General features: G+C 68.7%; 62 protein-coding genes, 1 tRNA gene and 1 other RNA gene (2 of these 64 cut by a window edge). 30 read left to right on the top strand and 34 right to left on the bottom strand.

Features of this window, described 5'->3' with window-relative positions; all coding sequences use genetic code 11:
• The 3 genes in view from HD841_RS16415 to HD841_RS16405 are tightly spaced (at most 5 nt apart) and all read right to left on the bottom strand, a layout consistent with a single transcriptional unit that may run on beyond the window.
• Positions 1–215, bottom strand: the 5' portion of a protein-coding gene (locus tag HD841_RS16415) for a TPM domain-containing protein (protein ID WP_179509961.1). 457 nt of this gene lie to the left of the window's left edge; 215 of the gene's 672 nt are visible here — the first part of the coding sequence; it begins with the start codon at positions 213–215; its stop codon lies beyond the left edge, outside the window.
• A 1-nt stretch (position 216) separates the two neighbouring features.
• Positions 217–1,104, bottom strand: a complete 888-nt coding sequence (locus HD841_RS16410) for a TPM domain-containing protein (protein WP_179509960.1) — start codon at positions 1,102–1,104, stop codon at positions 217–219.
• A gap of 5 nt (positions 1,105–1,109) precedes the next feature.
• On the bottom strand, positions 1,110–1,715 hold the full coding sequence (locus tag HD841_RS16405) for a LemA family protein (protein ID WP_179509959.1): 606 nt from the start codon (positions 1,713–1,715) through the stop codon (positions 1,110–1,112).
• 112 nt (positions 1,716–1,827) lie between these two features.
• Here HD841_RS16405 and mscL point away from each other — a divergent pair, with 112 nt between their 5' ends.
• A complete protein-coding gene (gene mscL, locus HD841_RS16400; protein WP_179509958.1) occupies positions 1,828–2,262 on the top strand; it encodes a large conductance mechanosensitive channel protein MscL in 435 nt (144 codons plus the stop codon).
• Positions 2,263–2,309: 47 nt separating this feature from the next.
• Here mscL and HD841_RS16395 read toward each other — a convergent pair whose 3' ends face one another.
• Positions 2,310–2,741, bottom strand: coding sequence for an RrF2 family transcriptional regulator (locus tag HD841_RS16395; protein ID WP_179509957.1), 432 nt, complete (start codon positions 2,739–2,741; stop codon positions 2,310–2,312).
• Positions 2,742–2,783: 42 nt separating this feature from the next.
• Between HD841_RS16395 and ssrA the strand changes: the two genes are divergently transcribed.
• From ssrA to HD841_RS16375, 4 genes are all read left to right on the top strand, one after another.
• Positions 2,784–3,162: a transfer-messenger RNA gene (gene ssrA / locus HD841_RS16390) on the top strand.
• A 236-nt stretch (positions 3,163–3,398) separates the two neighbouring features.
• On the top strand, positions 3,399–5,255 hold the full coding sequence (locus HD841_RS16385) for a YhjD/YihY/BrkB family envelope integrity protein (RefSeq protein WP_179509956.1): 1,857 nt from the start codon (positions 3,399–3,401) through the stop codon (positions 5,253–5,255).
• 77 nt (positions 5,256–5,332) lie between these two features.
• Complete coding sequence (locus HD841_RS16380; protein WP_218845594.1) at positions 5,333–6,049, top strand: protein-S-isoprenylcysteine O-methyltransferase; 717 nt, start codon at positions 5,333–5,335, stop codon at positions 6,047–6,049.
• Positions 6,046–6,402, top strand: coding sequence for a hypothetical protein (locus HD841_RS16375; RefSeq protein WP_179509955.1), 357 nt, complete (start codon positions 6,046–6,048; stop codon positions 6,400–6,402). Before HD841_RS16380 ends, HD841_RS16375 begins: the two co-directional genes overlap by 4 nt.
• A gap of 20 nt (positions 6,403–6,422) precedes the next feature.
• Here the strand turns inward: HD841_RS16375 and HD841_RS16370 are convergent.
• The 5 genes from HD841_RS16370 to infA form a co-directional block, all read right to left on the bottom strand.
• A tRNA-Phe gene (locus HD841_RS16370) sits at positions 6,423–6,498 on the bottom strand.
• A gap of 40 nt (positions 6,499–6,538) precedes the next feature.
• Complete coding sequence (locus tag HD841_RS16365; RefSeq protein WP_179509954.1) at positions 6,539–6,712, bottom strand: DNA gyrase inhibitor YacG; 174 nt, start codon at positions 6,710–6,712, stop codon at positions 6,539–6,541.
• Positions 6,709–7,650 carry a ribonuclease gene (locus tag HD841_RS16360; protein WP_179509953.1) on the bottom strand — a complete coding sequence of 314 codons (942 nt, stop codon included), beginning with the start codon at positions 7,648–7,650 and terminating at the stop codon, positions 6,709–6,711. The genes HD841_RS16365 and HD841_RS16360 overlap by 4 nt, the downstream gene beginning before the upstream one ends.
• Positions 7,643–8,212: a Maf family protein gene (locus HD841_RS16355; protein ID WP_179509952.1), complete on the bottom strand. Its 570-nt coding sequence runs from the start codon at positions 8,210–8,212 to the stop codon at positions 7,643–7,645. The genes HD841_RS16360 and HD841_RS16355 overlap by 8 nt, the downstream gene beginning before the upstream one ends.
• A gap of 17 nt (positions 8,213–8,229) precedes the next feature.
• The gene (gene infA / locus HD841_RS16350; RefSeq protein WP_017977808.1) at positions 8,230–8,475 is read right to left on the bottom strand and encodes a translation initiation factor IF-1; all 246 of its coding nucleotides are present in this window, start codon (positions 8,473–8,475) and stop codon (positions 8,230–8,232) included.
• Positions 8,476–8,838: 363 nt separating this feature from the next.
• On the opposite strand from infA, the gene HD841_RS16345 reads away from it, so the two are divergent.
• Both HD841_RS16345 and HD841_RS16340 read left to right on the top strand, forming a co-directional pair.
• Positions 8,839–9,579, top strand: a complete 741-nt coding sequence (locus HD841_RS16345) for an SDR family oxidoreductase (RefSeq protein WP_179509951.1) — start codon at positions 8,839–8,841, stop codon at positions 9,577–9,579.
• Positions 9,580–9,674: 95 nt separating this feature from the next.
• Positions 9,675–10,109 (top strand): VOC family protein, encoded by a 435-nt coding sequence (locus HD841_RS16340; RefSeq protein WP_179509950.1) that lies wholly within the window; start codon positions 9,675–9,677, stop codon positions 10,107–10,109.
• A 9-nt stretch (positions 10,110–10,118) separates the two neighbouring features.
• On the opposite strand, the gene HD841_RS16335 is transcribed toward HD841_RS16340, so the two are convergent.
• From HD841_RS16335 to hisG, 7 genes are all read right to left on the bottom strand, one after another.
• Complete coding sequence (locus HD841_RS16335; protein WP_179509949.1) at positions 10,119–12,116, bottom strand: alpha/beta hydrolase family protein; 1,998 nt, start codon at positions 12,114–12,116, stop codon at positions 10,119–10,121.
• Positions 12,117–12,317: 201 nt separating this feature from the next.
• Positions 12,318–14,489: a sodium-translocating pyrophosphatase gene (locus tag HD841_RS16330; protein ID WP_179509948.1), complete on the bottom strand. Its 2,172-nt coding sequence runs from the start codon at positions 14,487–14,489 to the stop codon at positions 12,318–12,320.
• A gap of 699 nt (positions 14,490–15,188) precedes the next feature.
• Positions 15,189–16,088 (bottom strand): thiamine-phosphate kinase, encoded by a 900-nt coding sequence (thiL, locus tag HD841_RS16325; RefSeq protein WP_179509947.1) that lies wholly within the window; start codon positions 16,086–16,088, stop codon positions 15,189–15,191.
• Positions 16,089–16,365: 277 nt separating this feature from the next.
• On the bottom strand, positions 16,366–16,824 hold the full coding sequence (gene nusB, locus HD841_RS16320) for a transcription antitermination factor NusB (protein ID WP_179509946.1): 459 nt from the start codon (positions 16,822–16,824) through the stop codon (positions 16,366–16,368).
• Between the two features lie 252 nt (positions 16,825–17,076).
• Complete coding sequence (locus tag HD841_RS16315) at positions 17,077–17,817, bottom strand: sugar isomerase domain-containing protein (protein ID WP_179509945.1); 741 nt, start codon at positions 17,815–17,817, stop codon at positions 17,077–17,079.
• Positions 17,818–17,891: 74 nt separating this feature from the next.
• Positions 17,892–19,187 carry a histidinol dehydrogenase gene (gene hisD / locus HD841_RS16310; protein WP_179509944.1) on the bottom strand — a complete coding sequence of 432 codons (1,296 nt, stop codon included), beginning with the start codon at positions 19,185–19,187 and terminating at the stop codon, positions 17,892–17,894.
• Positions 19,184–19,921 carry an ATP phosphoribosyltransferase gene (gene hisG / locus HD841_RS16305; RefSeq protein ID WP_373563050.1) on the bottom strand — a complete coding sequence of 246 codons (738 nt, stop codon included), beginning with the start codon at positions 19,919–19,921 and terminating at the stop codon, positions 19,184–19,186. The genes hisD and hisG overlap by 4 nt, the downstream gene beginning before the upstream one ends.
• A gap of 90 nt (positions 19,922–20,011) precedes the next feature.
• On the opposite strand from hisG, the gene HD841_RS16300 reads away from it, so the two are divergent.
• The gene (locus tag HD841_RS16300) at positions 20,012–21,112 is read left to right on the top strand and encodes a DUF2332 domain-containing protein (RefSeq protein ID WP_179509943.1); all 1,101 of its coding nucleotides are present in this window, start codon (positions 20,012–20,014) and stop codon (positions 21,110–21,112) included.
• Between the two features lie 160 nt (positions 21,113–21,272).
• On the opposite strand, the gene HD841_RS16295 is transcribed toward HD841_RS16300, so the two are convergent.
• The 6 genes from HD841_RS16295 to HD841_RS16270 form a co-directional block, all read right to left on the bottom strand.
• On the bottom strand, positions 21,273–21,755 hold the full coding sequence (locus HD841_RS16295; RefSeq protein WP_179509942.1) for an RcnB family protein: 483 nt from the start codon (positions 21,753–21,755) through the stop codon (positions 21,273–21,275).
• Positions 21,756–21,945: 190 nt separating this feature from the next.
• Positions 21,946–22,827 (bottom strand): alpha/beta fold hydrolase, encoded by an 882-nt coding sequence (locus HD841_RS16290; RefSeq protein ID WP_179509941.1) that lies wholly within the window; start codon positions 22,825–22,827, stop codon positions 21,946–21,948.
• 138 nt (positions 22,828–22,965) lie between these two features.
• Complete coding sequence (locus tag HD841_RS16285; RefSeq protein WP_373563049.1) at positions 22,966–23,865, bottom strand: pirin family protein; 900 nt, start codon at positions 23,863–23,865, stop codon at positions 22,966–22,968.
• On the bottom strand, positions 23,855–24,304 hold the full coding sequence (locus HD841_RS16280; protein ID WP_179509939.1) for an NUDIX hydrolase: 450 nt from the start codon (positions 24,302–24,304) through the stop codon (positions 23,855–23,857). Before HD841_RS16280 ends, HD841_RS16285 begins: the two co-directional genes overlap by 11 nt.
• Before the next feature lie 149 nt (positions 24,305–24,453).
• Positions 24,454–25,167, bottom strand: a complete 714-nt coding sequence (locus HD841_RS16275; RefSeq protein WP_179509938.1) for a glutathione S-transferase — start codon at positions 25,165–25,167, stop codon at positions 24,454–24,456.
• Positions 25,168–25,171: 4 nt separating this feature from the next.
• A complete protein-coding gene (locus tag HD841_RS16270; RefSeq protein WP_179509937.1) occupies positions 25,172–25,459 on the bottom strand; it encodes a BolA family protein in 288 nt (95 codons plus the stop codon).
• Positions 25,460–25,553: 94 nt separating this feature from the next.
• Here HD841_RS16270 and HD841_RS16265 point away from each other — a divergent pair, with 94 nt between their 5' ends.
• From HD841_RS16265 to HD841_RS16235, 7 genes are all read left to right on the top strand, one after another.
• Positions 25,554–26,108, top strand: a complete 555-nt coding sequence (locus tag HD841_RS16265) for a J domain-containing protein (protein WP_179509996.1) — start codon at positions 25,554–25,556, stop codon at positions 26,106–26,108.
• A 258-nt stretch (positions 26,109–26,366) separates the two neighbouring features.
• Positions 26,367–27,371, top strand: coding sequence for a cobaltochelatase subunit CobS (gene cobS, locus HD841_RS16260; protein ID WP_179509936.1), 1,005 nt, complete (start codon positions 26,367–26,369; stop codon positions 27,369–27,371).
• 9 nt (positions 27,372–27,380) lie between these two features.
• A complete protein-coding gene (locus HD841_RS16255) occupies positions 27,381–27,683 on the top strand; it encodes a nucleotidyltransferase family protein (protein WP_179509935.1) in 303 nt (100 codons plus the stop codon).
• Positions 27,684–27,699: 16 nt separating this feature from the next.
• Positions 27,700–28,014, top strand: a complete 315-nt coding sequence (locus HD841_RS16250) for a HepT-like ribonuclease domain-containing protein (RefSeq protein ID WP_257015670.1) — start codon at positions 27,700–27,702, stop codon at positions 28,012–28,014.
• Positions 28,014–29,840: a cobaltochelatase subunit CobT gene (cobT, locus tag HD841_RS16245; RefSeq protein ID WP_179509933.1), complete on the top strand. Its 1,827-nt coding sequence runs from the start codon at positions 28,014–28,016 to the stop codon at positions 29,838–29,840. The genes HD841_RS16250 and cobT overlap by 1 nt, the downstream gene beginning before the upstream one ends.
• A gap of 485 nt (positions 29,841–30,325) precedes the next feature.
• Positions 30,326–30,517 carry a hypothetical protein gene (locus tag HD841_RS16240; RefSeq protein ID WP_179509932.1) on the top strand — a complete coding sequence of 64 codons (192 nt, stop codon included), beginning with the start codon at positions 30,326–30,328 and terminating at the stop codon, positions 30,515–30,517.
• Between the two features lie 193 nt (positions 30,518–30,710).
• Positions 30,711–31,967 carry a dicarboxylate/amino acid:cation symporter gene (locus tag HD841_RS16235; protein ID WP_179509931.1) on the top strand — a complete coding sequence of 419 codons (1,257 nt, stop codon included), beginning with the start codon at positions 30,711–30,713 and terminating at the stop codon, positions 31,965–31,967.
• Here HD841_RS16235 and HD841_RS16230 read toward each other — a convergent pair.
• Positions 31,908–32,867, bottom strand: coding sequence for a methyltransferase (locus tag HD841_RS16230; RefSeq protein ID WP_373563048.1), 960 nt, complete (start codon positions 32,865–32,867; stop codon positions 31,908–31,910). The two genes, HD841_RS16235 and HD841_RS16230, sit on opposite strands and share 60 nt — an antisense overlap.
• 194 nt (positions 32,868–33,061) lie before the next feature.
• Here HD841_RS16230 and HD841_RS16225 point away from each other — a divergent pair, with 194 nt between their 5' ends.
• The gene (locus tag HD841_RS16225) at positions 33,062–33,811 is read left to right on the top strand and encodes an SDR family NAD(P)-dependent oxidoreductase (protein WP_179509930.1); all 750 of its coding nucleotides are present in this window, start codon (positions 33,062–33,064) and stop codon (positions 33,809–33,811) included.
• Here HD841_RS16225 and HD841_RS16220 read toward each other — a convergent pair.
• Complete coding sequence (locus HD841_RS16220; RefSeq protein ID WP_179509929.1) at positions 33,790–34,710, bottom strand: LysR family transcriptional regulator; 921 nt, start codon at positions 34,708–34,710, stop codon at positions 33,790–33,792. The two genes, HD841_RS16225 and HD841_RS16220, sit on opposite strands and share 22 nt — an antisense overlap.
• A 118-nt stretch (positions 34,711–34,828) precedes the next feature.
• On the opposite strand from HD841_RS16220, the gene wrbA reads away from it, so the two are divergent.
• The 3 genes from wrbA (at position 34,829) to HD841_RS16205 (ending at position 37,751) form a co-directional block, all read left to right on the top strand.
• Positions 34,829–35,428 carry an NAD(P)H:quinone oxidoreductase gene (gene wrbA, locus HD841_RS16215; protein ID WP_179509928.1) on the top strand — a complete coding sequence of 200 codons (600 nt, stop codon included), beginning with the start codon at positions 34,829–34,831 and terminating at the stop codon, positions 35,426–35,428.
• A gap of 512 nt (positions 35,429–35,940) precedes the next feature.
• Positions 35,941–37,221: an ATP-binding protein gene (locus HD841_RS16210; protein ID WP_179509994.1), complete on the top strand. Its 1,281-nt coding sequence runs from the start codon at positions 35,941–35,943 to the stop codon at positions 37,219–37,221.
• Entirely contained in the window at positions 37,218–37,751 is a 534-nt protein-coding gene (locus tag HD841_RS16205; protein ID WP_179509927.1) for a response regulator transcription factor, read from the top strand. The genes HD841_RS16210 and HD841_RS16205 overlap by 4 nt, the downstream gene beginning before the upstream one ends.
• Before the next feature lie 257 nt (positions 37,752–38,008).
• Here the strand turns inward: HD841_RS16205 and HD841_RS16200 are convergent, their stop codons facing one another.
• Positions 38,009–38,311, bottom strand: coding sequence for a polyhydroxyalkanoic acid system family protein (locus tag HD841_RS16200; RefSeq protein ID WP_179509926.1), 303 nt, complete (start codon positions 38,309–38,311; stop codon positions 38,009–38,011).
• Positions 38,308–38,742: a VOC family protein gene (locus HD841_RS16195; protein WP_179509993.1), complete on the bottom strand. Its 435-nt coding sequence runs from the start codon at positions 38,740–38,742 to the stop codon at positions 38,308–38,310. Before HD841_RS16195 ends, HD841_RS16200 begins: the two co-directional genes overlap by 4 nt.
• 274 nt (positions 38,743–39,016) lie before the next feature.
• On the opposite strand from HD841_RS16195, the gene lnt reads away from it, so the two are divergent.
• The gene (gene lnt, locus HD841_RS16190) at positions 39,017–40,558 is read left to right on the top strand and encodes an apolipoprotein N-acyltransferase (RefSeq protein ID WP_179509925.1); all 1,542 of its coding nucleotides are present in this window, start codon (positions 39,017–39,019) and stop codon (positions 40,556–40,558) included.
• A gap of 42 nt (positions 40,559–40,600) precedes the next feature.
• A complete protein-coding gene (gene metK, locus HD841_RS16185; protein ID WP_218845593.1) occupies positions 40,601–41,818 on the top strand; it encodes a methionine adenosyltransferase in 1,218 nt (405 codons plus the stop codon).
• A 183-nt stretch (positions 41,819–42,001) separates the two neighbouring features.
• Here the strand turns inward: metK and HD841_RS16180 are convergent, their stop codons facing one another.
• The 3 genes from HD841_RS16180 to HD841_RS16170 are packed head-to-tail and all read right to left on the bottom strand — an operon-like array spanning position 42,002 to position 43,811.
• Positions 42,002–42,346: a PilZ domain-containing protein gene (locus HD841_RS16180; protein ID WP_179509923.1), complete on the bottom strand. Its 345-nt coding sequence runs from the start codon at positions 42,344–42,346 to the stop codon at positions 42,002–42,004.
• Between the two features lie 44 nt (positions 42,347–42,390).
• Positions 42,391–43,005 (bottom strand): phosphatase PAP2 family protein, encoded by a 615-nt coding sequence (locus tag HD841_RS16175; RefSeq protein ID WP_179509922.1) that lies wholly within the window; start codon positions 43,003–43,005, stop codon positions 42,391–42,393.
• On the bottom strand, positions 43,002–43,811 hold the full coding sequence (locus tag HD841_RS16170) for a formate/nitrite transporter family protein (protein ID WP_179509921.1): 810 nt from the start codon (positions 43,809–43,811) through the stop codon (positions 43,002–43,004). The genes HD841_RS16175 and HD841_RS16170 overlap by 4 nt, the downstream gene beginning before the upstream one ends.
• 203 nt (positions 43,812–44,014) lie before the next feature.
• On the opposite strand from HD841_RS16170, the gene trmB reads away from it, so the two are divergent.
• Entirely contained in the window at positions 44,015–44,695 is a 681-nt protein-coding gene (gene trmB, locus HD841_RS16165) for a tRNA (guanosine(46)-N7)-methyltransferase TrmB (RefSeq protein WP_179509920.1), read from the top strand.
• A 21-nt stretch (positions 44,696–44,716) separates the two neighbouring features.
• Here trmB and HD841_RS16160 read toward each other — a convergent pair whose 3' ends face one another.
• Both HD841_RS16160 and HD841_RS16155 read right to left on the bottom strand, forming a co-directional pair.
• The gene (locus HD841_RS16160) at positions 44,717–44,902 is read right to left on the bottom strand and encodes a hypothetical protein (RefSeq protein WP_179509919.1); all 186 of its coding nucleotides are present in this window, start codon (positions 44,900–44,902) and stop codon (positions 44,717–44,719) included.
• 17 nt (positions 44,903–44,919) lie between these two features.
• Positions 44,920–45,684 (bottom strand): M15 family metallopeptidase, encoded by a 765-nt coding sequence (locus HD841_RS16155; protein ID WP_179509918.1) that lies wholly within the window; start codon positions 45,682–45,684, stop codon positions 44,920–44,922.
• Positions 45,685–45,730: 46 nt separating this feature from the next.
• On the opposite strand from HD841_RS16155, the gene HD841_RS16150 reads away from it, so the two are divergent.
• From HD841_RS16150 to HD841_RS16135, 4 genes are all read left to right on the top strand, one after another.
• Positions 45,731–46,399: an RluA family pseudouridine synthase gene (locus HD841_RS16150; protein WP_179509917.1), complete on the top strand. Its 669-nt coding sequence runs from the start codon at positions 45,731–45,733 to the stop codon at positions 46,397–46,399.
• Positions 46,400–46,409: 10 nt separating this feature from the next.
• Positions 46,410–46,835: an alternative ribosome rescue aminoacyl-tRNA hydrolase ArfB gene (gene arfB, locus HD841_RS16145; protein ID WP_179509916.1), complete on the top strand. Its 426-nt coding sequence runs from the start codon at positions 46,410–46,412 to the stop codon at positions 46,833–46,835.
• A gap of 85 nt (positions 46,836–46,920) precedes the next feature.
• Entirely contained in the window at positions 46,921–47,403 is a 483-nt protein-coding gene (locus HD841_RS16140; RefSeq protein ID WP_179509915.1) for a GAF domain-containing protein, read from the top strand.
• Positions 47,404–47,510: 107 nt separating this feature from the next.
• Positions 47,511–48,416 carry an RcnB family protein gene (locus HD841_RS16135; RefSeq protein ID WP_179509914.1) on the top strand — a complete coding sequence of 302 codons (906 nt, stop codon included), beginning with the start codon at positions 47,511–47,513 and terminating at the stop codon, positions 48,414–48,416.
• Between the two features lie 172 nt (positions 48,417–48,588).
• Here the strand turns inward: HD841_RS16135 and HD841_RS16130 are convergent, their stop codons facing one another.
• The 3 genes from HD841_RS16130 to HD841_RS16120 are packed head-to-tail and all read right to left on the bottom strand — an operon-like array spanning position 48,589 to position 50,206.
• The gene (locus tag HD841_RS16130; RefSeq protein WP_179509913.1) at positions 48,589–49,050 is read right to left on the bottom strand and encodes a cytidine deaminase; all 462 of its coding nucleotides are present in this window, start codon (positions 49,048–49,050) and stop codon (positions 48,589–48,591) included.
• Positions 49,047–49,724, bottom strand: a complete 678-nt coding sequence (locus HD841_RS16125) for a GH25 family lysozyme (RefSeq protein ID WP_179509912.1) — start codon at positions 49,722–49,724, stop codon at positions 49,047–49,049. Before HD841_RS16125 ends, HD841_RS16130 begins: the two co-directional genes overlap by 4 nt.
• Complete coding sequence (locus HD841_RS16120) at positions 49,724–50,206, bottom strand: UPF0262 family protein (protein ID WP_179509992.1); 483 nt, start codon at positions 50,204–50,206, stop codon at positions 49,724–49,726. Before HD841_RS16120 ends, HD841_RS16125 begins: the two co-directional genes overlap by 1 nt.
• 80 nt (positions 50,207–50,286) lie before the next feature.
• Between HD841_RS16120 and HD841_RS16115 the strand changes: the two genes are divergently transcribed.
• The 4 genes from HD841_RS16115 to HD841_RS16100 all read left to right on the top strand — a co-directional run.
• On the top strand, positions 50,287–51,780 hold the full coding sequence (locus HD841_RS16115) for a replicative DNA helicase (protein ID WP_179509911.1): 1,494 nt from the start codon (positions 50,287–50,289) through the stop codon (positions 51,778–51,780).
• A 307-nt stretch (positions 51,781–52,087) separates the two neighbouring features.
• Entirely contained in the window at positions 52,088–53,551 is a 1,464-nt protein-coding gene (locus HD841_RS16110; protein ID WP_257015665.1) for a L,D-transpeptidase family protein, read from the top strand.
• An 11-nt stretch (positions 53,552–53,562) separates the two neighbouring features.
• On the top strand, positions 53,563–53,919 hold the full coding sequence (locus tag HD841_RS16105; RefSeq protein ID WP_257015664.1) for a hypothetical protein: 357 nt from the start codon (positions 53,563–53,565) through the stop codon (positions 53,917–53,919).
• Positions 53,920–53,929: 10 nt separating this feature from the next.
• Positions 53,930–54,289, top strand: the 5' portion of a protein-coding gene (locus tag HD841_RS16100) for a D-alanyl-D-alanine carboxypeptidase family protein (RefSeq protein WP_179509910.1). It continues 522 nt past the right edge of the window; the window shows 360 of its 882 coding nt (coding positions 1–360); the start codon lies at positions 53,930–53,932; its stop codon lies off the right edge, out of view.

Below are 54,289 nucleotides of genomic sequence, written 5' to 3'. Positions count from 1 at the left end.
TCGGCGACAAGGCCGTGCAGCCACGCTGCCGCGTCGGGCGACAGCGCCAGCAGCGCGAGCACGAACAGCATGGCCAGCACCGACCAATGCAGCGCGACATCATGATATTTGTCCGACCGCCGCGCGACGATCGTGACGATCTCGCCGGCGGTGCTGCGCTCCGCCTCGGCAACCGCCGCAGCGACGCGGGCCCGATCGGTATCGGTCAGCCGCATGTCACCAACTCCCCGAAGCGCCACCGCCGCCGCCGGAGCCGCCGCCGCCGCCAGTGAACCCGCCGCCGCCCCAGCTGCCGTCGCTACCGCCATCGGATCCGCCGCCCCAGCTGCCGCCTTGCGAAGACCGGCCGATTTCATTCGCGATGCCCCAGAGAACGATCGGGAGGGCGCTGCCACCGTCGTCATTGTAGCGCCGCCCCCATGGGCCGGCACGCTTGCGCCCGCGAAACAGCGGTATCAGCACGAACAGCAGGATGACGCCCCAGATGATCAATCCGAACGGCACGCCACCACTCTGTCGCGCAGTGGATCGCCGATGAGTCTGGTCAAACTGTTTGGTAGCGGCATCCAGTCTTGCCTGTGCCTCTTCGGGGGAAGCACGAAACTGCTTTGCGATCGCGTCCACGCCGGCATCAAGGCCGCCGGGTATATCACCCGCCTTCAGCCGCGGAATAATGTCGTTGTTGATGATGACGCTGGCCCACGCGTCGGTGATGATCGGCTCAAGTCCATAGCCGACCTCGATCCGCACGCCGCGCTGTCCTGCGGGTGCATGGGGGGCGATGAAAAGGATCGCCCCGTTGTTCACGTCCCGTAAGCCGACGCCCCAGTTGCGGATCAGCTTATTGCCGTATTCCTCTAACGAATACCCCTGCAGGTTGGGGATCGTCGCGACCACCAATTGCCGCTTGGTCTCCTTTTGCAGTGCCTCCAGCTTCGCGGTCAGCGCCGCTTCCTGCTCGGGGGGGATGACGTTCGCGGCATCGACGACGAGGCCGGTAAACTTGGGGAAGGTCTGCGCCGCCGCCGGCGTGACGATCAGCCACGCCAGCGTCAGCAACAGTGCCGCCCGCCATGCGGCCCGCATCCGGGCGAGCACCGCCATCACCCTCAGCTCGCATTCCCGAAATTGACCGTCGGCGCGGTGTCCGCCCCCGGCGTCGTCGCCGAGAACGGCGTCATCGGCTTGGCACCGTAGAAGATCTTCGCGCCGACCGCGTCGGGGAAGGTGCGGATGCGGGTGTTATACGCCTGCACCGCATTGTTGTAATCCTGGCGCGCGATGGTGATCCGGTTCTCGGTGCCTTCCAGCTGGCTCATCAGCGTGGTGTAATTGCCCTGCGACTTCAGCTCGGGATAGGCCTCCTGCAACCGCTGCAACGACAGCGTCACCGCATTCTGCGCGCGCTCGAATTGCTGCACCTTGGCCGGATCGGTCAGGTCGTCGCCGGACAGCTTGACCTGGTTCGCGCCGGCCCGCGCCTGCGTCACCTGCACCAGGATGTCCTTTTCCTGCGCGCCGGCGGCCTTCACCGTCGCGACGAGATTGGGGATGAGGTCGGCACGGCGCTGATACTGGTTCTGGACATCGGCCCAGCGCGCCTTGGCGTTCTCCTCGGCGGTCGGCACGGAGTTGATGCCGCAGCCGGCCAGCGACACCGACGCGGTGGCGACCAGGGCAAAGGCGGCAACGGGGCGAAGCGACGACATGGACATACTCCTGGGATCGGTCTGTGCTAGCGATATAGGACAGTAGGCGGACTTGGCGAAGGGCTAATCGGCACCTAAAACACGCGGGCTCTGGGCGGATAACGAGGGAGACGCGATCGTGTTCAAGGAATTCAAGACATTCATCGCGCGGGGCAATGTCCTCGACCTCGCCGTCGCGGTCATCATCGGTGCAGCATTCGGCCGGATCGTCACGTCCCTGACCGAGGACGTGATCATGCCGGTGATCGGCAAGATCTTCGGCGGACTGGATTTTTCCGGCTATTTCCTGCGGATGGGGCCGGTCCCGGCAAACTATGCCGGGTCGCTGAGCGACTATGCCGCGCTGAAGAAGGCGGGCGTGCCGCTGCTCGGCTACGGTGCCTTCATCACCCAGGCGGCGAATTTCATCATCGTCGCCTTCATCATCTTCCTGATCGTCCGCGCGGTGAACAAGCTGCTCCCCAAGCCGACCGCCGCGGCGCCCGCGGAACCGGCCGATGTGACCCTGCTGCGCGAGATCCGCGACGAACTGAAGGCGCGGCCGAAGGTCTGATGCTCAGGTCCGTCGTCCCGACACATGCGGGATGACCGACGAAGCGGTCATGCCGCGACCAGATGCTCCGCGGTCGCTTCTGCGAGGCTGGTGCCGTCCAGAATGCGCGCGGTCTCGTCACGCACGCGCATCATCGCGTGACGGATCGCGCAATCGGTCTCGCTGTAGCAATCGTTGCACGGACGATAAGCGGTGCGGCTGACGCAGGGGACCAGCGCCAGCGGCCCCTCGATCACCCGGATCACCTCGCCAAGCGAGATCAACTGCGCCGGCCGCGACAGGACATAGCCGCCCATCTTGCCGCGCGTGCTGGTCAGCAGGCCGGCGTCGCGCAGGTCGGCGAGGATGAGTTCGAGGAACTTGCGCGGGACGTTCGCGGCGACGGCGATCCGGCCCATCGGAATCGGCGGGCTGGCCGCCGGCGCCTGGGCGAGGAACAGCATCGCGCGCAGCGCGTAGCGGGAACGCTGGGTCAACATGATGCCGGCCCTATGACGCCATAATGTGGCGAGTGAAAGGCGTGGATTGCAGCCGCGCCGGGTTGCACCTATATGACGCTTGCCGGCTTCCAGCCGGCTATGGCGATAAACGGTGGCGTTGAATAGACGCAGCGGACCCGGGGGCAGTACCCGGCGGCTCCACCACCGCAGCTGAACCGGACATCGGCACGCGTGATGCGGGCCGACGGGCGGATCAGCTTCGATGACGGGGCCGAACTAGGATCGACGTGTGTTGAAGAGCGCCGTCTTTCGCTCGGAATGGGACCACCGCAACGGCCCATTACACAAGTGCCAACGATAACGAAGCACTCGCGATTGCGGCGTAACTGAGGGCCTAACGGCCTAAGGTTACTCCAAAATAGCGCGGTCGGACCCCACCGGGCAACAGAAGGGGAATCCAGCGGTACGGGGAGCACCGGGCAACAGAAGCTCCCCACTTCTTATCATCGACGGCCACATGGCGAGCGCCTCAGCGGAGCGCGAGCGCGACGCTGTCCTTCCAACCCAAAGCTAAAGCCGCATCGGTTACGGCGCTGCGCCTGAAGGAGCGTGTCGCACCGATCTCCACGGAACCCCGCGCCGCGACGCCGGTTCGCCTGTCACCACATAATGCCTAGCGGTAACGGGGGACACGGCATGGATGATCGCGAGCACGGGGCGCACAGCCCCTGGGCGCTGCCTGCGGGCGGCTGGAAGGCGGTGCTCAAGCGCACCTGGGCTGAGACCGGCCGCGACAATGTCGGCCTGATCGCCGCGGGTGTGGCCTTCTACGGGTTCCTCGCGCTCGTGCCGCTGCTCGGCGTGACCGTCCTGAGCTATGGCCTGATCGCCGATCAACAGACGGTGATCGACGACGTCAACCGGCTGACCGCCGTGATGCCCGCCGACGCCGCCCGATTGGTCGGCGAGCAATTGATGAACGTCGTGCAGGCCTCCGACGGCAAGAAGGGGTTCGGGCTGCTGCTGGCGCTGGCGCTGGCGCTGTTCGGCGCGCGCAACGGCGCCGGCGCCGTCATCACCGCGCTCAACATCGCCTATGAGGAGGAGGAAAAGCGCGGCTTCATCAAGGTCAACCTGCTCGCGCTCGGGATCACCGCGGCGGCGGTCATCGTCGCGCTGGTCGCGGCGCTGGCGATCGCGGCGCTCGGCAAGCTGGAGGCGCTGCTGCCGGCGGCTCCGGGGGTCGTCGTAGTGGCGGGCAAGCTCGCCTCCTACGTGCTGCTGCTGGTCGCGGGCTCGGCCGCGGCCGCCGCATTGTATCGCTATGGCCCGTCGCGGGCGCAGGCGCGCTGGACCTGGCTGACGCCGGGCTCGCTGTTTGCCGCTGGCGGGTGGCTGCTGCTCAGCCTCGGCTTCGGCCTCTACGTCGCCAATTTCGGCAATTACAACGCCACCTACGGCTCGTTGAGCGCGGTCGTGGTGATGCTGACCTGGATGTACCTGTCGTCCTATATCCTGGTCTTCGGTGCCGAGCTCAACGCCGAGCTGGAGCATCAGACTGCTGCCGACACCACCACGGGCGCCGCCCGGCCGCTGGGCAGCCGCGGGTCGTGGGTCGCCGACCATGTCGCCGGCGACGGCACGCCGCGCGGCCAGCGACCGGACGACGACGGCGCCACCACCGATACCGGCGCGCGTCGCGAGGTGGCGCAGGCATTCGCGGCGAGCCGCGCTGCGGCGCGGGCGGGGCAGGTGGTCGGGATCGGCAAGGCAGGGCTGGTCACCAGCGCCTCGGCGACCCTTGGCCTGCGCCTGTTGCGCAAGCGCGGCCAGGCGCGGACCGGCGTCGCGGTGCTCGGCGCGACCGCCTTGGCGGCCTGGCTGACGCGCGAGCGGGCACAGGTGCAGGCGGTGCTCTTCGACCTCGACGGCACGCTGGTCGACAGCAACGACTTCCATGTCGATGCCTGGCATGCGGCGTTCGCCGAAGCCGGTCATGCCATCGACCGCGCCACGATCCGGGGCCAGATTGGCAAGGGCGGCGATCAACTCGTCCCTGCGCTCCTGCCCGACCTGCCCGAGTCGGCGGGTGAGCGACTCGCCGCGCGGCAGGGGGAACTGTTCAAGGCGCGCTATCGCGACCGCGTCCGGCCGTTTCCGGGGGCGACCGAACTGGTACGGCGCGTTGCCGCGGGCGGGCGGAAGGTGGTGTTGGCCTCCTCCGCGAATGCGGCGGATCTGGCTCATTACCAGCGCCTGCTCGCGATCGCCGACGTGGTCGATGTCACCGTATCCAAGGACGATGTCGCGACGAGCAAACCGGCCGGCGACATCTTCGCCGCAGCACTGAAGAAGGCGGGAGTCGGTGCGGAGCATGCGATCGTGCTGGGCGACACGCCGTATGACGTCACCGCGGCCAAGCGCTGCGGCATTGCGGCGGTCGCGGTCCGCTCAGGTGGGTTCGATGACGCGGCGCTGCGCGGGGCGGTCGACCGCTATGACGATGTCGCTGCGCTGCTGGCGCAATTCGACCGATCCCCGCTGGATCGCTGATCCCTCCGGTCCGACGGCAGTAGCAACCCATCTCCCTATCTGCTATAGACTCGCAATAGCAGATAGGGAGATGGGACATGACCGCAGGTCACGTAGACGCACAGCTAGGATCCAACGTCGGCACCCGGCCGATGATGAGCGGGCTCGGCACACTGGTCATGCTGGTGACGGCATTGGTGCTGATGATCGCCGCCCTGTTCCGATGGCGCGAGAATGGCTGGGGTGCGCTCGCCTGGCTGTTCGGCTTCGTCGCGATGACCGCGATCCGGTTGCCGCATGCCAAGCGCAACCGTGCCAACCAGATCGTCACCGCGCGCAAGGGCCTGGACGAGACGCTGCTGTTGATCGGCATGTTCACGACGATAATGGTCTTGCCGTTGCTCCATCTGGCGACCGGCGTCTTCGCCTTTGCCGATTACCAATTGCCGGCTACCGCGACGGCGTTCGGGGCGATCCTGCTGGTGCCGATGCTCTGGCTGTTCTGGCGCAGCCACGCCGATCTCGGCCGCAACTGGAGCCCGGGGCTCGAGGTGCGCCACGGTCACGATCTCGTCACCGGTGGCGTCTATGCGCGCTGGCGGCACCCGATGTACGTGGCGATCTGGCTGACCGTGCTGTCGCAGCCGTTGCTGATCCACAATGCGATCGGCGGATTGCTGGCCGTGCCGGCCTTTGCCGCGATGTGGTTGCTGCGGGTGCCGCAGGAGGAAGCGATGCTGCGCGAACGGTTTGGCGAGGCCTATGACGCCTATTGCGCACGGGTCGGGCGGCTGTGGCCGATGGTGCGGTCATGACGGTGCCGGCCGCCGTGATCGCCCGCGCCGCGCGCTGCTGGCGCGCCGCCCGCGACGAGCGTGGGCCGGTGCAGCAGCGACTGCACGCGCTGCTCGCCCCGCTCGGCTATGACATGCTGGCGCCGGTGATCGACAGCGTCATGACATTGGGGGAGGCGTGCCTCGGCCGCCCGCTGTGCCGAGGCTGCCCGTTCGGCCCGGACGGCGACGAGGCGCTGCTCTGCCGGTCGATCGCCGATCCGAAGCGGTTGCACCGGCTGCCGCCGTGCATGGCCGAACGCCGCGACCCGACGGCGCGGGCGATCTTTGCCGGGGCGCTCGCCTCGACCGTGGTGATGATGGAGATGGCATGACCCGCGGCGCGGCGGGAGAATGGTGCCCGGGGACGGATTCGAACCGCCGACACTGCGATTTTCAGTCGCATGCTCTACCAACTGAGCTACCCGGGCAGGGTGGAAAGCGAGGATGCTCGCGATCGGAGCGCGGCCTTTAGTCAGCGGAATCGATGCTGTCTACCCCGTCTTTTTCTTCATCGCGCACCGGAAGGCGATATCCCTCGCCCAGCCATTGCAGCAGGTCGCGGTCGCGACAGCCGCGCGAACAGAAAGGCGTGTGGTCCGGCGACGCCGGTTTGCCGCAGATCGGGCAGTTGATGACGGTCATGCACAGTCCAGTCGGTGGGTGACGCCGGTGCGGCGGGCAAGCTCGGCGAGCCAGTCGGGGCGGCTGGTCAGGCGGGCGTGCACCGCCGCCGGCAGGCGGTGGTGGAGCGGGCTGCCCGGCGGTTCGCGCTCAAGCCGGCGCAGCAGGGCGCGGGCGGCGGCACCCGCGGGATCGGCGCGCAGCATTTCGGGCAGCGAGGCGCGGGGGCGGGGGCGGACGATCTGCAGGAAGCCGAAGCCGTTGACCGCGGTCCGCTCGAACGGCGGCGGCAGGATGGCGTCGATCGCCTCGGCGGTCGCCTGACGCGACGTCTTGTTGGCTAAAGTCGGAAAGTCGATGCCGATCGAGCCGCCGATCGCGTGACGGCGGATCGCCTGCGCCACCGCGCGCGCCGCGGCGACGGCGAGCGGATCGAGCGGCGGCGGACCATCGACGTCGAACAGCGTCATCGCCGGCGTCGGCGACATCCGCAGGCCGCCGAGCGGAAAGACGATCTCGCCGCCCGTCGCCTCTTCGAGCAGTTCGGACCAGCCGGCCGCTTCGAGCGCGTCGGGTTCGTGCGCGCGCAGCATCCGGACCGGCAGGCCGGTGCCGCGAAGACGGGCGAGAAGGTCCGGCCCCTCGGCGAGCGGCGCATCCGTGGCGATGGCGCGGGCGGGCTTGGGCCGGCCCGCCTCGGGGATCGCCTCGCGGACGATCTGGACGGTCAGGCCCGCCCCCTTGGTGACTCCCGGCGGGATGCGCGCGATCACCGCCTCATGGCCGCCGACATCGAGGCGGCCCATGCCGCCGCCGGTCAGTTCGACGAGTTGCGCGCGTGCGACGGTGCCGAGGCGAAGCGGCAGGGGGCATTCGATGGCGGCTTCGAGGATGCGGTCGTCCTCGACTAGGGCGGCGCGCGCTTCGCCGATACCGGCCTCATACAGCCACTCAAGCAAGCGGCAGTCCGGCGGTGCGCAGCAGCGCGCGCGTTTCCATCAGCGGCAGGCCGACGACGCCCGAATGGCTGCCGTGGAGGAAGCGGACGAACGCTTCCGCCCGGCCCTGGATGGCATAGCCGCCCGCCTTGCCCTCGCCCTCGCCGCTGGCGACATAGGCGTCGATCTCGGCAGGATCGAGCGGACGGAAGGCGACGATCGTGTCGGACAGGCGGTGGCGCAGCGTACCGGCGGTGTCGATCACCGCGACCGCGGACAGGCAATGATGGCGGCGGCCGGACAGCAATGCGAGCATGCGGCGCAGGTCAGCCTCGTCCTCGGGCTTGCCGAGGATGCGGCGGCCGACCGCGATCGTCGTGTCGCCGGCCAGGATCACCTCGTCGGGCGCACGCGCGACCGCGCGGGCCTTCTCGCAGGCAATGCGCAGGACGTAGTCGCGCGGCCGTTCCGCGGGCAATGCCGATTCATCGATCTCGGGCGCGGTGATCCGATCCGGCACGAGGCCGAGCCGGCCGAGCAGCTCGCGGCGGCGGGGGGACGAGGAGGCGAGAACCAGCGACACGGACGTCGCGCGGTCGCTTATTGCGGGCCGGGGCCGCCGCGACCGGGCATGAAGCGGTAGGTGATCCGACCCTTGGTCAGGTCATAGGGGGTGAGTTCTACCAGCACCTCGTCGCCGACCAGCACGCGGATGCGGTTCTTGCGCATCTTGCCGGCGGTGTGTCCGAGAATTTCGTGGTCGTTTTCAAGCTGGACACGGAACATCGCGTTGGGGAGCAATTCCACCACGCGGCCGCGCATCTCGAGCAATTCTTCCTTGGCCAAAAATCAACCTCTGTTCGCGTGCTTCGGGCGCGCCCTTAGCGCAGGCCGCCGAAAAAGGGAAGCAATGGGGACCGACGCACACGCGCTGACTTCGCCGGGGTTCCGGCGAGCGCTGTCGGTAGCCTCCGCGATATGGGGAAGGGCGGCCGATTCGGCAAGCCGGGCGGTGCGGACGTTGTTCAAGTTGCCATCAGGTCCGCGTCGAACATCATCCCGCGTAATGCGTGATTCGCAATAGACTGTATCGATGACAAAGGGCCAGACAGGAAAATGGGAGATGTCGGGCGTGTAGGACAGTGCAGGCCAGGGCGCGGGCGGCGCGCTCTGGCGTGCGGGCAGGATCAGATCCTGCTAAAAGGAGACATGGCGAGGTTCGAGAACAAGCGGGTCCTGATCACGGGCGGCACGAGCGGGCTGGGACTGGCAGGTGCAACGCGGATCGTCGCCGAAGGCGGCACGGTGATCGTCACGGGCCTGGACCCATCGCGGATCAGGGCGGCGCGCGATGTGCTTGGCGTCAAAGGCAGCGTTCTGGCCAATGACGCTGCCGACCCTGCGGCTGCCAGCGCATTGGCGGCGGTCGCTCGCTCCGCCGGCGGGCTGGACGGGCTTTGGCTGAACGCCGGCTACGCAGCGCTGGGCACGCCCGAGGAGGTCACCGCCGATGCCTTCGACAGGATGATGGCCGCCAACGTACGCGGACCGATGCTTCAGCTTGCGGCCTTGTCGCCATATCTCCGCGAGGCTGCCTCCGTCGTCGTGACCTCGTCTTCGTCCACCTATGAGGGCGCTGCTGTCACCAGCCTGTATGCGGCGACGAAAGGCGCGCTCGTCGCCATGGCACGATCCTGGGCCACGGCGCTCGCGCCCCGCGGCATCCGCGTCAACGTGCTCGTTCCGGGGCCGATCGACACCGGCTTTCGGAACTTCCTTCCCGCCGAAGCCAAGCAGGGCTTCGAGGAATTCGTGGTCGCTCAAGTGCCGCTTGGCAGAGTCGGGACGCCGGATGAGGCAGCCGCTGTCGCCCTATTCCTCCTGTCCGACGATGCGTCCTATGTCACCGGTGGCCAATATGCGGTCGATGGGGGGCTCGTGATGCATTGAGCCCCTGACGTTCACGTCGGCCGCAGCGGCGGCAATCCCATATGGTGGGCCGTCGGCACGGTCGGCGCACATCGCATCGCTACATAGGAGACGATATGGGCGGGGTTATCGGCATCAATCACATCACCCTTGCCGTGAGCGATGTCGCGCGATCGCTGGCCTTCTATCGCGACGTTCTCGGTTTTCGCGCGCGGGCCGTGTGGCAGAATGGTGCATATCTCGATGCCGGATCACTGTGGCTTTGTCTGTCCCATGACGAATGCGCCAGGACTTCGCCGCATCCCGACTATACGCATATCGCCTTCACCGTGGCCGACGCGGATTACAGCGTCTTGAGCGCATATCTGACGGCCACATGTCTCATCTGGAAGGAGGACAGGAGCGAAGGCGCGTCCACGTATTTCCTCGATCCTGACGGCCATCGACTGGAGATTCATCACGGATCGCTGCAATCGCGGCTGCGGCATTATCGAGAGAGCGGCTCGGCCGGGGTCACGATTCTTGATGATGGCGACGTGGGCTTGGGCTGATGGTCCTGGTCACGCAGGATTGTACTTCGCCAGAAACGCGCCCATCGTTTTCAGGAATTCCAATCGGTCTTCGCTGCGGGTGAAGTGATGATCGCCCAGGGGCTGTTCGACATATTGGTAGGGCTTGCCCGCCGCCTTCAGCGCGTCCGCCATCTGACGCGACTGTTTGACCGGGACGCGGCGATCGGCCTTGCCGTGCATCAGCAGCACCGGGATCGACACCTGATCGGCGCCGAAGCGCGGCGAGACGTCGTGCAGGTCCGGCGTCCGCTTCGTCCAATAGCGGCCGAGGCTCTTGCCGTTGAGGAATTGCGCGTCGTAGCGCTTGATCCCGACGAGGTCGGATACACCGGCATAGGAAATGGCGCAGCGATAGAAGGCGCCGTCACGCTGCGCCGCCCGCAGCGCGGCATAGCCGCCGTAGGAGGCTCCGGCGATGCAGACGCGCTTGGGATCGGCGATCCCCTCCTTGGCGAGATAGCCGATCGCGTCGTTGAGATCGTCCTGCATCTTGAGGCCCCATTCGCCCTCGCCGAGCTTGACGAAGGCGGTGCCATAGCCCGACGACCCGCGGTAATTGGGTTGGACCACGGCATAGCCGATCTCGGCAAGATATTGCGTCCACCAGTCCCAATCCTCGCTGTCACGCGCGATCGGGCCGCCGTGCGGCAACACGATCAGCGGCAGGTTCCGCGCAGTGCGACGGCGCGGCAGGGTGAGCACCGCGTCGATCGGCGTGCCGTCGCGCGCCGTATAGTGGACGGTCTTGACCGGGGAGAGGCTGCGGTTGCCAAGGGCCGCATTCTGATGCGCGTAGTGCTGCATCCGCCCGGCGGCGAGGTCCCAATAATAGAGCGTTCCAGCCTGCGAGGCGCTGCCGACCTCGACCAGCATGCGACTGTCGTCGGCGCTGCGCGAGAGGATGCGCGCGTGGCGGTTGCCGACCGCCTGATCCGCCGCCGCCTGGATCTTCTTCATTTCCGGATCGAGCCAGACGACGTGCGTGTAGGTGTCGGTGACCTGGACGCCGATCACATCGGTGCCATCATGATTGTCGACGACGCCGTCGATATCGTAGCGATCAACGCCGAACACCTTCTTGCCGAGCTTGAGGTCGGGCAGCGAGACTTCATAAAGTTGGTCGCGGCCGTCGGTGTCGTCGGTGGCGAGCGCGGTGCCGTCTGCCCGGAAGGTCAGCGGGACGACGAAGCTCGTCTTGGTCTTGGGATCGTTGCGCGCGATGGTGCGGAAGGAGTCGCCGTTGGCGCTGCGGTAGAGCAGCGAGGACTTGCCGGTCGCATCGGCGTAGCGGATGCCCATGCGGACGGTACCGGCGCCATCGACATACCAGTCCCAGACATCGACCTGGCTGCTGGCGATGCGTTTGACCCGGCCAGTCGACAGATCCGCCTCCCATACCGAGGGATAGACCTGATCGAGCGACTCGAACCCGGTCTGGCGGGCGAAGAGGATGCGCGGACTGCCGTCGTGTGCCACCCAGAGCAGATCGTCGGCACGGACGCCCGAGCGCGGCCAGTCGATCCGCTGCATCTGCTTCATGTCGGCGCTGACCCCGATCATCCGCGTCATGTAGATGGCGTCGCCCTCGAACGGCACCTGCTGGCCTACACCGACTGCAAGCCAGCTGTTGCCGACCCATTGCCACCAGTTGACGTCCATGTCCGGACCGACCTTGAACGCGACGGGTTTGGCGTGATCGAACAGCGAGATGACGACCAGATGCTGGGTGCCGGCGATCGCCATCTTGGCGGCGATGTGTGTCCCGTCCGGCGACAGACGCGGCTCGGTGAGGAGCGGCAATTGGGCGAAGGCCTCGACCGGTACGGGCGTCTTGGGATCGACCGCGGGTGCGGGTGCGGGTGCGGGTGCGGCGGCGGTAGCGCCCGGTGCCGGTGCCGCGGTGGGCACACCGGTCTGGCTAACGGCCGGCGCTGCCGCGGCGGCGAACAGGATGGTGGCAACGCACCGCGCGTGACGACGGACCATGAATGCAACACTCCCCCTTGGTGCGACCTTGCCCCCAAGGCCGCGGGGAGGGGATGAGCGGGGCCGGGACGCGCTGCAAGTACAGACTGGCAAGTGTCTGATTCGGTGACAGGCGGGTGGTTCGGCAGCGCGTGCCGCAGTCGTTCGGCCGGATGACTGGCGCCATCGACGCCGGCCGGATGCGATATGGACGCGACCCGCTTACCCCCCGCCACCCGCAGCCAGCGCGGCGAGCAGCAACAATGCGACGATGTTGGTGATCTTGATCATCGGGTTGACCGCCGGGCCCGCGGTGTCCTTGTAGGGGTCGCCGACGGTGTCGCCGGTGACCGCGGCCTTGTGCGCGTCGGAGCCCTTGCCGCCGTAATTGCCGTCCTCGATGTATTTCTTGGCATTGTCCCAGGCGCCGCCGCCGCTGGTCATCGAGATGGCGACGAACAGACCCGAGACGATCACGCCGAGCAGCATCGCGCCAAGCGCGGCGAATCCCTGCGCCTGGCCCGCCACCGCGTCGATGACGAAATAGAGGACGATCGGGCTCGCCACCGGCAGCAGCGAGGGCACGATCATCTCGCGGATCGCGGCGCGGGTGACGAGGTCGACGGTGCGGCCGTAATTGGGTCGGCTGGTGCCGAGCATGATGCCGGGATTGTCGCGGAACTGGCCGCGCACCTCCTCGACCACCGCGCCCGCCGCGCGGCCGACCGCGGTCATGCCGAACGCACCGAACAGATAAGGCAGCAGCGCGCCGAGCAGTAGTCCGACGATGACATACGGATTGGACAGGCTGAAATCGACGGTGACATCGGGGAAATAGGTCTGGAGATCCGTCGTATACGCACCGAACAGGACGAGCGCGGCAAGGCCCGCCGAGCCGATCGCATAGCCCTTGGTCACCGCCTTGGTCGTGTTGCCCACCGCGTCGAGCGCATCGGTGCGCTGGCGGACATCGTCGGGCAGGCCGGCCATCTCGGCGATGCCGCCGGCATTGTCGGTGACCGGGCCATAGGCGTCGAGCGCCACCACCATGCCGGCGAGCGCGAGCATCGCGGTCGCGGCGAAGGCGATGCCGATGATCCCGGCGAGCTGGTAGGTCGCGATCACCGCGACGACGATCACCAGCGTCGGCAAAGCGGTCGATTCGAGGCTGATCGCGAGGCCCTGGATGACGTTGGTGCCGTGGCCGGTCTGGCTGGCGGCGGCGATCGACTTGACCGGACGGTAATTGGTGCCGGTGTAATATTCGGTGATCCAGACGATCAGGCCGGTGACGGCGAGGCCGATCACCATGCACCAGAACAGGTCCATGCCGGTGAAGCTGGCAATCGCGCCCGCGGCGGCGGCGGGGCGGTCGAAACCGGTGGTGAGGTCGTCCGACACCGCGTCGAGGAAACCCGCGCTGCCGATCGTGCGGTCGAGGTCGCCGAGCACATAGTGCGTGGCGAGATAGATGGCGGGGATCGACAGCAGGGCGGAGGTCCAGAAGCCCTTGTAGAGCGCACCCATGATCGATCCCTTGCCGAGGCGGACCGCATAGGTGCCGATGATCGAGGTGACGATGCACACCCCGCCGACGAGCAACGGCAGGCTCATCAGCCGCATCAGCTCGGCAGCATCGGCGCGGATCAGCAGCGCGATCGAGATCATCGTGACGCCGAGCGTGACGACGTAGGTCTCGAACAGATCGGCGGCCATGCCGGCGCAATCGCCGACATTGTCGCCGACATTGTCGGCGATGACCGCGGGGTTGCGCGGATCGTCCTCGGGAATGCCGGCCTCGACCTTGCCGACGAGGTCGGCGCCGACGTCGGCCGCTTTCGTGAAGATGCCGCCGCCGAGGCGTGCGAAGATCGAGATGAGCGACGCGCCGAAGGCGAGCGCGGTCAGCGCCTCGACGATGATCCGGTCGTTGGGCGCATGGCCGGCGGGGCCGGTGAGATACCAGAAGAAGCCGCTGATCGCGAGCAGGCCGAGCCCGGCGACGAGCATGCCGGTGACCGCGCCCGAACGGAACGCCATGGTGAGGCCGCCCTGCAGCGAATGGCGTGCGGCCTCCGCGGTGCGGACGTTGGCGCGCACCGAGATGTTCATGCCGACATAGCCGGCGACGCCCGACAGCAGGGCGCCGATGACGAAGCCGATCGTCGAGATCGCGCCCAATGCGGCGAACAGGATGATCGCGACGATGACGCCGACGATCGCGATGGTGGTATATTGGCGGCCGAGATAGGCCTTGGCGCCCTCCTGGATGGCGGCGGCGATGTCCTGCATCCTTGCGTCCCCGGGCGACGCCCGGAGCACCTGTTGGCTGGTGACGAAGCCATAGACCACGGCGAGCACGCCGCAGAGGATGGCGATGGTGACCGTGGTCATTCTCGCATCTCCTTCTCCTGTTGACGCACGGCCGATGTCTCCCGGTCTCGTGGCGCTTGCGCGGAGGCTATGGCGCGGGGGCGGGGAGTGCAAGCGCCGCATCATTGCGCGCGGTTTACCCGGCCGCGTCACGCGGACCCGATCCCGCCGCGGGGTGGCTCGTCCGGACGGATTAGGTTCCCTCTTTGGAAAGCGGCTGGCGGCAAAGAAGATTGTGTCGCGCGGAGGCGCGAAGGACGCAGAGGTGGTATCGTGCGGGCGGCCCGTCCCCGTCATCGCCAGCCTTGATGAAGAGGGCCGCGGACACGCCACGAGCGCAACACCTCAGCGCCCTCTGCGCCTCTGCGCGAATCATCTTCTCTCCGCATCCAGCCTCGTGTCGACGTGGTCGTCGATCCTAAGCCGGATCGACATCATGTTTTGAAGAAAACGCCTGCCCTGGCGGGGCACGGCTATCGCCTATGGCTGCGGTGATGAGGTTCGATCGGCGTCCTCCTCTTATCCGTCACCCCGGACGTGTTCCGGGGTCCACTCTGCGGCGAGGGGACGGGCTGGAGGCGCAAGCCGTTCTCCCAGCCGCCCGGTGGACCCCGGAACACGTCCAGGGTGACGGGGCGGGATTGGAAGGTGGCGGACTCAAGCGGACGTCCCTATGCGATAGCCGTCTCTAGCGGGGAGGCATTGGACTGGCCGTCGATCCTAATGCTCGAAGCCGAGCCGCGTGGGCAGGGGGAGCGGCGCGCCGCCGTCGTGCAGGTGCAGGCCGGTGCCGCGCGCGAAGCGGCCGAGCCGGGTGGCGGCGACCGGCGGCACGACATTGGCCGGCATCGCGAACAGCAGCTCGTAATCGTCGCCGGCGGTCGCCGCGGCGAGGCGGGCGGCGCGGTCGCTGCCGGCGAAGGCGCGATAGGGCGCCGACAGCGGCACCGCGGCGAGATCGAGGTGGACGGCAAGGCCGCTCGCCTCGCCCATGCGGGCGGCGTCGATCAGCAGGCCGTCGCTGACGTCCATCATCGCATGGGCGAGCCGGCTGAGCACGCGGCCCTCGGCAAGGCGCGGGGTCGGGCGGCGGTAGCGCGCGGCAAGCTCCGGCGGGCCATCGGCTCCCTGTGCGATGGCGAGGCCGGCGCCGGCATCGCCGATCGTGCCGGTGACCCACAGCGCATCATTCTCGCCGGCGCCGCCGCGCGGTGGCGCCGGCGTGTCGCAGCCGAAGGCGGTGACGGTGAGGATGCGCGGCGCGCCGCGCGGCAGCGTCACCGTGTCGCCGCCGAGCAAAGTGGTGCCGCAGGCGGTCAGCACCTCGCCAAGGCCGGCGAGGAAGGCGCGGTCCCAGCCGTCGTCGGAGAGCGGATAGTTGAGCAGGATACCGTCGGGCTTGGCGCCCTTGCCGGCGATGTCGGAGAGGTTGGTGGCGACGAGCTTCCACGCGACATCCTGCGGCGTGTCGCCTGACAGAAAATGGACGCCCTCGACCAGCGTATCGGTCGTGACGACCAGCGGCACATGCAGCAGGCGTGCGGTATCGTCGCGCAGGCCCCGCGCGGAGGCGTGGAGCGGCAGGGTACGAAGGGCAATGAGGAAGTCGGTTTCGGTCATCTGGCTCGGCCTGTCCTTCCAAGCCCTCCCCCTGGCGGGCAGGGCGATCGCATATGGCGACGGCAATGAGGCTCGGTCGATCGCCTCATACATTCGTCACCCTGGAGGTGTCCCGGGGCGCACTGGGCCGCAGGAGAGCGGTGCCGTCTCAAGCCGGTCTCCTCGCCGCAGGGTTGACCGCGGAACACGTCCAGGGTGACGAAGCGGATTGGGAGGGGGAACGACATACGCGAACCGCCATATCCAATCGCCTCGCCCTGGCGGGGGCGGAATCGGGTTATGCCGCCCGCACGTCCTTGGCGATGCCGTCGAGCAGGCCGTTGACGAAGCCCGCCTCGCGGCGCTCGTAGAAGGCATGGGCGACGTCGACATATTCGCTGATCGTCGCGCCGACGGGGACATCGGCGCGCGCCATCAATTCATAGGTGCCCGCGCGCAGGATCGCCTTCATCGGCTTGTCGAGGCGCGCGAGCGTCCAGCCCTTGGCGAGCTTCTTCTCGATCGCGAGGTCGATCTCGCCGCTGCGCGCGGTGGTGCCCTTCACCAGATCGTCGAAGAAATCGACGTCGGCATCGGCATATTCCGCATCCTCGATCGTCGCGCCGAGGCGGTGGTTGTGGAATTCGTGGAGCAGCGACGGCACCGCGGTGCCTTCCATCTCATGCTGGTAGAGCGCCTGGACGGCGGCGAGACGGGCGGCGGCGCGCGCCTGGGTTCGGTTGGAGCTTCGGGACATCCGGCGTGCCTGTAGTCGCGTCTGCGCGATCCGTCACCCCTTTGCCGGAGCGTGATGCCGAGGCGGCCTTGTGCGGGAAGGGGTTGGCGGTGGTTCCCGCGGGCCGCCGAGGGGAGAAGGGCGGTGTGGTCACGCGGAGGCGCAGAGAGGCGGACACGTGCCCGCCCGTTGTCCTGTGTTCGGCGTCCCGGGTAGCGTCACGCTCGCCGCGGACAGATCACCTCCGTGCCTCCGCGCAACGTCATCGCCGGCTCAGAGCCCCTTCAGACGAGGCTTCCAGCGCGCCGCGATGTCGGCCGCGGCCGTGTCGCCGTTCCTCGTGTTGGCGCTTTGATACACATCGATGATGATGCCGCGCGTAGCGAGCCGCGCGGTCGCTTCCGCCAGCATGACGTTGATGATGAAGGCGCCCATGATCGTGGATGTCGGCCCCATCCACGGACCAGCCGGGTTGATGGCGACGGCGGCGTCGCCGGGCACGGCGCCGTTATCCAAGGCGATATCACTGACTTCAAAGAGGCGCTTGCCCGATGGATGAAGCGAATCGACACTGCGCGAGTGACGTAGCGACGTGATGGCGATCACCGTTGCGCCACGCGACCGGCAGGCGAGGGCCATTTCGACGGGAAAGGCGTTGCGCCCCGAGTTGGACACCACCACCACGACGTCGTCGGCCGAGACGTGGTACTGGGCCAGCAGAGCTTCGGCGCGGCCGGGGTCGCGCTCCAGCATCGAGGAGCGCGTCGCGCTGACATGCAGCATCAGATCGGGGTCGAGCATCGCCTGGACCGCGGCGACGCCGCCTGCACGATAGAAAGCCTCTTCCGCAATCAGATGCGAATGGCCGCTTCCCGTCACGTAGATGATCCGGTCAGCGGCAAGGGCTGCGGCTACCGCATCGCGCGCCTGATCGAACTCACGACCCTGCGACGATAGAAATCCGTCCAATGACTGGACGATGGCGTCCCGATACGTTGCGGAAAAGCTCGTCATGTTCGCCGCCCTCGGATGATCCTGCCACGGTCCGTGACCGCAGCCTATCCCATGCGAGGGCGGCGGCCAACGATCTACCGGTTGAGCCGCAGCCGTAGGGCTACCGAGCGGGCGTGGGCGGGGAGGCCTTCGGCGTGGGCGAGGGCGACCGTGGCGGGGCCGAGCTCGGCGAGGGCGGCTTCGTCCAGCCCCAGGAAACTGGTGCGCTTCATGAAGTCGAGGACCGACAGGCCGCTGGCGAAGCGGGCGCGGCGGCCGGTGGGGAGGACGTGGTTGGGCCCCGCGACGTAATCGCCGATCGCCTCCGGCGTGTGGCGGCCGAGGAAGACGCTGCCGGCGTGGCGGACCCGGTCGAACAACGATTGCGGGTCGTCGACGGCGAGCTGGAGATGCTCCGGCGCAAGGCGGTCGACCAGCGGGCAGGCGGCTTCGAGCGACTCGACGACGATGATCGCGCCATTGGCGTCCCAGGCGGCGCGGGCGACCGCCGCGGTGGGGAGGATCGCCAGTTCCTCCTCAACCGCTGCCGCGACGCGGTCGGCATAGGCGGCGTCGTCGGTGAAGAGGATCGATTGCGTGGTGACGTCGTGCTCGGCTTGGCTGAGCAGGTCGGCGGCGGTCCATTGCGGGTCGTTCAACGCATCGGCGACGACGACGATCTCGCTGGGGCCGGCGACCATGTCGATGCCGACGACGCCATAGACCTGCCGCTTGGCTTCGGCGACCCAGGCGTTGCCGGGGCCAGTGATCACGTCGACCGGGAGGATGCGGCCGGCACCATAAGCGAGCGCGGCGATCGCCTGCGCGCCGCCGATCCGCCACACTTCGTCGATGCCGGCGAGATGCGCGGCGGCGAGGACGAGATCGTTGATCTGGCCGTCCGGCGTCGGCGTGACCATCACCAGCCGGCCGACGCCCGCCACCTTGGCGGGAATCGCGTTCATCAGCAGGGACGACGGATAGGCCGCGCGGCCGCCGGGAACGTAGAGGCCCGCGGCATCGACGCCGCGCCAGCGCGCGCCGAGGCGGACGCCGGCCTCGTCGACATAATCGCTGTCGGTCGGCTTCTGGCGCTCGTGATAGGCGCGGATGCGTGCGGCGGCGAGGTCGAGCGCGTCGCGCAGGGCGGGGTCGAGCGCGGCGTAGGCGGCGGCGCAGGTGGCGGGTTCGATCCGCCAGCCGGTCTCGGCGAGGTCGTGGCGGTCGAGCTTGCGGGTGAAGGCCTCCACCGCCGCTTCGCCGTCGTCGCGGACCGCGCGGATGATCGCGGCGACGTCGCGGGTGACGTCGGCGGAGGCTTCGCGACGACCCTCGACCAAGGCGGTGAAGGCGTCGGCGAAGCCGGCGTCGCGGGTGTCGAGGCGGATCATCGTAGCTCCTCCCCTTCACGGGAGGGGGTGGGGTGGGGCATACCGGTGTTGGTCTCGGTGAGACTTCCCCCACCCCCAACCCCTCCCCTGAAGGGGAGGGGCTTGTCTTGGGAGGCCACCGCTTTGCGGAACGCCTCGACCAGCGGCACGACCTCCGGCCGCGTCTTCATCGCGGCGCGGTTGACGATCAGGCGGCTGGTGACCTCGGCGATCACCTCGACTTCGACGAGACCGTTTTCCTTGAGCGTCTTGCCCGAGGAGACGAGGTCGACGATGCGGGGCGCGAGGCCGAGCGTCGGCGCCAGCTCCATCGCGCCGTTCAGCTTGACGCATTCGGCCTGCACGCCGCGCGCGGCGAAATGCGCGGCGGTGGTGTGCGGATATTTGGTGGCGACGCGCACGTGGCTCCAGCCGCGCGGATCGTCGGTCGCGGCCATCGCGGCGGGCTCTGCAACCGAGATGCGGCAATGACCGATGCCGAGATCGACCGGCGCGTAGAGCTCGGAATAAGCGAATTCGGCAAGCACGTCCGACCCGACGATGCCGAGCTGCGCGGCGCCGTGCGCGACGAAGGTCGCGACATCGAAGGCGCGGACGCGGATCAGCTCGATATGCGGCACGTCGGTGGCGAAGCGCAGCGCGCGGCTGTCGGGGTCGCCGAACGCGGCCTCCGGATGGATGCCGGCGCGAGCGAGCAGGGGCAGGGCCTCGGCGAGGATACGGCCTTTCGGCACGGCGATGACTAATGGGGGTGTCGACACGGTCCGGGCTTTACTGACGGGTCGGGGTGGGCGCAACAGAGCGCGACGAAGGGGAGCGAGTCGATGGCGGGCGACGCAGAGAACCGGCAGGCGTTTACGATCCAGGCGGCCTATTGCGCCGCCATGGCGGCGCCGATCACCGCGCGGGTGTGCACGGCGCTGGGGCAGGTACTCGACCGGGACAGCGCGACCGGGCGGCGCGTGCTCGACTGGGCGGGCGAGCCGGTGGCGGACGCACTGGTGCTGCGGCTGGTCGGCGGGCTGCATGCGCTGCATCGGGTGGGCGCGGATGCCGGATTGTCGCGGGTGTTCGCCGGCGAGGTCACCGACGATGGCGCGGTCGCTACCCTGCTCGGGCAGGCGGTGCTGGCGCATGATGCGGCGCTGCTGCCGTGGCTCGACGGGCCGCCGCAGACCAACGAGGCGGCGCGCTCGGCGGGGCTGATGACCGGGCTGCTGCATCTCGCAGGCCGATCCGGGCCGCGCGTCGAGGTGCTGGAGATCGGGTCGAGCGCGGGGCTCAACCTGATGCTCGGGCGCTATCGATTCGATCTGGGTGGCGTGGCGGTCGGGCCGGCGGATGCGGCGGTGCGGATCGCGCCGGAGTGGCGCGGGGTGACGCCGCCTTCGGCTGCGGTCGAGGTGGTGGGTGCGCGCGGCGTCGATATCGCGCCGGTCGATGTCGGCGACCCCGCGCAGGCGGCGCGGCTTGAGGCCTATGTCTGGGTCGACGCACAGGAGCGGCTAGCGCGGCTCGCGGCGGCGATCGGCGAGGTGCGCGCGCATGGCGTCGATCTGGTGCAGGGCGATGCGGCGGACTGGGTCGAGGCACGGCTCGCCGAGCCACAGGAGGCGGGCGTGACGCGGGTGCTGATGCACTCGGTGGTGTGGCAGTATCTGTCCGCCGAGGGGCGCGCGCGGATCGTCGCGGCGATGGCGGCGGCGGGCGGGCGGGCTGGCGATGACCGGCCGCTCGGCTGGGTGATGATGGAGCCGAACCGCGATCTCCACCGGCACGAGGTGCGGGTGCGCGGCTGGCCGGGCGAGACGCCGATGGAGCTGGTGGCGCTGACCCATGCGCATGGCGCGTGGGTCGAGGGGCTGCCGGCGCCCTATGAAACGCGCGACTATGTGATGCGGCGTGGGGCCTATGAGGCGGATTAGCTAAATCCTCCCCCGCCAGGGGGAGGTGGCGCGCCGCAGGCGTGACGGAGGGGGAGGACAGGGCGGGAGCCAAATTGGGGCTTCCACCTGTCCTCCCCCTCCACCGTTCGGCTTGCGCCGAACGGTCCCCCTCCCCCTGGCGGGGGAGGAGTAGCGGTCATCAATAGAAGAAGCGGTTGTAGACCTGCACCGCGCGGCCCGAGCGGGTGTCGACCAGCACCACGTCGTTGCCGTAGCGGACCCAGCGCTGATAGCCGTAGCCCGGACGCGGCAGGCGGTAGGTGCCGTAGTCGTTGATCCAGTAGCGCTGGCCATAATATTCCGGGGCGAAGCGATAGCCGACGGCCACCGGGCGATAACGATAGCCGCGCGGGCCGGCGTAGCCGCCACGGCGGTAGACGTCGCGATGGGTGCGGCGATAGTCGCGCCAGTCCTCGCGCAGCTCGCGGCGATCCTCACGAACCTCGCGGCGCGCCTCGCGGACGTCGCCGCGGTCGCCATAGGCACGGGCGCGGGCAAGGTCGCGCTCGCTCTGGCGGACTTCCCGCTCGCTCTGGCGGACCTCGCGGGCGCTCTGCGCGCTTGCGGCGGCGGCGGGCATGATGGTCGCAGCGGCGATGGCGGCAATGATGATCTTACGCATCGTAACACTCCTTTGTGGCGCGCTTCGGCCGTCGGGATGGCGAAGAGCATGGCGGCCTTTTCCGCCTATCCGCCTGAACGCATGAGGAATGTTTTGGTCAGCAACGCGAAAGCTGGCAGTTCGCGCTCATCCTCGCCCCTCCGCGCTGCACACCTTTTCCCTCTCCCGGGGCGAGGGCGGGCGCGAGGCGTCAGATGTTCCACCGCCGCATCGCGGCGACGACCGCCTCGGGCTTTTCCCATGGCACGAAATGGCCGGCGTCGATCTTCTCGACCGTGAGCTTCGGCACGTAGGGGCCGAGATCGTCGACCAGCACCGGCAGCAAGGCCGAGTCGCGCATGCCCCAGATCACCAAAGTCTCCTGCGTCACCGGCGGGAAGGGGCGGTCGAGGAAGACGGGGCGGGGCGGCGCCTCGTCTATTGCGGGGACGATGACGCTGGAGGCGCGATACCAGTTGAGCATCGCGGTCATCGCGCCGGGCTGCGACCATTCGTCGAGATAGGCGGCCTTGTCGGCGCCCGCTATCGCCTGGGTGACGTGATGCGCGAAGGTCGAGCCGAGGAAGCGCTCCAGGCCGGCGCCGGTCAGTCCCTGATCGATCGTCGTGTCGCGAAAGCGGGTGATATATTGGCTCGCCTTGCGCTGCCCGGGTTCGTCGAACAGCGCGCGCTGGAAGAGATAGGGGTGCGGCGCGTTGACGATCACCAGCCGCGCAACGCGGTCGGGGCGGGCGAGCGCCGCCATCCAGGCAATCGCGCCGCCCCAGTCGTGACCGACCAGCGTGAAGCGGTCGATGCTCAGGTGATCGGCGAGGGCGATGAGGTCGGCGAGGATCTGGTCGGCGGCATAGGCTTCGACGCCCTCGGGCTTGGACGAGCGGGCGAAGCCGCGCTGGTCGGGGGCGACGACATAATGGTCACGGGCGAGGTCGGGGATGACCCCGCGCCACGTGCGGTGCGATTCGGGAAAGCCGTGGAGCAGGATCACCGGCGGATGTTCCGGCGCGCCGGCGATGGCGACGTCGAGCTCGACGCCGGTAGGGAGGACGATGCGCTGTAGGGCTGGGGTCATGAGGCTCTCCTGTTTGCGTCGTGCCGTTTCCCCCGATCGTCATCCCCGCGAAGGCGGGGATCCAGACGCGCGGGTTCCTGCTTGAGTCGCATCGTCAGCGTCTATGAATCCCCGCCCTCGCGAGGATGACATGTGAGGTTAGGGATAGCTCACCGTGTTCGGGACTTCGGGAATGGGAATCCATTCCTTGTCGTCGCCGGGCACCACCGGGAACTCGCCCGCTTTCCAGGCGCGCTTGGCTTCGTTGATGCGCTCGCGGCTCGACGAGACGAAATTCCACCAGACGTGGCGCGGGGTGCGGAAGGCGTCGCCGCCCGCCAGCATCGCGCGCCCGCCGCTCGCCGAGCGCAGCGTCGCGGCGATGCCGGGACGAAGCACGTAGAGCTTCATCGGTTCGAGCGGCACGCCCTCCAGCGTCGCCTCGCCCATCGCGAGATAGACCGCGCGCTCCTCGGCGGCGGCGTCGATCGGCACGCTGGCGCCGGGATCGAGCGCGATATCGGCGTAGATCGTGCCGGCATAGGTGGTGGTCGGCGCGCGCGCGCCCCACAGATCGCCCATGATGATGCGCGCGCGGGCGCCGTGCGCGGCGATCGTCGGCAGTTCGGCCTTGGCGACATGCTCGAACGCGGGGTTCATCTCCTCCTGCGCCTCGGGCAGCGCGAGCCAGGTCTGAATGCCCGACAGTGCCGGTCCGGCCTGCCGCTCGTCGCCGGGCGAGCGTTCGGAATGGACGATGCCCTGGCCTGCGGTCATCAGATTGACCGCGCCGGGCTCGATCCGCTGGCGCGTGCCGAGCGAATCGCGATGGTCGATCGCGCCGTCGAACAGATAGGTGACCGTCGCGAGGTTGATGTGCGGATGCGGACGCACGTCGATGCCGTTGCCGATTTCGAGATGCGCCGGCCCCATCTGGTCGAAGAACAGGAACGGGCCGACCATCGTCCGCTCCTTGTTGGGCAGCGTGCGGTGCACCTTGAAGCCGCCGAGGTCGTGGGTGACCGGGGTAATGGTCTGAAGAACGAAGTCATCGAGCACGGGCAGGCTCCGTTTCGCTGAGAAGCTGTTCGAGATCAGCGGGATAGATGGTTTCGGGCCAGTCGGCCAGTTCATGCCGCGCGAACCAGCGCGAGCCGGCGAGAACGCGCTGCTCCAATTCGGTGAGCGCGCCGGCGCGGACCTCGTGGTGATCGATGTCGACGCGGAAATAGCGTTCGTCGGCGATCACCTCGACGCGTTCGAAGGTGAGGAATTCGCAGGTACGCTGCGCCACCTCCGGCCCGCAATCCATGTCGAGGCCGACCTCCTCCCATAATTCGCGGCGGGCGGCCTGCGCATAGGTTTCGCCGGGATCGACCGCGCCGCCGGGCGTGCACCAGAGCGGCGGACGGTCGTCGGGGGTGAAGCGCATAAGCAGAACGCGGCCTTCGCTGTCGACGAGGAGGATGCGCGCGGCGGGGCGGGGGATGCGGGCCATGGTTTCGGCTCTACGCCGTCGTGGCGGCGGCGCGAAGGCGGCAAACGCGAAACGGTGTCGTTCCTTACCTATCCGCTCGCGCTGAGCGTGGCGACGGGCAGGTGGGTCTCACCTGTGCTTCGACCGGCTCGGCACGGATGCTCGGGTGGCTAGGCCGCGTCGAGTTCGGGGTAGCGGCGGAAGATGCCGTCGGTGTTGAACGGCAGCCGGCGGTCGCTGGCGAGATAGGCGCGGATGCCGGGGAGGGCGGCGACCGCATTATGGAGGCGGCGCAGCGCGGGATAGCGCGGCTCCAGCGTCGCCATGCGCTTGGGGAACATGTAGCGCAGCCCCTCGATCAGCTGGAACAGCGAGGTGTCGCCATAGGTCCAGCGATGATCGACCAGCCATTCGGTCGGGCCGTGCGCCGCGGCGGCCTCGAAATGGTCGAGGTATTTCGGCAGGCGCTGGTCGCGGAACTGTTCGGCGGCGCGCGCGGCCTCGTGGGCCTGGGTGTCGTAATAGTCCATCATCGCGACGGGATGGTGGACGTTGTGCACCTCGGCGACGACGTCGGCGATGGTGAGCTGCAACTGGTTGAGCCAATAGCGGTCGGCAAGGTTCGATGGCACCAGATCGTGCTGCTGGCCAAGGAACTGGAGGATGTTGGTGACCTGCGCGATGGCGAGGCTGCCGAGCGCCAGATAGGGCGGCGCATAGGGGCCGCGGCCGTCCTTCGCACGCTCGGCCAGGTCCTGCATCATCGCGTCGGCGCCCATGGTCCGGGCGCAATCCTCATAGTCGAGCCCCGCGGCTTCGAGGGCGAGGCGGACGAACTCGCCGCGCCCCTGGATCGTCGGCCAGTACCATAAGCGATAGACCATCGCGTCACTCCCCCGGGGCGCGGGCCTTGATGGCGAGCGCATGAATGCGCGTCGACAACAGATCGGCGAGCGCTTGGTTCACCGCACGTTGGCGTGCGACGCGGCTGGCGCCGACAAAGGACGGGCTTTCGACGATGACGGTGAAGTGCGATTCGCCGGTGCCGTCGTCGCCCATATGGCCGGCGTGCAGATGGCTGTCGTTGCGCACCTCGAGGTGGGTGGGCGCGAGCGCGGCGGTCAGACGCGCGGCAATGAGATCGGCGAGCGGAGCGGCGGTAGCGGTGTCGGTCATCGCGCCTATATATCGGCATTGCGCCAATTAGGGAGCGTTCGTGACGCGCGCGAGTGACAAGAAGGACCGGCCGCAGACGCGGTTCCACGGTCGGATGGAAGCCCAGGGCCGGGTCTGTGCCGAGCCGGGATGCGAAGAACCGGGCGAGTTCCGCGCACCGCCGCTGGAGGGCGCCGCGACGAGCAACGGGCCGGGCGCATTCCGCTGGATGTGCCTCGACCACGTGCGCGCCTTCAACAGCCGCTACAATTACTTCGCCGGCATGACCGCCGACGAGATCCATCAGGCGCAGCGGCCGATGGCCGGCTGGGAGAACGAGACGCGCGCCTTTGCGCGGGCGGGCTATGGCGACCAGGGGCCACGCTGGGCGGACTTCAACGATCCGCTGGATGCGATCGGCGCGCGCTACCGCCGCGAGGTCGCGCCCGAGCGGAGCGACGGCAAGCCCCTGTCGGGGCAGGACCGGGCGAGCCTCAAGGTGCTCGGGCTGGCGGCGGATGCGGACCGGCTGGCACTGCGCAAACGCTATTCGGAGCTGGTGCGGCGCTATCATCCCGATCGTAACGGCGGCGACCGCAGTCACGAGGCGATGCTGCAATCGGTCATCGCGGCGTACCAGCAATTGCGGCAGGCGCCGGCCTTCGTTTGATTTCGCGGGCGCTGGTGTGGCTCGCTGCTTCCCGAGAGTCCGTCGTCTCCGCGGACGTGGAGATGGCGGACTTGGGAGGCGACGGATGGAGACGCCTCGATCGTCATCCGGCTTCCCCCGGAATGACGAAGAAGCGGCGCGGCGGCTTGACGCCGGGCCAATCCGTTTCCACTGGATAGGTGTTGCGCCATTCGCTCGCTTCGCGCGTTGGGGAGGGCCGCCTCTCATTTGCCAGCTTCGAAACGGTGCCCCGACCCGATGACCGATATCCCGAACACCCAGCCTGACAGCCGCGAGACCACGATCCTCGACGCCCCCGACAAGATGGTCGGTGTGCGCGAGCTGTTCGGCATCGACAGCGACATGCAGGTGCCCGCGTTCAGCGTGGCGGACGAACGCGTTCCCGACCTCGATCCCGCCTATGTCTTCGATCCCGACACGACGCTGGCGGTGCTGGCTGGCTTCGCGCACAACCGCCGCGTGATGGTGCAGGGCTATCACGGCACCGGCAAGTCGAGCCATATCGAGCAGGTCGCGGCACGGCTCAACTGGCCGTGCATCCGCATCAACCTCGACGCGCATATCAGCCGCATCGACCTGATCGGCCGAGACGCGATCGTGCTGCGCGACGGCCAGCAGGTGACCGAATTCCGCGAGGGCCTGCTGCCCTGGGCGCTGCAGACGCCGACCGCCTTGGTGTTCGACGAATATGACGCGGGGCGGCCCGACGTGATGTTCGTGATTCAGCGCGTGCTGGAGACCGAAGGCAAGCTGACCTTGCTCGACCAGAACCGCGTGATCCGGCCGAGCCCGTGGTTCCGGCTGTTCGCGACCGCCAATACGGTCGGCCTCGGCGATACCAGCGGGCTGTATCACGGCACGCAGCAGATCAACCAGGGCCAGATGGACCGCTGGAACATCGTCGTGACGCTCAACTATCTGCCGGCGGCGGTCGAATCGCAGATCGTGCTCGCCAAGTCAGGCGAATATGACAAGCCCGAGGGCAAGAAGACCGTCGAACAGATGGTCCGCGTCGCCGACATGACGCGCAAGGGCTTCGTCAACGGCGATATCTCGACGGTGATGAGCCCGCGCACGGTGATCACCTGGGCGCAGAACACGCTGATCTTCGGCGACGTCGGCTTCGCGTTCCGGTTGAGCTTCCTCAACAAGTGCGACGAGAACGAGCGACCGCTGGTGGCCGAATATTTCCAGCGCGTGTTCGGCAAGGACCTGCCGGAGAGCGTGGTGGGGAAAGCGTAAGGGGGCGGCATGACCAGAGCGGAGGCGCTCAAGCGGTTGCGGTCGCGCGAGAGCGACCTGCGGAAGCTGGGCATCACGCAATTGTCGATCTTTGGATCGACGGCACGCGATGAGGCGCGCCCGGACTCCGATATCGATCTGCTCGCCACGATGGATTATGATACGGTGTGGCAACTCGGGCCGTTTGGCTTTTTTGGTATCGAGGGCAGGATCGGCGAGATGCTCGGCATCAAAGTCGACCTCGTGACCGAGCCGGTCAAGAAGCCTTGGTTGCAGGCTGAGATCGAACGGGATCGCGTGCATGTCTTCTAAGGATCCGAAGGGTCGCTTGCTCGATATCGTCGAGAACATCGATCGTATCGACGAATACACCGTCGGGATGGACGAGGCGGCGTTCAGGCGTGACCACCGGACGCTTGATGCCACCGAGCGCTGCCTCGAACGGATCGCGGAAGCGGTGATCAAAATCGGCCATGAGCAGATGGCGCGGATCGCACCCGACCTCCCGATCGAGCGGGTCCGGGGGCTCGGTAACCTGATGCGGCACGCCTATGATGACGTCGATCCCGAAGTGATTTTCCGGGTCATCCGGAACGAACTCCCGGCGCTGAAGCGGGCCGCAATGCAAGCCTTGGAAACTTAATGGCAAACGATACCCCCCTCGACCGATTCAAGGCGGTGCTCGCCGGCACGGCGCGCGCGATCGCGGAGGAGCCGGAGGTCGATCTCGGCTTCACGGCCGACGCGCCGACGCAATCGGGCAAGCATATCAAGGTGCCGATGCCCGCGCGCACGCTTCCCGCCGAGCAGGTGGCGGAGGCGCGCGGCTTCTCCGACGGATTCGCGCTGCGGCTGCGGCATCACGATATCGCGCTGCATACGCGCCATGCGCCCGCCGAGGCGGTGGCGCGATCGGTGTTCGACGCGGTCGAGAGTGCGCGGGTCGAGGCGCTGGGCAGCCGCGGCTATGCCGGGATCACCGACAATCTGGCGCATGCGCTCGACGTGCGGATGCGCAGCGACCCGATCACGCGCGCCCGGACGCGCGAGGAGGTGCCGCTGGCCAGCGCCTTGTCGCTGCTGGTGCGCGAGAAGCTGACCGGGCTGGAGGCGCCCGCCGCCGCCGCGCCCGGGCTCGCGCTGGTGCGCGAATGGATCGACTCGCGCACCGACCTGTCGAACCTCGCGCTCGCGCTCGATGACCAGCGGGCGTTCCAGAGCCTTGCGATGAAGATGCTCGAGGAGCTCGAGCTGGTCGAGGGCGAGGTGCTGCCGGAAAATGCCGACGAGGGCGGGTCCGAAGACGAGGGCGCCGACGAGCAGCAGCAGGACGAAGGCGAGGAGGACCAGGAGCAGGACGGCGGTCAGGGCGAGAGCGAGATCGACGCGCGCGGCGAGGCGCAGGAATCCGACAGCGACGAGGGTGACGGCGAGGAATTCGGCGACCAGTCGATGGACGACCTCGACGGCGAGCCCGGCGACGAGGGCGAGGAGGGGATGCAACCGGTGCGTCCCAACCGCCCGAACAGCGACTTCATGCCGCAGTTCGAATACAAGCCGTGGACGACGCAGTTCGACGAGGTCGTCGCCGCCACCGATCTGTGCGACGCCGAGGAACTGGCGCGGCTCCGCGGCTATCTCGACCAGCAGCTCGCGCATCTCCAATCGGCGGTGTCGAAGCTCGCCAACCGGTTGCAGCGGCGACTGATGGCGCAACAATCGCGCTCGTGGGATTTTGATCAGGACGAGGGGATGCTGGACGCGGCGCGGCTGGCGCGCGTCGTCGTCACGCCGGGTCAGTCGCTGAGCTATAAGATCGAGCGCGAGACCGATTTCCGCGACACCGTGGTGACGCTGCTGATCGACAATTCGGGCTCGATGCGCGGCCGGCCGATCGGCATCGCCGCGATCAGCGCCGACATCCTCGCGCGCACGCTGGAGCGCTGCGGCGTCAAGACCGAGATCCTCGGCTTCACGACGCGCGCGTGGAAGGGCGGGCAGTCGCGCGAGACATGGCTGGCCGCGGGCCGGCCGCCGCAGCCGGGGCGGCTCAACGACATCCGCCACATCGTCTACAAGAAGGCGGACGAGCCGTGGCGGCGCGCGCGCACCAACCTCGGGCTGATGATGCGCGAGGGGCTGCTCAAGGAGAATATCGACGGCGAGGCGCTGCTCTGGGCGCACAGCCGCCTGATCGCGCGGCCCGAGGAGCGGCGCATCCTGATGGTGATCAGCGACGGCGCGCCGGTCGACGATTCGACGCTGTCGGTCAATTCGGGCAGCTATCTGGAACGCCATCTGCGGCAGGTGATCGGCTGGATCGAGGGCAAGTCGCCGGTCGAGCTGGTCGCGATCGGCATCGGCCACGACGTGACGCGTTATTATGCGCGCGCGGTGACGATCATGGACGCCGAGCAACTGGGCGGCACGATCATCGAGCAATTGGCGGCGCTGTTCGACACGCCGTGACGGCGCGGGTGCCAGCCCGCGGCCCTTTTATACGACGGCACGGCGGGATTGCGCATTCGATCCGGCGAGCTTGCTGGCCGCGTTTGGGGGGGGGGCGAGATATGCGTCGCTCGCCGCGGTCGTCCGTACTGTGACCATGCGACGCGATCACTTCGCCAGAGCCCTCGCACCGTCAGCCTTTGTGCATCGTCCGGATGCGCCGTACTGCCCTTCTGATCAGCTGCGCTACGGCCTGTACTGCCTGTGTGTATTGATATTGCGTATCACTGCATGTGATTGGCCCGCCTGTTGATCTGTAATGTCAGCAACAATGATGACCAATTAACCAGTAAAGGCAAGTAGATTGTGTAACTATATATTATCGTAAGGCCGTCTTTTACTGGGCGGTAACTGCGCGTTAATAATCATGACGGTATCTTGTCGCTACGATCCGGATGACCCGGACGTTCGGGGAGGGTGCGGTGCAAGTTACGTGCGAAAGGGCGTTGGGTCTGCTCGAGCAGGCCCTGGTGCTGATGGACAGCAAGAACATCGATCTGCCGGCGGTGCGCCTGTCCCTCGCGATCGAGGATTTGAAAGACCATATGTCCAGCTGTGGGGGCGCGGGCACGTCGGTCTACACAGGCCGCTTTCTCGAAGACAGCGATGATCCGACCCGAATATGGTACGCGTCCTGAGACGACGCGATCGGTCGATACCCGTCCACATGGGGGCGGCGTGACCGCGGGATCGCGGTAAAACGCCAGCGATAGTCGCTGTTCGCCAAACCTTTGCGCTCCTGCTGCGTTGCCTGACCGACACCGCGAAGGGGAGCGTCTTGCATATCGAGCGACACGGGCGATCATCAGGACTCGCAGCGGGACCGGCACGTTGAATCGATCCGCGGTGCGCATCCTTGCCGGACTGGCGCTCGGCCTGATCGGCGGGGCTGTGGTGAGCGGGCGACCGCTCGCCGCGCCGATGCTGGAAGTCACCGCGCCGGTCGGGCGGTTGTGGCTCGATGCACTGACGATGACGGTGGTGCCGCTCGTCTTCTCGCTGCTCGTCACCGGTATCCTCGGCGCGGCACAGGACGCGCGGCAGGATCGGGTGGCGTTGCGTGCGTTGCTCTGGTTCGCGGCGCTGCTGTGCGGCGGATGCCTTGCGGCGGCGGCGAGCACGTCGCTGTTGCTGCACCTGTGGCCGGTCGGCGATGCGGCGGCGCTGCGGCCGGTCGGCACCGTACCGGTCATCGGCGGCGCGGGCGACTGGCTCGGCAACATCATCCCGACCAACCCGATTAAGGCGGCGGCGGAGACCGCGATGGTGCCGCTCGTCGTCTTCGCCTTGTTCTTCGGCTTCGCCGCGGCGCGCGTCGCGCCCGAGCTGCAACGCGCGTTGCAGACGATGTTCCGCGCGATCGCCGAGACGATGCTGGTGATCGTGCAATGGGTGTTGCTGGTCGCACCGATCGGCGTGTTCGCGCTGGCCTTCGGGCTCGGCGCGCGGGCGGGGAGCGGCGCGGTGGCGGTGCTCGCCCATTATGTCGTGGTCGTCGCCTGCGCCTGCCTGCTGATCGGCGTGCTCGCCTATGTCGTCGTGCTGGTCTTCGGCGGCCTGTCGCCGATCCGCTTCGCCAAGGCGGCATTGCCGGCGCAGGTGGTCGCGCTCAGCACGCAATCCTCGCTGGCGACGCTGCCGGCGATGATCGAGGCGGCGCCGGCGCTGGGGATCGAGCGCAATGCGGCGGGGATCATCCTGCCGCTCGCGGTGTCGATCTTCCGCGCCGCCAGTGCTGCCGCCAATATCGCGGTCGCGCTGTATCTGGCGGCGGTCTACGGCGTGTCGCCGGGCATCGGCATGCTGGTGATGGGGGCGCTGGTCGCCGCCGCGGTCAGCCTCGCCGCGGTTGGCCTGCCGGCGCAGGTGTCGTTCTTCGCGACGATCGGGCCGGTGTGCCTGGCGCTCGGCGTGCCGGTCGAGCTGCTGCCGCTGCTGCTTGCGGTCGAGACGATCCCCGACCTGTTCCGCACCGTCGGCAACGTCACCGCCGACATGGCGGTGATGCGGCTGGCGGGCGGGCGCGGCTCAGCCGGGGCGGGTGACGACCGCGGCCACCAGCGCGATGCGGTCGACGTCGCGGTATAGGTCGTTCTCCAGTTCCTCGCCGAACACGTCGGGGTCGATCTCGCGATAGCGCATCGCGCAGCCCCGCTCTGCCGCCGCCTCGCCAAGCGCGGCGCGGAGCTGGTCCTGGCCGCGGACGATGGCGCTGCCGGTGTAGAGGATCAGCCGGCCGGCGGGGGCGAGCCGATCCATCGCCATGACCGCCATGTCGAGCGAGACCTGCCCGCCGTGCATCGCGCCGCCGTCGCGGTACAGCCGCTTGCCGTCGTCGATGACATAGGGTGGGTTGGCGGTCGCGACGTCGATCGTCCCGGTTATCGCGGCGAGGCTGTCGCTCTCGTGGAAGTCGGCGGCGATACCGGCGGCAGCGGCGTTGACACGGGCGAAGCGCAGGGCGGCTGGGTTGACGTCGGTCATATGGATGCACAACCCCGGGCAGGCGGTTGCGGCAACGAGCCCGCCGACGCCCGAACCGGTGCCGATATCGACCATCTGCGCACCCTCCCGCGCCGGGCAGTCGCGCAGTTCGTCGCGGATCAGGTCGGCGAAGCGATAGCTGTCGGGACCAAAGAAGACGGCGTCGGCCGCATCGGTGGGATAGGCCGAGTGGACGAACAGGTGATCGTGCAGGCGCGAGACGCGGATCGTCGCACGGCGGCGGTCGCCGACAGTCTCGACCAGCCCGGCGCGGTCGAGGATCGCCTCGATCTCCGCGTCGCAGTCACCGGGGCGATAGGGCAGGCTCCAACCGAGCATGTCCTCGACGCAGGCCGCCGCCTGACGGTCCGGCCGGGCGAGCACGCGCGCATGCGTCGCCGGCGTCGGCGTCACGAAGCCATAGCCGCGGGCGCGCAGCAGCGTGAGGAGATGCGACAGCTCGGCATCCGCCGATCGAACGGCCGGCTGATCCGGTCTCGACACCTGGGGTTCTCCGTAGATCGTTGAAGTGGCGTAACAACGTTGCGGGATAGCGGCGGTTCCTGCGGCGTGAGGAGGGTCGCGCAGGCGATCGGTCACGACCGGCGCCGTGTCGCAATCGCTATTGGCGATGCGGCGGGGGATCGATGTAGAGCGGTGGCGCTTTGACCCATCGTGACAGGATCAGCGGAGACGACATGACCAAGACGGCTTTCATCACGGGCGCGACCGCCGGGATCGGCGCAGCGGCGGCCGAGGCGTTCGTGGCGGCGGGGTGGCGGGTGATCGCCACCGGCCGGCGCGTCGAGCGGCTCGATGCGCTGCGGTCGCGGCTCGGCGAGTCGGTGCATACGCTTGCCTTCGACGTCGCCGACGACGCGGCGGCCGGCAAGGCGATCGCCGGACTGCCGCAGGCGTGGCGCGATATCGACCTGCTGGTCAACAATGCCGGCCTCGCGCTCGGCACCAAGCCGGCGCAGGAGGCGAGCCTCGACGATTGGCGGACGATGATCGCGACCAACGTCACCGCGCTGGTGTCGCTGACGCATCGGCTGTTGCCGGGGCTGATCGCGCGGAAGGGCGCGATCATCAATTTGTCGTCGGTCGCCGCGACCTACCCCTATACCGGCGGCAACGTCTATGGCGGCACCAAGGCGTTCGTCGAGCAATTCTCGCTCGGGCTGCGCTCCGACCTGCACGGCACCGGCGTGCGCGTCACCTCGATCGAGCCGGGGATGGTCGAGACCGAATTCACCACGGTGCGCACCGGCGGCGATCAGGCGGCGTCCGATGCGCTCTACAAGGGTGCCGATCCGATGACCGCACAGGATATCGCGGCGACGATGTTGTGGGTGGCGACGCTGCCGCCGCACCTCAACATCAACCGGCTGGAGCTGATGCCGGTCAGCCAGTCCTTCGCCGGCTTTCAGGTCGCGCGCGCGGGCTGATCCTCCGCACAGGGGTCGCGTAGCCGGCCGGAGAGGAAGGCGATCAGGGCCTCGACCCGCGCCGGGCGCAGCGCGCTCGGCGGCGTCAGCAGGTGGAGGCCGATCGCCGCGGTCGACCATTCCGGCAGGATCGGCACGACCGCGCCGCTGCTGATATGCGGGCCGACGATGAAGCCGGGCAGGCGCGCGATGCCGAGGCCGGCGATCAGCGTCGGCAGCAGCGCCTCGCCGCTGTTGGCGATCAGCGGCCCCTGCGGCCGGATCGCCGCCTCGCTGCCGTCGATATGCTGGAAGCGCCACGGCGCGAGCACGTTGGAATAGCCGAGCACGCGATGCCGCGCGAGGTCGGCGGGGTGCGCCGGCGTGCCGTGCGCGGCGAGATAGGCGGGGGCGGCGACGACATGCGTCCGGACATCGCAGAGGCGGCGGCCACGCAGGCTGCTGTCGGGCAGGTCGCCGATGCGCAGCGCGACATCGAAGCCTTCGGCGACGATATCGACCCGCGCGTCGGACAGATGCAGGTCGATCTCGATACCCGGATGCGCGGCGAGGAATTCGGCGAGCAGCGGCGCAACGTTGCGGACCCCGAAGCTCATCGGCGCGGCGAGGCGAACGCGGCCGGTCGGGGCGCTCAGCGCATCGCGCGCCGCTTCCTCGGCGGCATGCGCCTCGGCGAGGATCCGCGTGGCATGTGCGGCGAGGGGCTTGCCCGCCTCGGTCAGCGCAAGCCGGCGCGAGGTGCGGTGGAACAGCGACTGGCCGATCTGCTCCTCCAGCCGCGTGATCGCCTTAGACACGGTCGCCTTGCTCAGCCCGATCGCATCGGCGGCGGCGCTGAAGGAATTGTGCTCGGCGACGGCGGCGAAGATCGCCCAGGCTTCGAGATCGGGTAAGCGCATCATGGTCCCTTCGACAGGCGCGGGAACCTAGCGCGGAAACGGTCGGTTTCCAGCGTTTCCGTTTACGCCGGGTCCCGCGCGGGCCATCTATGGCGCAACACGCAATGGAGACGTTCGGATGACCAAGGTTCTGGTGCTGTACTATTCGTCCTATGGCCATATCGAGCAGATGGCCGATGCCGTCGCTGAAGGCGCGCGCGCCGGTGGCGCCGAGGTCGACATCCGCCGCGTCGCCGAGACGGCGCCCGAAGAGGTTATTAAGGCGGCGCACTTCAAGACCGACACCGCGCACCCGGTGATCGAGAGCCCCGACGCGCTGGCGCAATATGACGCGATCATCGTCGGCGCGCCGACGCGCTACGGCCGCATGCCGAGCCAGATGGCGGCCTTCTGGGACACCACCGGTGGCCTGTGGGCGAAGGGCGGGCTGATCGGCAAGGTCGGTGGCGCCTTCACCTCGACCGCCAGCCAGCATGGCGGGCAGGAGACCACGCTGTTCTCGATCATCACCAACCTGCTGCATCATGGCATGTCGATCGTCGGCCTCGATTATGGCTTCCAGGGGCAGATGGGCGTCGACGAAGTGCGCGGCGGTTCGCCCTACGGCGCGACGACGATCGCCGCAGGTGACGGCTCGCGCCAGCCGCACGAGGAAGAGCTCGCCGGCGCGCGCTATCAGGGCAAGCGGATCGCCGAGACGGCCGCGAAGCTGAAGTAAGACGGGGGGCGGCTCGCGCTGCGCGGGCCGCCTCTGCATCCGTCCCGTCACCCCGGACCGGTTCCGGGGTCCACCGGGCCGCGGGGGCATGGTTTCCCGTCCTCCCAGCCTCCTCGCCGCACAGTGGACCCCGGAACCCGTCCGGGGTGACGGATTTTCGGGGCAACGTGACGAGCCCCACATCAGTCCTGCATGCGTGGCGCTCGGCCGCAAATGCGCCTACATCGATGCGATGCCAACCTAGCCGCGCCGCCTGCCGCCGCCCGCGCCCGAGGATGCCGCGGCGCGCACCATGCGGCTGCTGGTGCTGTTGCGCTGGATGGCGGTCGGCGGACAGCTCGCGACGATCCTGATCGTGCATTGGGGGCATGGTTTCCCCTCCTGCCAGCCTCCTCGCCGCACAGTGGACCCCGGAATCCGTCCGGGGCGACGGGTTTTCGGGGCATTGTGTCGAGCCCCACGTCAGCCTTGCGTGCGTGGCGCTCGGCCGCAAACGCGCCTACATCGATGCGATGCCGACCCAGCCGCCCCGCCTGCCGCCGCCCGCGCCCGAGGATGCCGCGGCGCGCAACATGCGGCTGCTGGTGCTGTTGCGCTGGATGGCGGTCGGCGGGCAGCTCGCGACGATCCTGATCGTCCATTACGGCCTGGGCATCCGCCTGCCGATCATCGCGATGGGCGTGGTGCTGGCGGCGCTGGTCATGCTCAACGTCATCACCTGGCTGGGCCATCCGCATTGGCCGGTGACCAATTTCCAGCTGTTCGGGTCGCTCGCCTGCGACGTCGCCGCTTTGTCGGTGCAGCTTTATCTCAGCGGCGGTGCGTCCAATCCGTTCGTGTCGCTGTACCTGTTGCAGGTGGTGATGGGCGCGGTGCTGCTCCACGCCTGGACGAGCTGGGCGCTGGTCGGGCTGACCGCCGTGGCGCTCGCGCTGGTCGCGCTGCTCAGCCCGCCGCTGGCGCTGCCGCCGTGGTTCGCGACGCATCTGTCGCCGGTCTATGTCATCGGCCTGTGGGCGAATTTCGTGCTGGCGGCGGTGCTGCTCGTATTGTTCGTGACGCGCATCGCCGCCAATCTGCGCAGCCGCGACGCGCATCTCGCCGCGATGCGCCAGCGCGCCGCCGAGGAGGACCATATCGTCCGGATGGGCCTGCTCGCCAGCGGCGCGGCGCACGAGCTCGGGACGCCGCTGGCGTCGATCCTGGTGCTGCTCGGCGACTGGAAGAGCGAGCCGGCGATCCGCGCCGAGCCGCGCCTCGCCGCCGAGGTCGACGAGATGCAGGCCGAGGTGATGCGCTGCAAGACGATCGTCTCGGGCATCCTGTTCGCCGCGGGCGAGGTCACCGGCGAGGCGCCCGAGCGCACCACGTTGCGCCGCTTCCTGTCCGGCATCGTCGCGGTCTGGCCGGGGCCGGTGACGTTCGAGGATCGGATCGGCGAGGATCGGCCGATCGTCGCCGACCGCGCGCTCGGCCAGGCGCTGACCAACCTGCTCGACAATGCCGCGGAGGCGGGCGCGTCGGCGATCACGCTGATCGCCACGGTGGACGAGGCGACGATCGTGCTGACCGTGCGCGACAATGGCAGCGGCTTTCCGCCGGCGGTGCTCGCCGGGATCGGCAAGCCCTATAACACCAGCAAGGAGCGGCGCGGCGCCGGGCTGGGGCTGTTCCTCGCCACCAACGTGCTGCGGACGCTGGGCGGCGGACTGGAGGCGCGCAACATCGCCGGCGGCGCGGAAATGGTGCTGCGCCTGCCGGTGGCGGCGCTGGCGCTGGAGGAGGGGGCATGAGCGAGCGGCGGCTGCTGATCGTCGAGGACGACGCCAATTTCGCGCGTACACTGGGACGCTCGTTCGAGCGGCGCGGCTATGCGGTGACGATGCTGCCGGGGCCGGACGGGCTGGAGGCGGCGGTGGCCGACTTCAAGCCCGATCATGCGGTGGTCGACCTGCGGCTGGGCGGCGCGTCGGGGCTGACCTGCGTCGCGGCGATCCATGCGATCGATCCGGGCATCAAGATCGTGGTGCTGACCGGTTTCGCCAGCATCGCGACCGCGGTCGAGGCGATCAAGCTCGGCGCGACCAATTACCTGACCAAGCCGGCGAACACCGACGATATCGAGGCGGCGTTCGCGCGGATCGACGGCGATGCCGGCGCGACCATCGCCGCGGCACCGCCGACCTCGATCAAGACGTTGGAATGGGAGCATATCCACCAGACGCTGGCGGACGTGGACTTCAACATCTCCGAAGCGGCGCGGCGGCTGGGGATGCACCGGCGGACGCTGGCGCGGAAGCTCGACAAGCGGCACATGGGGTGAGGCGACTCCGTCCCGGCACGGGGAGGCGTGTGTCTTCACCAAGCGAATGCGCCGCTATCCATGTCCACACCGTCACCCCGGACTGGTTCCGGGGTCCATCCTGCGGCGAGGAGAGGGGCTGGAGGTGACACCTCGCTCGTGTGGCCCGGTGGACCCCGGAACGAGTCCGGGGTGACGGATCGTTTCGGGCAGCCCTGCCGAGCCTCATCGCCGCGGGGCCAGAAGAAAGCCTCGCCCGGCGGAGAGGGTTCACGGTTTCACTTCAGCAGTTTCGGCGCTTCCTGCTGGATCACGTCGCGGATCTTGCCGGCGAACAGGCCGAGGAAGCCGGGCAGGTCGACGATCGCATGGACGTTGCTGTCCGATACGGTCGCGCGGCAGCCGATCGTCTGGCCCATGGCGGCGACGTTGAAGTGCATCGTGTCGCCCTCCCAGCGATGCTCGACCTGCGCGCCGCCCGGGATCAGCCGGCCGATCTTGCCGATGCCGCCGTCGAGCCGCTCGCGCACCGCGGTCTTGCCGAGTTGATGGGGAATGTTGAGTTCGATCGGGGCGCTCATTGGTGATCCTTCGTCGTCGCGAACAGCATCGCATCGTCCCCGAACGCCTTGAACTCGAGCGCGTTGCCCGAAGGGTCGGCAAAGAACATCGTCGCCTGCTCGCCCGCCTCGCCGCGGAAGCGGACGTGCGGGGGGATGCCGAAGGTCACGCCGGCCGCCGCGACGCGCTCGCTGAGCGCCTGCCAGTCGGCCATGGTGAGGACGACGCCGAAATGCGGCACGGGGACGTGGTGGCCGTCGACCGCGTTGGCGACCTGTACGGCGCGGGCGGCGGGGTCGAGATGCGCGACGATCTGATGACCGAACAGGTCGAAGTCGATCCATTGCTCGCTGGAGCGCCCCTCGGGACAGCCGAGCACGCCGCCGTAGAAGGCACGCGCCGCGGCGAGATCGTGGACCGGGAAGGCGAGATGGAAAGGGCGCAGCGACATGGCGCGAAGGTAGGGGAGGGCGCTGGCGTGCGCCACCGCAATTCCTTCGGCGTCCTCATCACGATCGTCACCCCGGACTGGGTCCGGGGTCCACTCTGCGGCGAGGAGCAAGGCTTGCGGCGGCACCATTCCCTTGCGGCACGGTGGACCCGGACCGAGTCCGGGGTGACGGGGCGCGTCCTGGACAGCGCGGGGCGAACAATGCGCACCCCTATGCGATCCCCCAAGCCGGCGGGGGAGGACATCGGGTTTGCCGCGCGCTACACGGCGCCGCATGCCCGCCTTTCTCGCCCGCCGTCCTGCCCTTGTCGCGCTGCTGCTCGGCGCGATCGCCGCGACCGGGTTCGCGCCGTTGCAGTTGTGGCCGTTGACCCTGCTCGGCCTCGCCGGGCTCGCCGCGCTGGTCCACCGTGTGGCCAGCGGGCGGCGGGCCCTGTGGCTTGGCTGGTGCTGGGGCGTCGGGCACTTCACGATCAACAACAACTGGTTCCAGCACGCCTTCGACTTCCAGGACAAGATGCCGCCGGTGCTCGGCTACTTCGCCGCGGTCGGGCTGGCGCTGTATCTGGCGATCTTCCCGATGGCCGCCGCCGGCATCGGCTGGCGCTTCGGCCGCCGCGAGCGGCCCGACGCCGGCTATGCGCTGGTCTTCGCGGCGGCGTGGATCGCCAGCGAATATCTGCGCAGCGTTGTGTTCAGCGGCTATGCTTGGGACCCGATCGGCGTGATCTGGCTGCCGGTGATCGGCGTCGCGCGGCTGTCGGCGTGGATCGGCACCTATGCGCTGTCGGGGGTGACGGTGCTCGCCGCCGTGTCGCTGCTGCTCGTGCCGCAGCGGCGCTGGCGGTTGCCGGCGGGGCTTGCCGCGGCGCTGGCGCTCGCCGCGCTGTCGGCGCTGTGGACGCAGGCGCCGCCGCCACGCGCCGATGCCCCGCTGCTCCGCGTCGTACAGCCCAATGTCGGGCAGGACGCACGCGGCGAGGGCGATCAGGAGGTGATGCTCGCCGCGCTGATCCGCCAGTCGGGGACGCCCGGACCGCGGCCGCGGCTGGTGCTGTGGCCCGAGGGGGTGATCCGCGACTATCTGGAAAGCGGCTATCCGCGCTGGATCTATGACGGGCAGAGCCCCTTGTTCAACCGCTGGCGGCTGGCCCGGTTGCTGGGGCCGCGCGACGTGCTGATGACCGGCCATACGCCGCTGCGCTTCGACGCCGCGGAGGACGTCGCGGGCGCGTCCAACTCGGTGTTCGCGCTCGATGCCCGCGCGCGTATCGTCGGCCGCTACGACAAGGCGCATCTGGTGCCGTTCGGCGAGTACCTGCCGGTGCCGTGGCTGCTCAAGCCGCTCGGCCTCGCGCGGCTGGTGCCGGGCGACTTCGACTTCGACGACGGTCCGGGGCCGCGGACGCTGACGATCCCCGGCTTCGGCGCGATCGGTTTCCAGATCTGCTACGAGATCATCTTCTCGGGCCGCACCGTCGACGAGGCGCATCGCCCCGCGATCCTCTTCAATCCGTCGACCGACGCCTGGTTCGGGCGCTGGGGGCCGCCGCAGCACCTCGCGCAGGCGCGGATGCGCGCGATCGAGGAGGGGCTGCCGATCGTCCGCTCGACTCCGACCGGGATTTCGGCGGTGATCGCCGCCGACGGCACGTTGCTCGCCACCGTTCCGCACGAGAAGGCGGGCGCGATCGAGATGCCGATGCCGCCGGCCCTGCCGCCCACATTGTTCAGCCGATTGGGGAATTGGGCGGCGCTGATCGTCGCGCTCGGCTTCGCGGCGGCGGCGATTGCCATCCGCCGCCGTGCGCGTTAGGAGCGACATATAAAGGCATCTTTATATCGTTATGAGGCAGTGATGCGCAGCAGCTATATCTTCACGTCCGAGTCCGTTTCCGAAGGCCATCCCGACAAGGTCGCCGACCAGATCAGCGACACGATCGTCGACCTGTTCCTGTCCAAGGACCCGGAGGCGCGCATCGCCTGCGAGACGCTGACCACCACCAACCTCGTCGTGCTGGCGGGCGAGATCCGCTGCAAGGGCGTGTACGAGAACGGCGCCTGGGCCGAGGGCGCGCTCGCCGAGATCGAGGCCGCCGTCCGTGCGACCGTCAAGCGCATCGGCTACGAACAGTCGGGCTTCCACTGGGAAAGCTTCACCTTCGAGAACAACCTGCACGGCCAGTCGGCGGAAATCGCGATGGGCGTCGACGAGGGCTCGAACAAGGACGAGGGCGCTGGCGACCAGGGCATCATGTTCGGCTACGCGACCGACGAGACGCCGGGCCTGATGCCGGCGACGCTCTATTACAGCCACAAGATCCTCGAGACGATGGCCGCGGATCGCCATTCGGGCAAGGCGCCGTTCCTCGAGCCCGACGCCAAGAGCCAGGTGACGCTGCAATATGAGAATGGCGTGCCGACGCGTGCGGTCGCCCTCGTCGTCTCGACCCAGCACAAGGCGGGCTATTGCCTGCAGGGCGACAATGCCGACGCCGCCAAGTATGACGTGCTCAAGGATTACGTCACCGGCGTGCTCAAGAGCACCTTGCCCGAGGGCTTCGTCACCGACGAGACCAAGGTCTACATCAACCCGACCGGCGCGTTCGAGATCGGCGGCCCGGACGGCGACGCGGGCGTCACCGGCCGCAAGATCATCGTCGATACCTACGGCGGTGCCGCTCCGCATGGCGGCGGCGCGTTCAGCGGCAAGGACCCGACGAAGGTCGATCGCTCGGCGGCCTATGTCGCACGCTATCTCGCCAAGAACGTCGTCGCCGCGGGCCTCGCCAAGCGCTGCACGATCCAGCTCAGCTACGCCATCGGCATCGCCGAGCCGCTGTCGGTCTATGTCGACACGCATGGCACCGGCACGGTCGACGAGGCCAAGCTGGAGCAGGTGCTGCCGCAGCTCGTCCGCCTGACGCCCAAGGGCATCCGCCAGCATCTCAAGCTCAACGCGCCGATCTACGTGAAGTCGGCGGCCTATGGCCATTTCGGCCGTGAGCCCGAGGGTGACCTGTTCACCTGGGAGAAGACGGACCTGGTCGACCAGCTCAAGGCCGCCGTCGCCTGATCCGTCGATCAGGATAGCCTTTCGGACACCCTCCCGCGCCGCTGGTCGCGGGAGGGTGTTTTCGTTTCTGGCGACGGGGTTCGCGATCCGACCTTATCCACGCCGCCCAAGGGCCGTTCCGATGGCCATCAATCCGCAGTGGCGCGGCACGAGGGGCGGCGGATGCCGTTCCGCCCGCCGCGCTTATCGCCGATAGGCGTCGTTGATCTCGGCCATCCAGCCCGCTTTGGGAACCGCGGTGACGCCGCGCGGCTTGCGGGCCTCGTCGAGGTCGATCGGTTCGGCAAAGCGGATGCCGGCAAGCCGGTCCTTGACCCAGACCACCTCTCCGGTGAGGTCGGCGATGCGACCCATGGCGATGTGCAGCATCATGCCGGTGCTGAGTTCGCCGTCATGGTCGATGCACGCCCCCGAGCGCGACAGATTGCGCACCCGCCGCTCGCTCACCGCGCCATCGGGCAAGCGGATCGCGGCGCGGACGATGACGCTGTTGCGCTTTTCGCGGGTCGGTTCGGGAGGTGTGCTCATAACGCGTCCGTATCGGCTGACCTACCATGACAGGATCGGCAAGCCTAGCGCAACTTGCCCGCAAATGGTTGTATCACTTCGCCTTGCGGCGGCACGAGGCGGTTGAACAGGGCGTCGACCAAAGCTTCCGATGCCCAGCCGATCGCGCCGCCGACGAGCACGTCGGAGAGGTAGTGGTTGCCCGCGACCGGCTGGATCGCCGCCACGGCGGCGACGCCGAGCGCGGCGGGCGTGGCGGCCCCGTCGATCTCGCGCGAGGCGGCACGCGCCACTGCTACCGCGCCGGCGGTGTGGCCCGAGGGAAACGAGCTGAGGTCGTGATCGTGGCTGTCGCCCGCTTCGAAGCGGTGCTGTCCGTCGTCGATCGCCTTGGCGGGGCGGGTGCGGTCGATCGAATGTTTGATCGCGCTCTTGATCCCGGTGGCGACGAGGTGCGCGGCGAGCATGCGTGCGCCGCCGCGGACGAGGTCGGGGCGGCGCCCGACCAGCCCTGCCGCCATCGTCGCGATCGAGGCGGTGATCAGCTGCGGCTGGTCGGCGACCTCGCCCAGGAAACTGGCGAAGCGGACCGGCACCGTATCGCGGTTCGCCGCTGCCTCGTGCGTCAGCTGGCGATCCGCCCGTTCGACCGTCTTGGCGGCCGTCTTCGCCTTGCTCACTGCTCTTCTCCCTGCGGCGTTTCGCCGCGTACCTGTGCGTGCGCGAGCACCGCGAAAATGCCGGCGCCGCCGACCAGATTGCCGAGCACCGCCGGCGCGATCAGCCCGGCCAGCGTATGGACGATCCCGGTCTGCCCGGCGAATAGCAGCAGGAAGGCCTCGCTCGATCCGACGATCGAATGGCTGAAGCCGGCGATCGTCAGGATATAGGTGAAGGCGAAGATAACCAGCACGCTCTGGCTGCGCGCGTTGGGCAGCGCCCAGGCGAGGATCGCGATCATGAAGCCGGCGGGGATGGCGTTGACGAAGGTGCGTCCGGCCGACAACTCGGTGATGGTGGACGAGATACCCAGCGCCGCGTGGCGGATCGCGTCGCTGCCGATCGCGCCGGTGGCGATCGCCAGCCCGGCCAGCGCGGTGCCGCACAGATTGGCGACGAGCACGATGCTCCACAGCCGCAGCGTCCGGCCGAGCGCCCAGCGCGACGGCCGGGTCACCAACGGCAGCATCGCGGTGATCGTGCTCTCGGTGAACAATTGCATGCGGCCGAGGATGACGACCAGGAACCCGATTGGGTAGCCGAGGCCGCTGACCAGCTCGCGCCACGGCGCGTCGGGCAGGGCGGCATGCAGCGCGGCCTCGGTGAGCAGCGACACGCTGATCGCGATCCCCGCGGCGAGCGCCGACCAGAACAATTGCATCGCCGGGCGGCGCAGTTCGTCCTCGCCGGATTCGCGTACCGTGCGGTGGAGCGTCTTGGCGTCGGCGGCCTTGAGGGCGTCGTCATCGGGTGCATCGTCGGCCATGTCCCGGTGCAACGGCCCGCCGCCCCGCTTTGCTCCGCCCGCGCCGCGCGATTGCGCCGTTTCCCTGGCGCGCCATCTGCTCTAGGGCGGCGCATCTCCCGCCCGCCCGTCCCGCCGGGCCTGTCGAGGCGCCCCGCGCACCGACAGGGTCGACATGACGGCGCTGGTCGGTTCGCGCCGCACCATCAAGAACAGAGCCTAGCATGAACGATCCCGCCACCATCCGCCGCCTGTACGGCCGTCGTCAGGGGCACAAGCTGCGCATCGGCCAGGCGGCGCTCGTCGAGGAGACGCTGGCGCCGCTGAGCGTGCCGGAGGCGGGGCCGCTCGACGCGCAGACGCTGTTCGGCGACGCGCGGCCGCTGGAACTGGAGATCGGCTTCGGCGCGGGCGAGCATCTCGCCGGTCAGGCGACGATGCGGCCCGAGACGGGCTTCATCGGCTGCGAACCGTTCCTCAACGGCGTCGTTGGCGCGCTCGGCCATATCCGCGACGGCGGCCTCACCAACGTGCGCCTTCATATGGGCGACGCGCTCGAGGTGGTCGAGCGGCTGCCCGATGCCAGCCTCAGCCGCGTCTATCTGCTCCACCCCGATCCCTGGCCCAAGGCGCGCCACGCGAAGCGGCGGATGATCAACCACGGCCCGCTCGACGCGATCGCCGCCAAGCTCAAGCCGGGCGCCGAGTTCCGGCTCGGCACCGACGACCCGACCTATTGCCGCTGGGCGATGATGATCATGAACCAGCGCCGCGACTTCGCCTGGACCGCGCAGACCCCGGCGGACTTCCTCACCCGGCCCGACGACTGGCCGGAGACCCGCTACGAACGCAAGGCGCGGCGGCAGGGGCATGAGGTGTGGTATTTCCGGTATATCCGGCAATAGCCCGCAGATCGCCGCGGGCGGTCAGCGCAGCAGCGCGGTGATCGCCTGCAGGATGGTGGCGCCGCCCAGCGGGGCGACGAGCAGCATCACGATGTTGAAGCCGACGATGACTTCCATCGTCTTGCGCTGACGCGGGGTCAGGCGGCGCGGCGTCGGCTTGGGGTCCCAGCGGGGCGGAGGCATCTGGTCGCGGAAATCGACGAACATGGGTCCTCCTCGTGCGATCAGCGGCGGCGCTTCTTCTTCGCGTCGGGCTTGGGCCAGGCCGGCGTCGCGATATAGACGATCGGCAGCACCTTGGCGATGGTGCGCACCGGATCGACGGCGGGATTCGCCGGGAATTGCGCGCGGGCCCTGGCGAAGATGAAGCGCGCGCGGGCCGCACCGGGCGCGGCGGGGCTGGTGCCGACCCAGCGCCAATGCCACGGCTCCCACTTCACATGCTGCTTGTTGCCGCCGGGAAAGGACATTTCGAAGCCGAAGCGCGGTGCGTTGGCAACCAGCCAGCGCGCGGCGGGCGTCGCCGCCATGCACGCCTCGGCATCGGGGCAGCCGTTCGCCGGGCGGACCGCGAAGTCGAGCGCATAGCCGGTCGAATGCTCGCTATGGCCAGGCGGTGCGACCGAGATGGCGCGGGTCGCGTCGGGATCGCCGCCCGCATCGGGATGCTCGCGGCAGAAGACGCTCGCCTGCCGGATGATGGAGCGATGGCACGACAAGGCGTGCAACTGGCCCATCACCGACGGGTCGCCCTCGGCGGCGGCGAGCAGCCGCTGGAGATCGGGGATCATGTCGCGGCGGACCATGCAGCCGTTGAGCGCGAACCCGGCCGGCGCCGGCACCAGTTCGTCGGGCGGTGCGTCGCCATAGGGCAGGTGGCCGTAGACGCGCCCGTCGCTCGCCATGCTCGCCGAGGCGCCGGCGCAGACCTGCGCGGCCGCGGGGGCGGCGAGGGACATCGTGGCGAGCAGAAGAGCGGCGCGGCGCATCGCGCGCCTCTGGCGCGGACGGGCAGGGAGTGGCAAGGCGTTTCTCATGCATGGCGACCGCGTATTGTTCATCGACGGCGAGGCTCTGGTCATCGACAAGCCCGCGGGCTTGCCGGTCGACAAACCGCGCGACGGCTCCCTCAGTCTGGAGAATCACCTCGATTCGCTGAAATTCGGCTTTCAGCGCTGGCCGACGGCGGTCCACCGGCTCGACCGCGACACCAGCGGCTGCCTGCTGCTGTCGCGCAATCCCAAGGCGCATGCCCGCTTCCAGCAGGCGTTCGAGCGCGGCGAGGTGGAGAAGCGCTATCTCGCGATCCTCGCCGGCGTGCCCGCAGACAGCGAGGGCGTGATCGAGATGACGCTGGGAAAGACGAGCACGCGCGAGGAGGGCTGGCGGATCGTCGAGGACCCCAAGGGCAAGGCGTCGCGCACCGCCTGGCGCGTGCTGGCGACTCGCGATGGGCGCGCGCTCGTCGAGTTCCGGCCGACGACGGGGCGCACGCACCAGATCCGCGTCCATGCCGCGACCGGGCTGGGCCTGCCGGTGGTCGGCGATCCCGTCTATGGCGCGGGCGAGCGTGGCGGCATGATGCTGCACGCCGCGGCGCTGACCGTGCCGCGCGCCAACAAGGACCCGATCGTCGCCGAAGCGCCGCTGCCCGAGCGGTTCGGGATCTGGCCGGGTATTGTGTCGGCGCCACCGGCCGACTGAGGCGGGCGTCGTGCCGCTGATCCAGGTGACGCGATCGATCGCGATCGACGAACGCGAGGTGGAGGAGAGCTTCACCCGCGCGTCGGGGCCGGGCGGGCAGCACGTCAACACCACCGACAGCGCGGTGCTGCTGCGCTTCGACGTCTGGGGTTCGCCCAACCTGCCCGATCTGGTCAAGCAGCGGATGAGCGTGCTGGCAGGATCGCGGCTGAGCAAGGACGGCGTGCTGACGCTGCGCGGCGAGAGCAACCGGTCGCAGGAAATGAACCGGCGCGAGGTGCGCGAACGGCTGGTCGCGCTGATCCAGGACGCGACGATCGTGCCGAAGAAACGCCGGCCGACCAAGCCGAGCAAGTCCGCCAAGGCGCGGCGGGTCGACGAGAAGAAGGGGCGCAGCTCGGTGAAGGCCGGGCGCGGGCGGGTGCGGCTGGATTGAGGCGCGCCTTGATCCGCCCGCTATCAGCCCGCCGGCCTGTGCGCCGCAGTCGACGTGCCACCTCATCGCCCCTACATCGCGCATCATGTACCAGTTCGACATTTCCGCCGGCTCCAAGGCCGACCTGTATCGCGATCTGCTGTCGGCGCTCGACGCGCTGACGGCGGGCGAGCCCGACGCCATCGCCAATATGGCCAATGCCTCGGCATTGATCTGGCAATATCTGCCGGACCTCAATTGGGCGGGCTTCTACCGGCTGGTCGGCGACGAACTCGTGCTCGGGCCGTTTCAGGGGAAGGCGGCCTGTATCCGCATCGCGCTCGGCAAGGGCGTGTGCGGCACCGCCGCGGCGACGCGGACGACGCAATTGGTCGAGGATGTCCACGCTTTCCCCGGCCATATCGCCTGCGATGCGGCGAGCCGATCGGAACTGGTCGTGCCGATCGTCCGTGACGGCGTGCTGATCGGCGTGCTCGATCTCGACAGTCCGGAGCCGGCACGATTCGATGCCGAGGATGCCGCCGGCTGCGAGGCGCTCGCCGCGCTGCTGGCGCAGCGAACCCGTTGATCCGGAACGGGACGGCCGCTGCGCTGGCGACGGCGGGGGCGTGATGATAGGCTGTCGCTGCGGTGACGATCGGGCGCGGTAGCCCGCGCGGCGACAGGGAGACGACGATGCGGACGTGGTGGATAGCGACGGCCGGCCTGCTGCTCGGCACCGCTGGCGGTGCCGAGGCGCAGCGGGTCGCGACCCGTGACCTCGACGGCCAGCGGGCGGGGGCAAGCTATCCCGCGCCGGGGCAGGATGGGGCGTCATCGGCGACCATCCAGCCGTGGCAGGCGCCGCGCGGCGGCGTACGCGGGCCGAGGCCGGGCGATGCGCACCAGCTCCGTTGGGGCAGCAAGGTCGATGGCCGCTGGTCGGGCGGCGCCGATGCGCCCGGCGGCTGGAGCGGCTATCGCCGGCCGTTCCGCGGCTATGCCCTGCCGATCTACTGGATCGCGCCGCGCTTCCGCATCAGCGATTGGCAGGCCTATGGCCTCAGTCGGCCGATGCCCGGCTATCAATGGGCACGCTATTACGACGACGCGGTGCTGATCGACGCGCGCGGGTCGGTGTTCGACACGCGCGAGGGGATCGATTGGGACGGCGACCGTGCCGACGGGTATGCGCGCGACAATCGTGGCTATGACAGGCGCCGCTATGACGACCGGGACTATGATGACCGGGGATATGACGATGGGAGCGACGAGGACCGGCGCTATGCCGATCGACGCGACTACCGCGACGTGCCGGTCGCGCCGGATCGCGCCCCGCCGCCGCCGGTCGGCTATGCGCCGGGTGGCGGACCGTGGCGCTCGGCGGACGGCACGACGACGGTGATTACCTCGAGCGGCGGTAGCGGCTATTATCGCGGCGGTGCCTATCATCCGGGTGCCGCGTCGACGACCGTCGTCGTGCAGAGCGCGCCGGCGGTGACCACGACCACCACCGACACCTATGAGGATGCGGTGACCTACACCCGCCGTCCCGCGGTGCGGAAGAAAACGCGGCGGGTGTGGCGGCCGGCACCGCGGTGACCGGATAACCGCCGCCCGGTTCGTTCGGGCGCGTCTTCGGCTCATCGCGTCAGGCCGTCAGGGGTGCGCGACACCTCCGCGCCTTTGCGCAAGATCCCTTTGCCATTGCGCTGCACCGAGGCCGGTCAGCCAACCGCATCGCTTGTCCTGCGGCCGATCAGGCGATGCCGCCTCAGCCGATGCCGAGATCTGCCGGCCCGAACGCATGCGGCAGCAGTTCCGACAGCCGGTAGCTGGCGATCGCGTCGCCCTCCGCTCCGCCGCAGTGGACGGCCAGGTCGCGGCCGCCGAGTTGCGCGGCTTCGTTGAGCACCTGGCGGCAACGGCCGCAGGGGCTGACCGGGGCGGTGCCGGTGGCGCGGCCCTCGGCATCCATCGCGCCGCCGATCACGCCCACTGCGACGACCTCGCGCAGCCGGCCCGCCGCGCTGGCGGTGGCGATCGCGACCGTCTCGGCGCAGAGCGACAGGCCGTAGCTGGCATTTTCGACATTGGCCCCGGTGATGAGGCTGCCGTCGGTCATCAGCAGCGCCGCGCCGACGGCGAACCGCGAATAGGGCGCATGGGCATGGCGCGCAGCCTCGCGTGCCGCGGCGATGAGGCGGGCGGGCAGCAGGGTAGGGTCTTCGGTCATGGTGCGACTACGTCCCAGTTCACGGGGCCTTCGATACCGTCGATGCGGCGGATGTCGCTCGCGCGCCACATCCGCCACGCACGGGCGGCATAAGCGGGCGGGAACAGGTTGGCGATCGCCCACACCGGGCGCTCGATCGCCGCGGAGATTTCGTAATCCGAATCGACCGGCTTGCTCAGCCGCAGCAGCACGGGCTTGCGGGTGTGCGTCTCGACCATCGTGATGAAGGTGCGCAGCTCGCGGACCAGCTCGGCGCGCTCCGGCCGGGCGGTGCAGTCGGGGCGATACGCCACGTCGACCGCCGCGGGCAGCGCATCGGCGGTGCGCGGCACGAAGGCGTTGAAGGCATTCGCCTGTGCCGCGCCCGGCTGGCACAAGGAATAGAGATGGACCGCGCCGCGGCGCAGCCCGGCGTCGGGGACCGCGGCCCAGTTCGCCTCGAACCCCGGGTCGCGGCGATCCTTGCCGGAGGTGGCGATGAGATAGGCGAAGTCGGCACCGCGGGCGCGCACCGTGCCCCATTCGATCGACCCGGGATTTTCGGCCAAGTCGAGGCCCTGCAACGGATATTGGCTGGCGGCGGGATGCCAGCCGGTCGCGAAGCTCCAACCGCCGATGCCGATCGCCCCGGCCGCGACGAGCACGCCGGCCGCCTTGAGAAGAAAGGATGCCATCAGCCGCGCAGGTGCAGGACGCAGATCAACGTGAACAGCCGGCGGGCGGTGTCGAAATCGACATCGATCTTGCCGGCGAGCCGCTCGCGCAGCGTTTCGGCAGCCTCATTGTGGACGGCGCGGCGGGCCATATCGACGGTCTCGATCTGTTGCGGGGTCGCGGCCCGTATCGCCTGATAATAGCTATCGCAAATCGCAAAATAGTCTTTGATCGACCGGCGGAAGCGACCGAGCGCCAGCACCAGCGTCTCGAGGTGGCTGTGATCCTCGCGGTGGATATGGATGCCGAGCCGCCCTTCCGCCGATTCGAGCGTGATCCGATAGGGCCCGGCATAGCCGTCGGCATGCACCCGCTGCGGCGCGAAGTGATTGCCCTCCAGCAGGTCGAAAATCGCGATTCGCCGCTCCTGCTCGACATCGGCCGAGCGCCAGCCGATGCTGTGCTCGTCGAGCGTGACGTCGATGATCCGCGGGTCGGCCATCGTCGTCCGATAGTGGGCCATGCCGGTTACGACAATTACGAGTTTGTCGCGCGACGGCGCGCGGGGGTAAGACCGGCGTCATGGCCACACTCGCATTCCCGACTCCGGCGGCCCCCGCCGAACCGCTCCAGCTGCCCCGTAACGTCGAAGCCGAAGCCGCGATGCTCGGCGCGATGATGATCGACAATCGCCTTGCCGACGACCTGATCGACCGGCTCGAACCGGCGCATTTCTACGAACCCGTCCACGGCCGCATCTTCGCGGCGATCAAGACGCTGCGCGTCAACGACATGCTGGCGACGCCGGTGACGCTGCGCCCGATGTTCGAGGCGGACGAGGGGATGCGCGAGCTGGGCGGCCCGTCCTATCTCGCCAGCCTGACCGGTTCGGGCGCGGGGCTGATCGGCGCGCGCCAGTTCGCGACGCAGATCTACGATCTCGCCATGCTGCGCGCGCTGGTCAGCGTCGGCCGGACGCTGGTCGAGCGCGCGATGGACACGTCAGAGGAGGTCAATCCGCGCGCGCAGATCGAGCTTGCCGAGGAGGAACTCTACAAGGTCGCGGGCGACGGCGGCGCCGAGAATGCCACCAAGAGCTTCGCCCAGGCGACGACGATGGCGGTCAAGATGGCCGAGCGTGCGCTCAATTCGGGCGGCAATCTGTCGGGTGTCACGACCGGGCTCGACAGCGTCAACGCCAAGATCGGCGGCATGCATCATTCCGACTTGATGATCCTTGCCGGCCGTCCCGGCATGGGCAAGACCTCGCTCGCCACCAATATCGCCTTCAACGCCGCGCGCCGCTGGATGCGCGACATGGCGGACGGCATTCCGCCGAGCGAATCGGTGGGTGCCAAGGTCGTGTTCTTCAGCCTGGAAATGAGCGCCGACCAGCTGGCGACGCGTATCCTTGCCGAACAATCCGGCATCAGCTCCGAATCGTTGCGCATGGGCAAGATCAGCAAGGCGGAGTTCGGCCAGCTCGCCGCGGCGGCGGCGGAACTGGAGAACCTGCCGCTGTTCATCGACGACACCGGCGGTCTCAGCATCAGCGCGCTGCATACGCGGGTGCGGCGCCTGCAGCGGCGGCACAACAACGAGATCGGGCTGGTCGTGGTCGACTATCTCCAGCTGCTGACCAGCGGCGGCAAGGGCGCGAAGGAGAATCGCGTGCAGGAGATTTCCGAAATCTCGCGCGGATTGAAGACGCTGGCCAAGGACATGAACGTGCCGGTGCTGGCGCTGTCGCAGCTCAGCCGTGCGGTCGAAAGCCGCGAGGACAAGCGGCCGATGCTCTCCGATCTGCGCGAATCGGGGTCGATCGAGCAGGACGCCGACATGGTCTGGTTCGTGTTCCGCGAGGATTATTACACCGCACAGCGCGAACCCAAGCGCCCGATGGAAGGCGACGAGGCCAAGGTGTTCGAAGATCACGCCAAATGGGCGAGCGACATGGAGCGCGTCTATGGCCTCGCCGAGCTGATCGTCGCCAAGCAGCGCCATGGTTCGACCGGCAAGGTGGTGCTGAAGTTCGACCCGACGATCACCAAGTTCAGCGATTACGCGGGCTATTGATCGGACGCACGCCGGCCCCATTCCCGCCGTCACCCCGGACGTGGTCCGGGGTCCACTCTGCGGCGAGGAGCGCGGCTTGAGGTTCGAACGGCGCTCTGGCGGACGGGCGGCCCCCGGAACACGTCCGGAATGACGGGTCTTGTTGGTTTGGCGTCAGTGCCCAACGCCGGCGCGGGGCGGTTACGATTCCGCTAACCCTATCGCAAATAATCAGGCGGTTGCCGGTGGCCAGTGCCATCCCGTTCAGCCTAGAGCGAGGTGAACGGTGCCACGGACGCCACAAGGGGCGTCCGCCCGGGGGAATATGATGAGACGAACGACTGCGACGGTGGTGATGGCGGCAATGCTGGTGCCGATGGTGCCCGCTTCGGCACAGGTGGCGCCGCCGCCGGTGGCCGTCACGACGCCGCCGCCCGCACCCGTCGCGCCGCCGGTGGTGATGCCGACGGTGCCGCTGCCGACGCTGACCGAGGCGCAGGCGACGCAGCTCGCCGCGCTGCTCGGCAAGGATACGCTGGCGCAGGGCCTCGCGCTGGTGTCGCCGCCGGCGCCGACTGCCGAAGCACGCGATGCGCTGGTCCGCGACGCGCTGGATCATGCGCGTGCGGTCCATGCCGGGCGGCTCGCCGAATCCGATTTCCAGCGCGATTGGGGGCTGCGGCCGCCCGTGTTCGATCCGCTGCCGGGCTTTGCCGAGGCGGTGAAGCGCGACCGGATCGCCGCCTGGTTCGCGGCGCTGCCGCCACCCTATGCCGGTTATGATGGGCTCAAGCTCGGCCTCGACCGCTATCGCGGCATCGCCGCGGCGGGTGGCTGGCCGATGCTGGCGGCGGGGCCCGACCTCGGCTTCGGCGCGACCGGCGCGCGCGTGATCGCGCTGCGCCAGCGGCTCGCCGTCGAGGACAAGGACGTCGTGACCAGCGGCACCACCTTCGACGCCGCGCTGGTCGAGGCGGTGCGCCGGGCGCAGCGCCGCTACGGGCTCAACCCGACCGGTACCGTCTCGACGCAGACGCTGGCGGCGCTCAACGTGCCCACCGCGGCACGGGTACGGCAGATCATGGCCAATATGGAGCGCTGGCGCTGGCTGCCGCAGGACCTGCCCCGCGACCGGATCCAGGTGAACATCGCCGCTGCGGTGCTGACCGTGTTCGACGGCGATGCGCCGGTGATGTCGATGCGCGCGGTCACCGGCCGGCCCGGCGACGAGACGCCGATGCTGTCGTCGACGATCCACAGCGTCGTGCTCAACCCGCCATGGAACGTGCCGACCTCGATCGCGACCAAGGAATTGTGGCCGAAGCAGAAGCGCGATCCCGGCTATTTCAAGCGCAACGGTTTCCGCGTGATCGACGGCACCCGCCTGCAACAGGTGGCGGGCGATCAGAGCGCGCTCGGCCGGTTCAAGTTCGACTTCGACAATGCCTTTTCGGTCTATCTCCACGACACGCCGTCGCGCGCCAAGTTCGCCAGCTTCAGTCGGCTTGCCAGCCATGGCTGCGTGCGGCTGGAGAAGCCCGCCGACCTCGCCAAGCTGTTGTTCAAGGGCGATCCGACCTGGACGCCCGAGGCGATCGACGCGGCGGTGGCAAAGGGCGACACCGTCCGCGCACGGCTGAGCAAGCCGGTGTCGGTCTATCTGCTCTACTGGACCGCCTTCGCCAGCGGCAGCGGCCAGATGAACTTCCGCGACGATCCCTATGGCTGGGACGGTACGCTCGCGGCGAAGATCGAGGCGCGTTCGGCGCGTCAGGCACTTGCGGCACGATGACGAGGGAAACGATGAGCTTTCGCACCAAGACGATGACGGTGGCGGCGCTGGCCGCCGCACTGCTGGCGGTGAGCGCCTGTTCGCGCTCCGAGCCGGAAGGGCCGATGGACGACAACACGCTCGGCCTCGACCAGCCGATGGTGAATGAGACCAACGACGTCGCGCCGGCGGAAACGCCGACCGCCGAGCCGCTGCCGACGCCCGACGCGAACGCCGCCGCAGCGATCGAGCCGCCGCCCGAGGCGCCGATCAAGCCCGACGCACAGGTGCTCGACGATGCCGACGCCACCGGCATGACCGCGCGGGTGACGCGCGACGAGGCGCCGGCACGCGAGGAATCGGCCCCCAACGATCAGGCTCCGCAATAAGGGGCGCGGCATGACGATGGTGACGCGCCGCACGGTCCACGGCTGGTGCGGCGCCCTGTTCCTGTTGGGCGGCCTCGGCGGGGCGATGCCGGCGGCGGCGGTGACCCGCCCGGTGTCGGCGATCCTCGTTGACGCGCGCGACGGTTCGGTCCTGTTCGCCGAAAATGCCGGTATCGTCCGGCGGCCGGCGTCGCTGACCAAGATGATGACGCTGTTCCTGACCTTCGACGCGCTCGATGCGGGGACTTTGCGGCCGGGCGATCCGGTCCGCTTCTCGCGCTATGCCGCGGGCATGGCGCCGTCGAAGGTGGGGATGCGGCCGGGCGCGTCGATGACGGTGGAGGAGGCGATCCGCGCGGTCGCGGTCATC

Origin of the sequence: Sphingomonas melonis, assembly GCF_013409985.1 — a bacterium.
Taxonomy (GTDB): domain Bacteria; phylum Pseudomonadota; class Alphaproteobacteria; order Sphingomonadales; family Sphingomonadaceae; genus Sphingomonas; species Sphingomonas melonis_A.
Note: the sequence above shows the minus strand (reverse complement) of the source record. Positions and strands in the feature narration are given on the sequence as shown.

Coding starts and splice junctions, on each gene's coding strand:
- HD841_RS16345 (WP_179509951.1), top strand. CDS start 8,839: ATGGCGAGGTTCGAGAACAAGCGGGTCCTGATCACGGGCGGCACGAGC.
- HD841_RS16275 (WP_179509938.1), bottom strand. CDS start 25,167: ATGGTCTATCGCTTATGGTACTGGCCGACGATCCAGGGGCGCGGCGAG.
- HD841_RS16155 (WP_179509918.1), bottom strand. CDS start 45,684: ATGCGCCGCGCCGCTCTTCTGCTCGCCACGATGTCCCTCGCCGCCCCC.
- HD841_RS16170 (WP_179509921.1), bottom strand. CDS start 43,811: ATGGCCGACGATGCACCCGATGACGACGCCCTCAAGGCCGCCGACGCC.
- HD841_RS16340 (WP_179509950.1), top strand. CDS start 9,675: ATGGGCGGGGTTATCGGCATCAATCACATCACCCTTGCCGTGAGCGAT.
- HD841_RS16395 (WP_179509957.1), bottom strand. CDS start 2,741: ATGTTGACCCAGCGTTCCCGCTACGCGCTGCGCGCGATGCTGTTCCTC.
- HD841_RS16270 (WP_179509937.1), bottom strand. CDS start 25,459: ATGACCGACACCGCTACCGCCGCTCCGCTCGCCGATCTCATTGCCGCG.
- HD841_RS16130 (WP_179509913.1), bottom strand. CDS start 49,050: ATGACCGAAGACCCTACCCTGCTGCCCGCCCGCCTCATCGCCGCGGCA.
- trmB (WP_179509920.1), top strand. CDS start 44,015: ATGAACGATCCCGCCACCATCCGCCGCCTGTACGGCCGTCGTCAGGGG.
- HD841_RS16205 (WP_179509927.1), top strand. CDS start 37,218: ATGAGCGAGCGGCGGCTGCTGATCGTCGAGGACGACGCCAATTTCGCG.
- HD841_RS16105 (WP_257015664.1), top strand. CDS start 53,563: ATGAGCTTTCGCACCAAGACGATGACGGTGGCGGCGCTGGCCGCCGCA.
- HD841_RS16120 (WP_179509992.1), bottom strand. CDS start 50,206: ATGGCCGACCCGCGGATCATCGACGTCACGCTCGACGAGCACAGCATC.
- HD841_RS16315 (WP_179509945.1), bottom strand. CDS start 17,817: ATGACGAGCTTTTCCGCAACGTATCGGGACGCCATCGTCCAGTCATTG.
- HD841_RS16255 (WP_179509935.1), top strand. CDS start 27,381: ATGACCAGAGCGGAGGCGCTCAAGCGGTTGCGGTCGCGCGAGAGCGAC.
- HD841_RS16385 (WP_179509956.1), top strand. CDS start 3,399: ATGGATGATCGCGAGCACGGGGCGCACAGCCCCTGGGCGCTGCCTGCG.
- HD841_RS16220 (WP_179509929.1), bottom strand. CDS start 34,710: ATGCGCTTACCCGATCTCGAAGCCTGGGCGATCTTCGCCGCCGTCGCC.
- hisD (WP_179509944.1), bottom strand. CDS start 19,187: ATGATCCGCCTCGACACCCGCGACGCCGGCTTCGCCGACGCCTTCACC.
- HD841_RS16180 (WP_179509923.1), bottom strand. CDS start 42,346: ATGAGCACACCTCCCGAACCGACCCGCGAAAAGCGCAACAGCGTCATC.
- HD841_RS16115 (WP_179509911.1), top strand. CDS start 50,287: ATGGCCACACTCGCATTCCCGACTCCGGCGGCCCCCGCCGAACCGCTC.
- HD841_RS16150 (WP_179509917.1), top strand. CDS start 45,731: ATGCATGGCGACCGCGTATTGTTCATCGACGGCGAGGCTCTGGTCATC.
- HD841_RS16335 (WP_179509949.1), bottom strand. CDS start 12,116: ATGGTCCGTCGTCACGCGCGGTGCGTTGCCACCATCCTGTTCGCCGCC.
- HD841_RS16265 (WP_179509996.1), top strand. CDS start 25,554: ATGGAAGCCCAGGGCCGGGTCTGTGCCGAGCCGGGATGCGAAGAACCG.
- HD841_RS16300 (WP_179509943.1), top strand. CDS start 20,012: ATGGCGGGCGACGCAGAGAACCGGCAGGCGTTTACGATCCAGGCGGCC.
- HD841_RS16140 (WP_179509915.1), top strand. CDS start 46,921: ATGTACCAGTTCGACATTTCCGCCGGCTCCAAGGCCGACCTGTATCGC.
- HD841_RS16405 (WP_179509959.1), bottom strand. CDS start 1,715: ATGTCCATGTCGTCGCTTCGCCCCGTTGCCGCCTTTGCCCTGGTCGCC.
- HD841_RS16195 (WP_179509993.1), bottom strand. CDS start 38,742: ATGTCGCTGCGCCCTTTCCATCTCGCCTTCCCGGTCCACGATCTCGCC.
- HD841_RS16365 (WP_179509954.1), bottom strand. CDS start 6,712: ATGACCGTCATCAACTGCCCGATCTGCGGCAAACCGGCGTCGCCGGAC.
- HD841_RS16290 (WP_179509941.1), bottom strand. CDS start 22,827: ATGACCCCAGCCCTACAGCGCATCGTCCTCCCTACCGGCGTCGAGCTC.
- HD841_RS16280 (WP_179509939.1), bottom strand. CDS start 24,304: ATGGCCCGCATCCCCCGCCCCGCCGCGCGCATCCTCCTCGTCGACAGC.
- cobS (WP_179509936.1), top strand. CDS start 26,367: ATGACCGATATCCCGAACACCCAGCCTGACAGCCGCGAGACCACGATC.
- HD841_RS16160 (WP_179509919.1), bottom strand. CDS start 44,902: ATGTTCGTCGATTTCCGCGACCAGATGCCTCCGCCCCGCTGGGACCCC.
- wrbA (WP_179509928.1), top strand. CDS start 34,829: ATGACCAAGGTTCTGGTGCTGTACTATTCGTCCTATGGCCATATCGAG.
- HD841_RS16125 (WP_179509912.1), bottom strand. CDS start 49,724: ATGGCATCCTTTCTTCTCAAGGCGGCCGGCGTGCTCGTCGCGGCCGGG.
- HD841_RS16375 (WP_179509955.1), top strand. CDS start 6,046: ATGACGGTGCCGGCCGCCGTGATCGCCCGCGCCGCGCGCTGCTGGCGC.
- HD841_RS16225 (WP_179509930.1), top strand. CDS start 33,062: ATGACCAAGACGGCTTTCATCACGGGCGCGACCGCCGGGATCGGCGCA.
- HD841_RS16135 (WP_179509914.1), top strand. CDS start 47,511: ATGCGGACGTGGTGGATAGCGACGGCCGGCCTGCTGCTCGGCACCGCT.
- HD841_RS16210 (WP_179509994.1), top strand. CDS start 35,941: ATGCCGACCCAGCCGCCCCGCCTGCCGCCGCCCGCGCCCGAGGATGCC.
- lnt (WP_179509925.1), top strand. CDS start 39,017: ATGCCCGCCTTTCTCGCCCGCCGTCCTGCCCTTGTCGCGCTGCTGCTC.
- metK (WP_218845593.1), top strand. CDS start 40,601: ATGCGCAGCAGCTATATCTTCACGTCCGAGTCCGTTTCCGAAGGCCAT.
- cobT (WP_179509933.1), top strand. CDS start 28,014: ATGGCAAACGATACCCCCCTCGACCGATTCAAGGCGGTGCTCGCCGGC.
- HD841_RS16380 (WP_218845594.1), top strand. CDS start 5,333: ATGACCGCAGGTCACGTAGACGCACAGCTAGGATCCAACGTCGGCACC.
- HD841_RS16295 (WP_179509942.1), bottom strand. CDS start 21,755: ATGCGTAAGATCATCATTGCCGCCATCGCCGCTGCGACCATCATGCCC.
- thiL (WP_179509947.1), bottom strand. CDS start 16,088: ATGACCGAAACCGACTTCCTCATTGCCCTTCGTACCCTGCCGCTCCAC.
- HD841_RS16110 (WP_257015665.1), top strand. CDS start 52,088: ATGAGACGAACGACTGCGACGGTGGTGATGGCGGCAATGCTGGTGCCG.
- HD841_RS16200 (WP_179509926.1), bottom strand. CDS start 38,311: ATGAGCGCCCCGATCGAACTCAACATTCCCCATCAACTCGGCAAGACC.
- HD841_RS16330 (WP_179509948.1), bottom strand. CDS start 14,489: ATGACCACGGTCACCATCGCCATCCTCTGCGGCGTGCTCGCCGTGGTC.
- HD841_RS16410 (WP_179509960.1), bottom strand. CDS start 1,104: ATGGCGGTGCTCGCCCGGATGCGGGCCGCATGGCGGGCGGCACTGTTG.
- nusB (WP_179509946.1), bottom strand. CDS start 16,824: ATGTCCCGAAGCTCCAACCGAACCCAGGCGCGCGCCGCCGCCCGTCTC.